The 57,671-nt window shown below is 48.9% G+C and carries 46 protein-coding genes (1 of these 46 running past the window's edge); 5 read left to right on the forward strand and 41 right to left on the reverse strand.

Annotated elements, in window-relative coordinates:
- The first annotated feature begins 5 nt into the window (after positions 1 to 5).
- The gene (locus ACYVHB_RS30300; RefSeq protein WP_461055134.1) at positions 6 to 95 is read left to right on the forward strand and encodes a fasciclin domain-containing protein; all 90 of its coding nucleotides are present in this window, start codon (positions 6 to 8) and stop codon (positions 93 to 95) included.
- A gap of 405 nt (positions 96 to 500) precedes the next feature.
- Here the strand turns inward: ACYVHB_RS30300 and ACYVHB_RS30305 are convergent, their stop codons facing one another.
- The 25 genes from ACYVHB_RS30305 to ACYVHB_RS30425 form a co-directional block, all read right to left on the reverse strand.
- Positions 501 to 950: a hypothetical protein gene (locus tag ACYVHB_RS30305; RefSeq protein ID WP_461055782.1), complete on the reverse strand. Its 450-nt coding sequence runs from the start codon at positions 948 to 950 to the stop codon at positions 501 to 503.
- An 80-nt stretch (positions 951 to 1,030) separates the two neighbouring features.
- Positions 1,031 to 1,567, reverse strand: a complete 537-nt coding sequence (locus tag ACYVHB_RS30310) for a TetR/AcrR family transcriptional regulator (RefSeq protein ID WP_461055783.1) — start codon at positions 1,565 to 1,567, stop codon at positions 1,031 to 1,033.
- Between the two features lie 819 nt (positions 1,568 to 2,386).
- Positions 2,387 to 3,274 (reverse strand): IS3 family transposase, encoded by an 888-nt coding sequence (locus ACYVHB_RS30315; RefSeq protein WP_461055841.1) that lies wholly within the window; start codon positions 3,272 to 3,274, stop codon positions 2,387 to 2,389.
- A gap of 5 nt (positions 3,275 to 3,279) precedes the next feature.
- Positions 3,280 to 3,591 carry a transposase gene (locus tag ACYVHB_RS30320; protein WP_461055784.1) on the reverse strand — a complete coding sequence of 104 codons (312 nt, stop codon included), beginning with the start codon at positions 3,589 to 3,591 and terminating at the stop codon, positions 3,280 to 3,282.
- Positions 3,592 to 3,993: 402 nt separating this feature from the next.
- A complete protein-coding gene (locus tag ACYVHB_RS30325) occupies positions 3,994 to 4,509 on the reverse strand; it encodes a CAP domain-containing protein (protein ID WP_461055785.1) in 516 nt (171 codons plus the stop codon).
- A gap of 313 nt (positions 4,510 to 4,822) precedes the next feature.
- The gene (locus ACYVHB_RS30330) at positions 4,823 to 5,734 is read right to left on the reverse strand and encodes an IS3 family transposase (RefSeq protein ID WP_461055786.1); all 912 of its coding nucleotides are present in this window, start codon (positions 5,732 to 5,734) and stop codon (positions 4,823 to 4,825) included.
- Positions 5,728 to 6,147 (reverse strand): hypothetical protein, encoded by a 420-nt coding sequence (locus tag ACYVHB_RS30335; RefSeq protein WP_461055787.1) that lies wholly within the window; start codon positions 6,145 to 6,147, stop codon positions 5,728 to 5,730. The genes ACYVHB_RS30330 and ACYVHB_RS30335 overlap by 7 nt, the downstream gene beginning before the upstream one ends.
- Positions 6,148 to 6,562: 415 nt before the next feature.
- Positions 6,563 to 7,876 carry a type I restriction-modification system subunit M gene (locus ACYVHB_RS30340; protein ID WP_461055788.1) on the reverse strand — a complete coding sequence of 438 codons (1,314 nt, stop codon included), beginning with the start codon at positions 7,874 to 7,876 and terminating at the stop codon, positions 6,563 to 6,565.
- A gap of 29 nt (positions 7,877 to 7,905) precedes the next feature.
- Positions 7,906 to 8,808: a hypothetical protein gene (locus ACYVHB_RS30345; protein ID WP_461055789.1), complete on the reverse strand. Its 903-nt coding sequence runs from the start codon at positions 8,806 to 8,808 to the stop codon at positions 7,906 to 7,908.
- 12 nt (positions 8,809 to 8,820) lie between these two features.
- Positions 8,821 to 10,239 carry an AAA family ATPase gene (locus ACYVHB_RS30350; protein WP_461055790.1) on the reverse strand — a complete coding sequence of 473 codons (1,419 nt, stop codon included), beginning with the start codon at positions 10,237 to 10,239 and terminating at the stop codon, positions 8,821 to 8,823.
- 142 nt (positions 10,240 to 10,381) lie between these two features.
- The gene (locus ACYVHB_RS30355; protein WP_461055791.1) at positions 10,382 to 10,531 is read right to left on the reverse strand and encodes an AAA family ATPase; all 150 of its coding nucleotides are present in this window, start codon (positions 10,529 to 10,531) and stop codon (positions 10,382 to 10,384) included.
- Positions 10,518 to 12,239, reverse strand: a complete 1,722-nt coding sequence (locus tag ACYVHB_RS30360; RefSeq protein ID WP_461055792.1) for a restriction endonuclease subunit S — start codon at positions 12,237 to 12,239, stop codon at positions 10,518 to 10,520. The genes ACYVHB_RS30355 and ACYVHB_RS30360 overlap by 14 nt, the downstream gene beginning before the upstream one ends.
- 287 nt (positions 12,240 to 12,526) lie before the next feature.
- Positions 12,527 to 13,678 carry a DUF3800 domain-containing protein gene (locus tag ACYVHB_RS30365; RefSeq protein WP_461055793.1) on the reverse strand — a complete coding sequence of 384 codons (1,152 nt, stop codon included), beginning with the start codon at positions 13,676 to 13,678 and terminating at the stop codon, positions 12,527 to 12,529.
- A gap of 362 nt (positions 13,679 to 14,040) precedes the next feature.
- Complete coding sequence (locus ACYVHB_RS30370) at positions 14,041 to 14,523, reverse strand: RES family NAD+ phosphorylase (protein ID WP_461055794.1); 483 nt, start codon at positions 14,521 to 14,523, stop codon at positions 14,041 to 14,043.
- Positions 14,524 to 14,531: 8 nt separating this feature from the next.
- A complete protein-coding gene (gene parS, locus ACYVHB_RS30375) occupies positions 14,532 to 14,936 on the reverse strand; it encodes a type II RES/Xre toxin-antitoxin system antitoxin (RefSeq protein ID WP_461055795.1) in 405 nt (134 codons plus the stop codon).
- Positions 14,937 to 15,427: 491 nt separating this feature from the next.
- On the reverse strand, positions 15,428 to 15,565 hold the full coding sequence (locus ACYVHB_RS30380) for a TonB family protein (protein WP_461055796.1): 138 nt from the start codon (positions 15,563 to 15,565) through the stop codon (positions 15,428 to 15,430).
- A 332-nt stretch (positions 15,566 to 15,897) separates the two neighbouring features.
- Positions 15,898 to 17,184: a serine hydrolase domain-containing protein gene (locus ACYVHB_RS30385; protein ID WP_461055797.1), complete on the reverse strand. Its 1,287-nt coding sequence runs from the start codon at positions 17,182 to 17,184 to the stop codon at positions 15,898 to 15,900.
- 68 nt (positions 17,185 to 17,252) lie between these two features.
- Positions 17,253 to 18,476 carry a serine hydrolase domain-containing protein gene (locus tag ACYVHB_RS30390; protein ID WP_461055798.1) on the reverse strand — a complete coding sequence of 408 codons (1,224 nt, stop codon included), beginning with the start codon at positions 18,474 to 18,476 and terminating at the stop codon, positions 17,253 to 17,255.
- Between the two features lie 141 nt (positions 18,477 to 18,617).
- On the reverse strand, positions 18,618 to 19,709 hold the full coding sequence (locus ACYVHB_RS30395) for a hypothetical protein (RefSeq protein WP_461055799.1): 1,092 nt from the start codon (positions 19,707 to 19,709) through the stop codon (positions 18,618 to 18,620).
- A 37-nt stretch (positions 19,710 to 19,746) separates the two neighbouring features.
- Positions 19,747 to 21,039, reverse strand: a complete 1,293-nt coding sequence (locus ACYVHB_RS30400; protein ID WP_461055800.1) for a serine hydrolase domain-containing protein — start codon at positions 21,037 to 21,039, stop codon at positions 19,747 to 19,749.
- A 229-nt stretch (positions 21,040 to 21,268) separates the two neighbouring features.
- Positions 21,269 to 22,492, reverse strand: coding sequence for a hypothetical protein (locus tag ACYVHB_RS30405; protein ID WP_461055801.1), 1,224 nt, complete (start codon positions 22,490 to 22,492; stop codon positions 21,269 to 21,271).
- A gap of 246 nt (positions 22,493 to 22,738) precedes the next feature.
- Positions 22,739 to 23,443: a hypothetical protein gene (locus tag ACYVHB_RS30410; RefSeq protein WP_461055802.1), complete on the reverse strand. Its 705-nt coding sequence runs from the start codon at positions 23,441 to 23,443 to the stop codon at positions 22,739 to 22,741.
- Positions 23,444 to 23,540: 97 nt separating this feature from the next.
- The gene (locus ACYVHB_RS30415) at positions 23,541 to 27,719 is read right to left on the reverse strand and encodes a response regulator (protein ID WP_461055803.1); all 4,179 of its coding nucleotides are present in this window, start codon (positions 27,717 to 27,719) and stop codon (positions 23,541 to 23,543) included.
- Between the two features lie 668 nt (positions 27,720 to 28,387).
- Positions 28,388 to 28,795: a fasciclin domain-containing protein gene (locus ACYVHB_RS30420; protein WP_461055804.1), complete on the reverse strand. Its 408-nt coding sequence runs from the start codon at positions 28,793 to 28,795 to the stop codon at positions 28,388 to 28,390.
- Between the two features lie 668 nt (positions 28,796 to 29,463).
- Positions 29,464 to 30,192 carry a hypothetical protein gene (locus ACYVHB_RS30425; RefSeq protein WP_461055805.1) on the reverse strand — a complete coding sequence of 243 codons (729 nt, stop codon included), beginning with the start codon at positions 30,190 to 30,192 and terminating at the stop codon, positions 29,464 to 29,466.
- Positions 30,193 to 30,549: 357 nt separating this feature from the next.
- Here ACYVHB_RS30425 and ACYVHB_RS30430 point away from each other — a divergent pair, with 357 nt between their 5' ends.
- Positions 30,550 to 30,780, forward strand: a complete 231-nt coding sequence (locus ACYVHB_RS30430; RefSeq protein ID WP_461055806.1) for a hypothetical protein — start codon at positions 30,550 to 30,552, stop codon at positions 30,778 to 30,780.
- A 1,067-nt stretch (positions 30,781 to 31,847) separates the two neighbouring features.
- On the opposite strand, the gene ACYVHB_RS30435 is transcribed toward ACYVHB_RS30430, so the two are convergent.
- The 16 genes from ACYVHB_RS30435 to ACYVHB_RS30510 all read right to left on the reverse strand — a co-directional run bounded on the left by ACYVHB_RS30435 (position 31,848) and on the right by ACYVHB_RS30510 (position 54,035).
- Positions 31,848 to 32,612: a hypothetical protein gene (locus ACYVHB_RS30435; RefSeq protein ID WP_461055807.1), complete on the reverse strand. Its 765-nt coding sequence runs from the start codon at positions 32,610 to 32,612 to the stop codon at positions 31,848 to 31,850.
- Between the two features lie 569 nt (positions 32,613 to 33,181).
- A complete protein-coding gene (locus ACYVHB_RS30440; protein ID WP_461055808.1) occupies positions 33,182 to 33,505 on the reverse strand; it encodes a hypothetical protein in 324 nt (107 codons plus the stop codon).
- A complete protein-coding gene (locus tag ACYVHB_RS30445; RefSeq protein WP_461055809.1) occupies positions 33,502 to 33,906 on the reverse strand; it encodes a hypothetical protein in 405 nt (134 codons plus the stop codon). The genes ACYVHB_RS30440 and ACYVHB_RS30445 overlap by 4 nt, the downstream gene beginning before the upstream one ends.
- A gap of 97 nt (positions 33,907 to 34,003) precedes the next feature.
- Positions 34,004 to 34,792, reverse strand: coding sequence for a hypothetical protein (locus ACYVHB_RS30450; RefSeq protein WP_461055810.1), 789 nt, complete (start codon positions 34,790 to 34,792; stop codon positions 34,004 to 34,006).
- An 832-nt stretch (positions 34,793 to 35,624) separates the two neighbouring features.
- The gene (locus ACYVHB_RS30455; protein WP_461055811.1) at positions 35,625 to 36,911 is read right to left on the reverse strand and encodes a site-specific integrase; all 1,287 of its coding nucleotides are present in this window, start codon (positions 36,909 to 36,911) and stop codon (positions 35,625 to 35,627) included.
- 278 nt (positions 36,912 to 37,189) lie between these two features.
- Entirely contained in the window at positions 37,190 to 38,299 is a 1,110-nt protein-coding gene (locus tag ACYVHB_RS30460) for a mechanosensitive ion channel family protein (protein WP_461055812.1), read from the reverse strand.
- Positions 38,300 to 38,417: 118 nt separating this feature from the next.
- The gene (locus ACYVHB_RS30465) at positions 38,418 to 39,749 is read right to left on the reverse strand and encodes a hypothetical protein (RefSeq protein ID WP_461055842.1); all 1,332 of its coding nucleotides are present in this window, start codon (positions 39,747 to 39,749) and stop codon (positions 38,418 to 38,420) included.
- 152 nt (positions 39,750 to 39,901) lie between these two features.
- Complete coding sequence (locus ACYVHB_RS30470) at positions 39,902 to 41,353, reverse strand: DUF1501 domain-containing protein (RefSeq protein WP_461055813.1); 1,452 nt, start codon at positions 41,351 to 41,353, stop codon at positions 39,902 to 39,904.
- Positions 41,354 to 41,423: 70 nt separating this feature from the next.
- The gene (locus ACYVHB_RS30475) at positions 41,424 to 44,882 is read right to left on the reverse strand and encodes a DUF1553 domain-containing protein (protein WP_461055814.1); all 3,459 of its coding nucleotides are present in this window, start codon (positions 44,880 to 44,882) and stop codon (positions 41,424 to 41,426) included.
- Positions 44,883 to 44,978: 96 nt separating this feature from the next.
- Entirely contained in the window at positions 44,979 to 48,269 is a 3,291-nt protein-coding gene (locus tag ACYVHB_RS30480) for a DUF1553 domain-containing protein (RefSeq protein ID WP_461055815.1), read from the reverse strand.
- 88 nt (positions 48,270 to 48,357) lie between these two features.
- Complete coding sequence (locus tag ACYVHB_RS30485; RefSeq protein ID WP_461055843.1) at positions 48,358 to 49,884, reverse strand: c-type cytochrome domain-containing protein; 1,527 nt, start codon at positions 49,882 to 49,884, stop codon at positions 48,358 to 48,360.
- A gap of 11 nt (positions 49,885 to 49,895) precedes the next feature.
- Entirely contained in the window at positions 49,896 to 50,966 is a 1,071-nt protein-coding gene (locus ACYVHB_RS30490) for an NHL repeat-containing protein (RefSeq protein WP_461055816.1), read from the reverse strand.
- A 135-nt stretch (positions 50,967 to 51,101) separates the two neighbouring features.
- Positions 51,102 to 51,584 carry a GAF domain-containing protein gene (locus ACYVHB_RS30495; RefSeq protein WP_461055817.1) on the reverse strand — a complete coding sequence of 161 codons (483 nt, stop codon included), beginning with the start codon at positions 51,582 to 51,584 and terminating at the stop codon, positions 51,102 to 51,104.
- A gap of 1 nt (position 51,585) precedes the next feature.
- Positions 51,586 to 52,092 (reverse strand): hypothetical protein, encoded by a 507-nt coding sequence (locus ACYVHB_RS30500; protein WP_461055818.1) that lies wholly within the window; start codon positions 52,090 to 52,092, stop codon positions 51,586 to 51,588.
- Positions 52,089 to 52,925, reverse strand: a complete 837-nt coding sequence (mreC, locus tag ACYVHB_RS30505) for a rod shape-determining protein MreC (protein ID WP_461055819.1) — start codon at positions 52,923 to 52,925, stop codon at positions 52,089 to 52,091. Before mreC ends, ACYVHB_RS30500 begins: the two co-directional genes overlap by 4 nt.
- Positions 52,926 to 53,009: 84 nt before the next feature.
- The gene (locus tag ACYVHB_RS30510; RefSeq protein WP_461055820.1) at positions 53,010 to 54,035 is read right to left on the reverse strand and encodes a rod shape-determining protein; all 1,026 of its coding nucleotides are present in this window, start codon (positions 54,033 to 54,035) and stop codon (positions 53,010 to 53,012) included.
- A 153-nt stretch (positions 54,036 to 54,188) separates the two neighbouring features.
- Between ACYVHB_RS30510 and ACYVHB_RS30515 the strand changes: the two genes are divergently transcribed.
- The 3 genes in view from ACYVHB_RS30515 to ACYVHB_RS30525 are tightly spaced (at most 4 nt apart) and all read left to right on the forward strand, a layout consistent with a single transcriptional unit that may run on beyond the window.
- Positions 54,189 to 55,682 (forward strand): GH3 auxin-responsive promoter family protein, encoded by a 1,494-nt coding sequence (locus tag ACYVHB_RS30515; RefSeq protein WP_461055821.1) that lies wholly within the window; start codon positions 54,189 to 54,191, stop codon positions 55,680 to 55,682.
- Positions 55,683 to 55,684: 2 nt separating this feature from the next.
- On the forward strand, positions 55,685 to 56,908 hold the full coding sequence (locus tag ACYVHB_RS30520; protein WP_461055822.1) for a glycosyltransferase: 1,224 nt from the start codon (positions 55,685 to 55,687) through the stop codon (positions 56,906 to 56,908).
- Positions 56,909 to 56,912: 4 nt separating this feature from the next.
- Positions 56,913 to 57,671 carry the 5' portion of a 1-deoxy-D-xylulose-5-phosphate reductoisomerase gene (locus ACYVHB_RS30525; protein WP_461055823.1) on the forward strand. Its footprint extends 405 nt past the window's final position, so the window shows 759 of its 1,164 coding nt (coding positions 1-759); its start codon is at positions 56,913 to 56,915; the stop codon falls past the right edge of the window.

Raw genomic sequence — 57,671 nt, forward strand, 5'->3', positions numbered from 1 at the left:
AAGTGATGGTCAACGGTGCCGAAGTGATTATTGCCGATGTGGATACTGACAATGGTGTTGTTCACGCCATCAACGCGGTACTGATGCCCGCTTAATTGGCCGGACGCATAAAAACAAGAAGGCTAAACCTTCTTGTTTTTATGCTTTTTAGTAAATGGACAAAGAATTATTGGGTGCGTTTAAAAAAGGTTCTTTTTTGTAAACTACTGATAATCAACAATAGTGGGCGAAGGATTTCCTTAGAGTAATTCTTCGCCCATTTACTTAAAGAAGCCCTTTACCAGCCGGACGGCTTCGTTTTTGAATTCTTCATTGTACTTTCGGCGGGGAGCCGAAGGGGTTTGTGATTTACTCATGGCACAGCTAAGTTAAGCAACTTGACTGTCCGGCAAACCTGGACCATCTCACTTTGTGGAAGGTGGTTTTATAACTCAGATTATGTAAAGGGAAATAAGAGAGAGTTAATAAAAAACATAAAGGAAACGCAATCTTGTAATAGTTTAATTAATTGGTAAGCTTGTCTTAGCTGACCCAGCTTCAGTAATAGCAGCAGTATTCTTTTTACGGTCTGCCCAGCGCTGTTCCAGCACATAGGCCATACATAATCCCATACCGACTCCCCACAGGATCAGAGCACCACCAAACATGGCTATTTCATACGAATTAGCATAAAGGGTGTGGAACCACGTTAGGGCAACACCATCCAGAAAAGTAGCGGTGAAAGTCATAACGACTACCGGGCCTAGTAGTTGGTGCCATCCGAACTTACCCACTCGTTTGGCCGTAAATAGAAAGCCAATTGTAATGGGGATGGTAATGACAAACATCATTAACCGGAGTGGATTACCACTGGTGAGGGTATATGGACCAATGAACCGTACCAGCAGGGCAGCGCTAAACCAGAAGATGACTCCCAGGAATACGTATAGTTTCAATTGAGAAGCGTTCATGGATCAAGAATGGTTGATTATGAAGGCAAACTTGACGACTTCAAACTAATTATTTTAGACGGAACCGTACAATCTCTGAATTACACGTCCATATTAGCTATTCCCCGAACCATCGAGCGCAGCTCACTGACATAGTTGAGTAGCCATTCGTAGGTCAGGGTTTGGTTGGTCAGTTGCAGATAGAAATTATCGATTACCAAGTTCAACATCAGCTGTGCTATCTCCGGCCGATCAGCCAGCTCAAAAGCTTCAGCCCAAGTGGGTAATATAGCTTGGGTAATTTCACGGTTGGTTCTTTCAATGCATTTGCGAAAGGCCGGTACTGTACGGTGACTGCGCAACTGACGGTTGAACAGCAAATCTTCTTCAATTGTCATGAGCAGCCGTAGCAGGTCGGGCACTATGCGTAGGCATTGCCGTTCAAGATCGGCAATGCGTTGCACCCGTTCCATATGGTAACTCAGTAACTGTTCGGTAAAGACTTCTGTATCTGCGAAGTGGTGGTAGAACGACGATTTGCTTTTACCAACCTGCCTAGCCAGAACCTCTATTTTTAGGTCGGCAGGTCCTTTCCGAGCGAGCAAAGCATAACCTGCCAGTATCCAAGGATCTTTCATTGGGTACTGTGAATTTACTGTTGCATAATCAAACGTTATGATAAGTACTACACAATGTATAACATAAATAGGGGCTGTCTTACATTGTGTATGAGAATTCTCAATAGCCATAGCAAAGGTTTGGTAATCGACTGCTAATTTGGTTGGTCTTGCAATCGCACCGGCTACCTGACCCGATTGCAAGACCCAGTGAATTCCCCGAAACGGCGGACCGTGCTCACATCGAATCATGCCCAAGCATTGATACCGTAATCTCACCTTTGGTACCGCCAGTGGGGCTCAATCGGTAGCCTATTTTAAGATACAGTAGTGGAAAAACACTATTTGCATAGTTACTAAATTAATCAGCGTACTACATTCTATTTCTTGAATAAATACAACACCTAATTTTAGTGATTTCGTCCAGCAAAACGCTTATTTAACTGACCACATCTCGCCACCAATGTCAGTCGTATACTGACTTGACAAATGCGTCGCATAACAACTAAACGCCTGTTTAGGAGGATATTGGTCTATTTCTAATCGGTTTAGCGTAAAAGTCCGCTTCGAAGTGGAGTCAACGTTTGGGTCGTTCTCCTCTTGAGTGGCCCGTTCCACCGTTTCGACGAATTCCTCCGTCGAAACAGTATGTACATACGGATCGTCGAGGTCTTCCTCAGAATCAGGAATGATTGGTGGATTATCTAAACTCATGCTGCCAGAAGGTAAGACTATAAGACAAAGGTGAATGTCAGAAACGTTTAGGCAAATTAAAACTAACCCGGCTTATACGATAGACCTAAACAGTATTAATTGTATAACGAATGTCTTAGCCCCCTATTAGCTGGACAAATTTTCTGAAAAGGTTGTGTCGTAAACTACCTGTGCTTCCTCCCATTTTTGTTGAGGTGTCATAAAACCAATCGAACGATGAAGCCGATGATGGTTGTAATGGGAAAAATAACGCGTCAACATTTCTTTGGCTTCATAATAGCTATCAAATACGTTGCGCTCAATCACATCATGTTCAAGAATGCTGTGAAAAGCTTCAATGTACGAATTCTCCTCAGGGGTTGCAACGTGCGTGAATTCCTGCTTGATCTCTGAGCTTTTCAAAAAGTTACGTACGGAGTGGGCTATGAATTGGCTGCCGTTGTCATTGCGCAAAATGACGCCTTTCAGTTGATGACTCCGGTTTATTCGTCGAAAAAGATTGATTAAGTCAATTTGGCGAATACTGCCTTGGAACAGCCAATCCAGAATTTTGCGGCTATAAACATCAAGAACGCTCAACAGATAGTAATTCCGCCGTTCCCCTTGTACCCAGACATATTTGATATCCCAGCACAGGTATTCCAAGGGTTTGGTAGCTTCAATTCGCCTGAATTTAACGAACTCCCGCTTGCCCGTCGGCCGGATCACTTTGCCTAAAAGCAAATTATGCTCCTGCATCAATCGGTATACTTTTTTCTTGTTAATGATATACTCTTTTTTCAACTCATACGTGATATATTCGTAGCCAAGGGCGTTGAACTCAACATCCAGCAGCTGACGAATACTATTCACTACCAGTTGATTGTCGACCCACGATCCATCCAGCTTCATTGTCACCTGGCTGGGCCGTGCCCCAGGCCGACCTGATTGAGGTTGGTAGTAAGACACGCTCCGTGGCAGGTTGAGCCACTGGCATAACAGGGTACGACTTATTTGATTTTCGAACTGTTTTATGAGCGCTAGCTTCTCCTAGGTTGAATAGGCGTTTTTTTTAGCAGTTCGCTCTTAATCTCCAGTTCCAAAGCCTGTTTTGCCACAATCCGCTTTAGGCGTTCATTTTCTTCTTCAAGTGCTCGCAGTTGGGGATCCACGCGTGAGTAGGAATTCTTCAGGCCTTCTTTGCCTTTGCTTAAATAGTTTAAACGCCACTTGCGCAGTAACGAAGGGGATAGATTGTACTTGCGACAAGTCTCGGCATGGCCGTCACGGATGGCTTCCTGGACGATGGAATAGCGGTCTTCGGGAGTAAAACTCCGCCTTATTTTGCTCATGATATCTGAATGTAAAAGGACTAAACTGTTTTTACAATTTTGTCCAGCCAGTCAGGGGGTTAAGACACGAATGTAGGCGTTTACAAGAGATATGGTCAGCCATGTATAAAGGGGGCTGAAGGGCGTAGGCTACTGATTTCTGAGGACAGCTTGGCTTAGGTACATACCGCGTCGATAATTTCTCAGTTAGCTGAAAGTAATCAAATTTGAAACTTGTGTTTAGTAAAGGCGGTTTAAGATTTTTATAACAGGACTTAAACGACCGTTTAAGCCTTGTAATATCGCCGTGGAACATCTTAATAAGTAAACGTAATGAACGTTTTTGACACTTTAGGTGATAACTTGGGTGGTGAAGGGAAGTGAAAAGTCAAGCCGATTCCCTCTCTTCCAACACCCTGCGCCTTACTTTGGCGTGCCGAATAATTGACAGTAGTAGTAGCGGTTCTGTTTACTAGGGCCAGCGATGCCGATGCCGATATCCATGATGTCACTGGCTAATAGATTTTTTCGGTGTCCTTTTGACTTCATCCACTGTTCTCTAACCACAAAGTCCCCCACTAACCGGGAATTAAGGGCAATGTTTTCGCTCAATTGCCGGAATTCATACCCGACCGTTTTAGCTTTATTGGCCAGGGTAAGCCCACCGATCGTATGAGACATCTGCTCGCGAGCCGCCATCAAATCGGCATAAGCTTGAGCGGCTCGCATCAATTTAGGTTCTTTTTTGAGGGGAGCTAACCTTTTGCGGGCTCGCTGTTGGTTGGTGGCCGCAAAGATTGCTTCTCTTTCCTGCATTAAATCAGTGGTTGGGATTGCGGCTACTGAAGTACACAAAGCAGGACTCAGAATCTCATTAAAGGAGCTTAGCTGTAAACTGAGTAGCAAGCAGGCAATCAAGAAGCTTGTCATAACATTCATGGCAACATCTTTGGGTTGGTATAGTGCGGGTATGCAACGCCCACTGATTTTATAAAGTATGGAAGTTAGCTACTTCGCAAGTCGAGAGTCGTGTTGTCCACTGGTCAATGGTCCAGTTAATTAAGGGTTTTCGTAAACGATTTAGGTAAACTGCCAAAGCGAACTCAAGTATCTATTTAACAGGCTATTACGCGTTCAACAAATTGAAGCCACTAGCCATTTAATGGACGAAATTACACATGACCCGTCCTAATTTGTGTTGACCGTTTATTGGTTATCCATCTTTTTATTGACCACTAATTTATACCCTATTTTAACTATCCGCCATATCCACCGTCTGCTTTTGGGGATAATAATTCTTCCACCTTCGCTTCAACTTTTTTCCCCCGTTGTGCGCCTGATCCGGTACGAGCATGTCACAGCTCAAGTGGGGACGCTTATAGTTGTAAAGGAAAACCGCTTGCTCAAGCACTAACTCGGCCTGGGCCAATGAGTACACCCCTCGGTGAGATAGATACTCATTCTTGATGATCCCGTTTACCCGTTCAGCAATGTGATTCTCCAACGGATCACTCGTCTCAGTCATACTGATCTCAACATGATAGGCGTCCAGCAACGTGGTATAGATGGCGCTACAGTATTGAATTCCCCGATCACTATGGTGAATCAATGCCTTGGCCGTTCGTCGATTAATCTTTTTCAGCGCCATTTGAAGGGCGGTTTTGCAATGAACAGCACCCAGAGTCGGGGCTACACAATAGCCCATGATCCGTTTGGAATAGGCATCGGTCACCAACGAGATATAGAGACATCCATACTGAGTAAACCAGTAAGTGATGTCTGATACCCACAATTGATTGGGTCGTTCCACCACTAAGTCCTTGATCAGGTTAGGGTACTTACGCAACGGATGACCCGAAAAAGTAGTCCTCACCTTCCGCCTTCTCCTTCTGATTAACAGTCGATTAGCTGCTAAAAGCTCAAAGAAGCCATCCCGGCCCATCTTTATTCCCCTTTCCAAAAACTCTTCCTCCAACATACTGTAGAGCTTACGACCGCCAATCCGTGGATGATCCTGACGAACCTTCTTGACCAGTTGTAGTATGTCAGCGTCGTAGCTTACCTGGCCAGTTTGCCGTTGCCAATATTGATAGTAAGCCTGTCGAGAAAAACCAAGCGCACCCTCTAGCTGCCGAATCGAAATGTTGGGGTAATTGGTCAGCATAAACCGGATGGCTTGGTAACGGACTTTTTTTCAATGTCCACCCCCAATTCATGTTTAGCCACCCGAACCAGGGTCGAATAATAAAGGGCTTTGAAATTAGCGATTTCCAGTTCTTCTTCAAGCGAACGTAGCTTGACCCGCAGTTGATTGACTTCAGCCTCATTCTGCTGGGGAGAACTCTTGGTTGACGCTCTCTTTCGAGGGGGTGGCTGATCAGACTTATCAGAGGCAGCTTGTTTACTGGCTTTAGCTTCCTCTTCGATTTTTCTGATCCAGCGCAGGACGGTCATTCGATTGACTTTGTAGCGCTCAGCGGCCTGGTCAATGTTAAGCTGACCGAGCAGAACGGCGGCTACCATTTGGCGCATAACAGGTTTGGGCTGTTTCATGCGCAGTTTAACAAGTCTGTCCATAAATTGACTGTTTATGGTCAACATTTGTCAGGACAAGTCACAGCCAAAATTCTCTTATTCATATGCTGGAGGGATTCGAACAATTAAACGACAATAAATAGGTCACCTTATAACTATAAGTCATAAAGTAATTTGGCCGTGACTCACTATAAAGCTAAAATCCTTTGAAGATATTTAATTAGTCAAATAAACTTCCATTTTCAATTGTTTTAATACTTATCCATCTTTAAATTCAAACTCTATATGAAAAATTCAATATAATAGCTATTTAGTAAAGCTCTATGGTTCTAAAATTAAAAAATTGCCTCTTTAATAGTTCTAAAATTAAGTAAAGCACTCTCAACGTTATCTATTATGTCATTAATCATTTCTTCAGGCTCTGGTAAATTTTCTAAATCAAGAAGGTCATCACTTTTTATCCAAAAATATCTAGGTTAGCCTTATCCCTTAAAATTATGTCCTCATAAGAAAATTTTCGCCAACGGCCATTTGGGTTTTGTTCGCTCCAAACTTCCACTCTTTTACTTGTATTACTCGGATTATAACAATTAATAAAATCTATTAAACTTTCAAATTGCAATGGATTTTTTTTAGGTGTATGATGAACATTAGTCCGGTAATCATAAAGCCAGACTATCTGTGTGCTGCCTGTACCCTTTTCAAAAAATAACACATTGGCTTGTACACCTTGAGCATAAAATATTCCAGTAGGCAAACGAAGGATTGTATGCAAGTTAGCAGTTTCCATAATTTTTCTTCGGACTGTCTCTCCAGCACCTCCTTCAAATAAAACATTATCTGGCAAAACAACGGCAGCTCTACCATTTTCCTGAAGCATCGAAACAATATGTTGTAAAAAAGATAATTGTTTATTACTAGTTGTAACCCAGAAATCACTTCGTAAAAAATATCCTTCTTTTTCTGCTTGTTTTTCGTCAATAGTTGGTACATCACTGCTATTTTTACCAAAAGGGGGATTTGCAAGAACAATCTTCACTTTCTTTTCATTTGTAGCCTTAAGGCTATCTGTAACATGAATATCAGGTGTCTTTTTAAGATCTCCTATTCCATGTAAATATAAGTTCATCAAACAAAGTCTTGCTGTTGACTTTTCAATTTCCCATCCATGAAATGTATCAAATTTGATAAATTTTTTATTTTCATTGCTAATATTATGCTGATTTTCCAAATACTCTAATGCTCCAAGAAAAAAACCGCCTGTTCCACATGAAGGATCAGAAATAGTCTCTCCCGGTTTGGGTTGAATACATTCAACAATTGTTTTAATAACTGCTCTCGGAGTAAAATACTGACCAGCACCACTATTTTCAGCGTTTTTTTGTAACAACGATTCGTATATTTCACCTTTAATGTCAGTTCCTGTAGAAGTCCAGTTCTCCTCGTCAATCAGGTTAATTAATTTTTTCAATTTAGCCGAGTCATTAATTTTATTATTCGCTCCAGCAAATATTTTTTCTAGCATACCGCCAGATTCAGCTAAAATCTTTAAAATTTTTTCATATTGATCAAGCAATTTTCCACCTGACATTTTTAACAAACCTTGCCAATCACAAATTAATGGAAGGTTATATTTATTGCTATTTTCATCTGCCATTTTTAGAAACAACAGATAAGTAAGTTGTTCTAAATAATCATTATAACCTAAGCCATCATCACGAAGTGTGTCACAGAACGACCAAATCTTTTGAACTAATGAATTCGTTGCCATATTTCTTTTCTTTGTTAAGCACAATAACTTTAATATCCTAAAATAAGTTCAACAGCCGATAACCAGCTATAATTATCATCTTTTATCTTCTCACGCACATAATTTCGTACAACCATTGTGTATGGCTCGGTCTTTTTCGTGTATTTAGAAAGCTGCAAATAACATTCATCTATTTTATCATTCCTTCTATCTTCATCATTTATATTATTTTTTATATAATTATGTGCCTTACTCACGATTGTCTCACAATTGGACCAAACTTTACTCCGCCCTCTATTAAGAGGAGTATGTTGTAACCCATAATATTTTATAGACATTATCGCTTTCTTATTATACAATACACTATCATCTACATTATAAGTTGGATAGGGTTCTCCATTCTCATCAAAAGAAATTAAAGTTACATCTCTAGGTTTTATAGGGTCAATAAGTAAAGGTCTTTCAATGTCGCATTCAACGTCCTCTGGCTCAGCTACATTTTCATTATTTTCTAAGGGGAAGAAATTTCCTTTGCCATAAACCTCTCCACCTTTTTCAAACCTATCTTTTCTTAGTTTATTTATTAATGAGCCAGCAAGTCTAAAGTTCTTCCAATTATAAGACAACCACCAATAACCATCTTGCCTTATGACAATCCCATATTCGTTCTTTGATTCTGCTTTAGGTCTATAATGCTCAATCTCCCATTCACTGGAGCTTTCAGGTGCCTCAGAATACCAGCATTTATGACCTGATAGCTGAGAAAGCGCAGGGTATAGTTCACTCCAAATATTATTTTTAGCCCAGTGATTGCTTCTTGCTTTTTTACTCATAGGCCTAATTAAGTTTAAATGAAACTCAGCCTTTATTAACCAAGCAGCAAAAGATCCCGTTGTATTTCCTTCAAGCCCATCAAAGACTTCCTTAAGATCCTCTAAAGGTATTACTCTCATGTAGGTATTTTCTTAGCTTTTATTCTCTTTCTTCATTAATTCTAAAACACGTTGAGCTGCTTTTTTACTTTGCTCTAATAACAATTTTTTTTCATCTTCTGTAAAAGTGACCTTTTGAAATATCTCAAACTCTGACATCTCAGCTAAATATTGTTTAAACCACTTATCTTCAACCTCTTCATAAAAACCAAAATTTTCTAACTCTGCCTTTAACCTATGATACTCATTATAATCTTGCGTATTTAATTGCTCTCTCATCAGCCTTCCTTGCAAATATCTTTTCCTATTTAATTTTTCTTGCGTGTCTTTATCAAGAATTGTTGGAAGACCAAACATTTCACTAGTAAGAACTCCAGCAACACCCATTCCTTTAGGGCTTTTTTCAGGTTCAACTGCTCTATTTAACGCTTGTTCCCATAACTCTTTGAATTTTCCCTCTAACATTTCATCAATAGCATAGATTTCATTTTTTGTGTTTTTTCTAAATATTCGAACCTGGGATTTATCCATACTACCTATTACTAATGGATCATGAGTATTTATTAAAATTTGAGTAGTATTATCTTCTTCAGTATCATTTTCTAAATTATCTTCTTTATCTCTTGATTTCGCAAAGGTTTTTAAATAATGCAAATAATCATATTTCCATAAGGGATTCAAATGTGTGTCAGGTTCATCTAATAAAACTAATGACTCATCCTCTCGTGTAAATATTAATAATCCTATAACTGTAAGTAATTGCTGTTCACCTTCGCTAAGTTCCTTGAATGTAACATTACCATCTTTTTGTTTTTTAACTTTAACTTTAACCTCTTCCAACATATCTGAAATGTATGTACTTTCTAATGCCTTAAAAAGAAATGTGTTGTTTGGTTTTTCGTCATTTATATTAAAATATTTTTTTGCAAAACTCTTAAGTTGAGTTTTATCTTTTATGAATAAATAAAGTCTACTTCTAATTTCGGTTTTCCTGAAATCAATATTTATTTTTTTTTCGTCGTAGATTGGTGCAAATGAACTATCCCATAAAACTGATAAAAATTCTTGAACTAAACCCGTTGCACCCCAAAACCGTTTATCGCCTGTTTCATTTTCCCAAGTTGGCTTCTTTAAAACAAACAACACGGATTCTAGATCTTCTATTCCTAAAACATCTCGCAAAAATTCCAGAGATTTTTTCTCTATTCTTGGCAGGGCAAAAAAAGCTAATAGAACAAAAAAGCTGTGAATTTGTTTCACGTAAAATAAGCGTCTTAAATCGTCCAATTCCGATTTATCAAAGTCCGCCTTTATGATACGATTATAAAAATTAGCTTGATGCTCCCAAAATATTTGATCTAAGCGATTGCTAACACCTGAGTAGTAAGTAAAAACATACTTAGGCAAAAATACCTTTTTGCCTTCTTTACTAAAAAAGTATTTATAGGTCAATGATCTTTCTTCGCCTTTCAGTAAAATCTCATAAGAAGACTGAGTATAATCTATTACTATTAAGTTATTATGACACTCATACTGTATCCAGTATTTAAATTCTGGATATTTTCGAGTATTTTCGTTACTTAAATCTAAATATTTAAATAATAAGAACTATTGCCTCGATAAAATTAGATTTTCCCGTAGCATTTTCCCCAAGAAGTACAGTATTCATTTGGTTTCTATCCAAATCAATACAAAACTTTTGCAAGTTCTTGAAATCCTCTATGTAAACTTTATCTATTCTCATTGATCAATGATAAAAAACCTTTTTCAACTTCGCTGACTTTGTCTTGTACTTTTTTTAATTCATCATAAAACTTCTCAATATCATTTTTAAATTTACTTTGTTCCCAAACAAATTTCGCAGGTAGTGGAGTGTCAGATGTTTCAAGTACTTCAATGATAGTTAACTCTTTGTTCTTTTGCGTTTTCATCTTTGTCAAGATTTTACTGTTATTTCTTCGATCAATTTCATATTTTTCTTTTTCGTCTTTTATCCGTTTCAACAAATTGATAGCGGGTTCATCATCTGAATTTTGGCTAACTAATTTTCCATTAAATGCCATTTTTAATAAACTTTGCCGCAAAATCTCTAACTGCTTACTACTTTGCAAGATTGTATTTTCAAGATGTTCAATCAGTGAAAAGTTCTTTTCTACTTCTTGAACTATGTAAAGTTGTTCTTCAAGTGTGCAACATGGAATTATAAAATTCCTAATTGATGCAAGTCCAACTGTTTTTTGAGCTGTCCCTGTTGATTCATTTGTAGCTTGGTTATATATAAAAGGAGTCTGTAATAAAAAATATAACCATTTGCTGTTTATACTTTTTACTGGTCTAATTAGGCTAATGTGACGCTGAAAGCAAAAAGGCTTATCAAAATCTACTAGCACTGGTACACCGTAAGAACCAGTTACTGTATACAGAACATCCCCTTCCTTTGCTCTTTTATACTCAGGTAGACTATCAAAATAATTATCATCTACATAAAAAGTTTCGGAAAAGTTTATTTGGTTATTTCTGATATTTGATATGGTTATGAAAGGAATTCCTCTACTCGATTTTGGAGGTGCTTGATGATCACCATCAGTAATTGTCAAACATACATCATGTAACTTTGTAAGTGCCCATTTATCTGGCAACCAATTTGTCTTTTTTATCTCCTCATTTGTTATTGGCAACAATGCTTTCTGCATTTTTGGCTTTTCTGGCTTATTTTCGTTGATTTTGTTTTTAGTCCAAGCATTAGTTCTCTCTTTCCAATTTTCGAGGCTATTATTATAAATAGCCTCCTTTTGAATTTTTATTTCCTCAAGTAATCCATTTGCTTGGTTAGGTAAGTTTTGGGCTCTCCATCCCTTACTTAATTTTCCTTCAAAAGCATATTTTAATAAGATTTGCTTATAAATTTTGAGCTTATTCGCAGCCAATTCTAAATTGGTCAATCCATTATCTAATTCACTTAATATTTCTTCTAGCTTCTCAACAATTTTATTTTGTTCATTGAGAGGTGGTACATTTACAAATATTTCTTTAAAATTATTTATTCTTATTCCTTTTACAGTTGTTCCACTCGCTTTGCGAATTATAGTATCTTTTATATTCAGGAATAAGTAATAAATAAATTGAGATTTAATTCCACCAAATTTTTTTACTATTTTTAAGTCTTGGTTGATTGCGGTTGAGTTTCTACATATAGAAACTTCGCCGGGAGAAATCCTTGTAACTAATATTACTTCATCCGCATTCGCTATGTTTACATTTGTTTCTACAATTGCTTTTGGAGTTATTTTATCTATTGTTTCATTAAGGTACTTGCCTTTCACATCTTTTACTGATGCCCAGTTCAAATTTCCATTCCAAAATGTTGGGTTTCCTTTATCAGGCGTACCACCACCTATAAACATAAATAGATCATCTAAGCTTGCAATACTCCAATTTTTAGGTAAAATCATTTTAAATCTTATCCAGCAATTTGGTTTTTCCTAATTCGTAAGCTTTTAATTCTCGTATTCTATTCATAGAACGACGCTATTGCTCAGGACTACGGTTTGCATAGTACAAAGCAAATATATACTATAAACTAATAGCTTTCTGATGTTTGGAGTGATTTTTTGAATATCTCTCACTGCACACTTGAAAACTTTCAGATTCTAATGAAATGAGACAGATTAAAAGGTCTGTAAGTAGTTTATACTTACGGAATGACGTATATCGACATAGTTTTAAAGGTTATTTATCGTTAGGTATTATCCTTTAGGAGTTGCTTCAGATTAATGTATTCATCTCGATTCAGTATGTCAATTGTGCCATCAGTGGCTAATAGAATGCGGTCGCGGCATTTATTGATCCGAGCTAGTAAAGGTTGTATGATAGTATTGCTGTGATTGACAAAATCGTACAAATCCTGCTCGCAGGAAGGTATTTTATACCCTTTTGCACTACTCGCTATAATTACACCAGCATCGCGAAGGGGAGCTATTACTCGGGTTTGAAAATAATGTAGGCTTGGAATATTACCTCTACGACCCTCAATATGAGAGATCAATTCCCGGCTAGAAATGTAACGCGTTGGGTCAACGTGCCGAAAGTGGAATAACAAATATTGAATACAGGTTACTTGATCTACTTCTTGGGGAGCATGGCTAGTAAGTTTCCGATGAAGAAAGTCTTGAACTAAGTTTACACCAAGTTCTGCTAGTTCAGGATTATACTGAGTTTGGTTAGGTAAGGTTTGTACTAAGGATGGAGCAAATACATCTGGCCAGTACTTGAGTGTCAATAACTTAGGGCTGAGTAGTTGAATAAATTCGGTCTTGTTGGGTGATAATACTGTCTCATCGTAACATCGAGCTAAAGTTCCAGCAATAAAATCAGCGGCTTGTACCATTAGACTGGATTTGCTTTTGACAAAACCAAAGCTTGCCTGATTAAATAAGCTTGGAATATGTCGATTTCGCACGTATTGGATAAATCCTTCCATAAACGACTCACTCCCATATTGATCAGAAACGAGCTCTAAGCTAGAAAAGGTACGATATAACTCTCGATCGGCTAAGCCATGTAGGAATTTGTAAAAGGAGCCTTTATAATAAAAGCCTTCTCCCCTTAGTTGTCGTTTATCAACGACAAGAGCAAACACTTGGAAGGGAGAAGACAATAAACTATTGAGAATCAGCGTACGACGTTTGTCATCTTTGCTGACTTTAGCTGATTTAATTGGACCATCTTGAAAAAATTGCTTACGAACTGTCTCAATATGTGCTTCAGCTTCAGCTAAGTTTTCTTTACGTAAGGTCAGGGCAACGACAATGAAATGAGTGGAAACGCCCTGTTTGGTAAAATCAAGGCCATTATTACCCCATTCATCTAAAAAAGCGATGTGATCTTGCATTTGGAATTATATAAACGGAAGCAGGAAAGTTAAAATTAGTCATTTAAATACCCTATTTTAAGGACAAAATCTGCTTTTAATTAATATATGCCTGTTCTGGAGCAGAAAACTTAAAATAGAAATTGTAGCCAGTTAAACATTGATTATCAACACTTTAAACTGATTAACCCTGAATAGTCTGCAATTTCGCCTTTTTTCATTGATTCCGGCCTTTAGGCTTTTGGTGCATTAAATTCTCAGATTTGAGAAGCTTACTCGGAAAGAAAACAGAGCAGGCTTCCCTATGGCATTCTGGCCAATTTGACGACCAGCGCGGGGCCACCCGTGCGGGCGGATTAAGGACCCGCTCTACGGACATCAGTCTATTTCCATAATCTGGCGTCCACGGGGAAAGCTGAGGTTCGGGCTATCGTTATTCGTTCGAAAGAAGCGTGCTCCGGATGAAGTAGATAGTTAAACGAATCAGGTACCACGGCCGAAGGAACGCCAAGCGTCAGGACATCAGGCTTGGCTAGCCAACTGGCTATGGCCTGGTGGTTCGCACTAAAATCAGCTTCATCCCGCCAGTTTGTCGGCAAATCGGAAGCGTCGAGCAATCGGGGCAAATCGGGTAACAGCAGCGTGAGTAACACCAATCGAGGCAAGTCACTATAAGGTAGTGACCGTAAGTGAACGATCTGTTCCAGCAAGGCTAGTTCAGGACTAGCCGATGTGTACAGAATACCAACCCCCGCTGGATTCCAGCGTCCGCCTAATCGGCGTGCTCCTTCGGCCGAAAGGGGTGTAGTCAGAAAACGTTCTTTAATAAGCCGGTACACAGGCACCGACGGACCAGTCGAGGTCATGCCCAATCTTAGGAGTAAATACCATGTTCAATCCGACCCAACACGGTATGCACCATACTAAAGCCGGTGGTGGTATCTAGGAGGGCAACGGGCGCCTGCCCCCGGAGTTCGGGCAAGGGACCGTGCAACCAGCGACCCAGGACGTCGGTCCGTTCATCAAATACGTCCAGTCCATGCCGGATCAAGACCTCCAATAAGAGTAATCGCTCTGATGCATTGCTATCTAATCGAGCCTCCGGGCGTAGGCGGTGTAAGGTACGCTCGGAGAGATTCAGAATGCGGGCCATCTCTTTATCGGTCAGCCCAACGGGTCGGGCTACCTCATCCGCTTTGGCCCGGCTCAAGCCCGCTCGTGTCTGCTCAACAATGGTAAAACCATCACCGGTCCATTCTGTATTCGCACTTAATTCCATTGCCTTTCTGTTTACTGTCACTAAGGTAACCGCCATTTGGCACATTTGCAACTATTGTCTCGGTTTACAGTGCTGTTTGAGTGAGCAACAGGTTCCTGAATATTCTTTACGGCCGTTCACTTCGCGATGCTTGATGACGAAGATTAAGCGTTTCAAGATAAAATCGTTCAGAAAAAGCCCGATGTGACACAAAACGGTGAACGATTAAAGTGAACGGTTTTATTGAACGCGAAAAAGCCTGTTTTCAGCCACTTTCCTCCTACTCGTCCACCGTTCAGAAAAACCTCCCATTCGGATCAGGACAAAACAGTATTCTATCGTTCTAAATTTGTTGAATTTATGGTTAACACTAAAATTAGAAGCGTTTTCATAAGTGATGGAAATTATTGATTCAGGTTATTTAATCGAATCGTAACTGGAGCTTCATACAGGCAGGAAACCGCCATGCCTGCCCAATGCCCCGGATACCACCGGGGCATGTTGGACACCGCCTACAGGGCAGTCTGATCCAGCCCTGAATCGGATGAATGGACAAGCCTGATCTGGGTCAGCTCACCAGTGGCCATCACCCGAAACCTTACCAACACAGTCCCTTCACGCGGGTTACGCGCTGACGGATGAGGATACAATTTGAGTTCATTTAGGTAGGTCTGTAATGCTCGTTGACCACAGGGAAAGAAAGGCAGGTTATTCAGTGGGAAAATTCAGCCCCTTCTTGAGGGGCTAAGCTTCGGTTAGGATCACCCGGAAGGTTCCCACCTACACACGCTGATCAACCGAGGTGTGGAAACTGAGCAACGCTTAGGGTAGTGATACTCATCCGATAACCCGTGGCTTAACCGATTCGATTGATGGTCAACCCAAAGGGGATGGGTTTAGGATAAAACGGTAGCCCAGACATTCTTCCTGGCGAGCCCGGGTAAGATGGTGAGCGTAAAGCCGATGAGAATCTGATTCTTCCTCAGGGCTTACCCGGATAGCCTAAGGCCGCTCGAGCCGCATAGGCTGCGTCCGTGATGGCAGTAAAGCATTTAAAAAACGACGTATCCCCATTGGGTCCCTGGGTAAGATCCCACAGCGGCAGATACGCCACCACCGACACGTCAGTGATAGGATCGTAGATCATCAGCGACAGATTGCCGATCCGGGCGCCGTTTTTACCATACCCCAGGTTTTTGATGAAGAAGCCACCCAGGTCATCCGTCTGCATCACCTGTACCGTGGCGGGCGTTAGTACATTCTGGCCTTTCATCAGAGTACGGATGTACGTATTGAGGGCCGCCATCGTACCAATACCATTGCCTCCGGCTACCTGATCACTCATATTGTAATCCCCGTAGGTAATTGTCTGGGTGGGATACCGTACGGTTCCCTCCACCCGTGGAACAGGCAACACCACATCATCGGCCCTGGCGGGAAAATAAACGGCAATGGGTACGACAGTGGTAGGGCCGACTATGTACTGCTGCAGGTAATCGTTATAAGTTTTAGCATTCCCACTTTTAGCCGAATACACGCGTTCAATAATTTCTCCCAAAATGGCAAAGCCCGTATTGCTGTAATGATACGCGGTGCCGGGTTTTCCGTAGGAAAGCTGATGAATGATCAATTGGTGAATCATTTCCTGAGTCGTAAACTGGTGCGTCGGATCGGCTTGTTGAGTAGCCTCCGTATACGTAAGCCCGTTAAATCCGGGAACGGGGTCATTATCCACATCAAACACACCGGCTCTGTGTTGCAGCAATTGCTCGATGGTAATGTCTTTTTTATTGGGGAAATTCCAGTCCGGCGTATTCGGCACGTACGGAAGGTTTGTTCCCGGCATGAGGTCCGTAATCCGGGCTTTATAATTCAGCCAACCGTCTTCGTGCATGTTCAGGATCGCCGTGGCCGTAAAGTGTTTGGTATTGCTGGCGAAGCGGAAATGAGCCGTTTCGATAACCGGCGTCTTCCCGGAAGGCACTGAGGAGACAACGATTTTTTGGGTGGGCGTCTGAATCAGCACATTCAGCGAGGGTACTGAATTACCCAGCTCTTTTTCCAGTTCGGCCCGGACTTTATCGACCGCTTCCTGAACCTTACTGCCCGACGATTTAAGACGGTGATCGTCCAGGTTAAAGAAGGTACAGCCAACCAATAACCCAGCCAACCCGACAGTCAAAACAAGGCAAAAAACCCCCGTACGGCTGTCCGTACGGGAGAAATGTAGCCGTTTGCTCAGGTGTGTAAAAAACAGAGAGGTCGTCATTTTAGTGGAGGATTTTTGTGGAGAGTTGATTTGTGATGGTGATAAAAAAACGGTTCCAGCCCCGGTACTTATCGGTTCACAAGCTGAGCTGCCCGTAAGGCGGTGTTCCGTACGCCATAAGCCAGCTCCATAAAAGCCGTGTTGCTTTCCTGCGGTGTACTGCCGACTTTAATAAGCGTAGCCACCATCAGCACTGTCGTCTTAGTCGCCGGGTTGTAACGCAGGGTAGATATATAACTCAGGTGGGCTCCGTCATGACCAAAACCCAGCCCTTCATTGAACGTAAGCCCCAGGCCATACACGCCATGCGATACGTCGGCCACCTCCATTTTTTTCATCATGTCTACCGTTTGGGGTGTCAGACCCGCTTTGCCTGTCAGCAATAATTCGATCCACCTGGTAACATCAGCCGGCGTCGAAACAATGTCACCCTCCGTTACGTGAATCGACATATTGTCTTCCGACGTATTGATGGGACTCTGGCCGGGCAGGTGAAGGAAGGATTCAACAAACGGGTCCTTCATCCGATTATCGGTCCCTTGCCACACACTATACGTATTGGTCAATTGCAAAGGCTCCAGAAACCGGGTTCGAATGAACTCACTGTACGACATGCCTGAGGCCTTTTCAATAATTTTGCCCAGCAAAGTATAACCCGTGTTGGAATAGCCGAAGGTCTTGCCCGGTGCGAAACTGGACAAGTTGTTCTGCGCAACAATCCCGACCAGTTCATCAAAGGTGAAGGTATGGGTATCCTGCCTGAGGTCCTCCCGGATGTAATCCCCGTATCGTTTGCCGGCGTAGGGTTGATTGACCGTAGCGGGAATATCCTGATTGGTCACATCGAACACGCCCGCCCGGTGCTGAAGCAACTGTTTAATGGTAATCTGATTCTTATTGGGAATAGCGTAGGCTGGCGTAGCAGGCAGGTAAGCCGGGATATAATCGGTGATCGCTAACTTACCCTCCTGCTGAAGGAGCATAATGGCTGCCGCCGTAACCGTTTTGGTGATGCTGGCGATTCTGAAATGCGACCTCGCCTGAACACCCGGCTCGATGTTACTCGAAACCAGAGTCGATCCTGACGGCGTATTGACTTGCAAAAAAACGCCACCGTTGTTTTTCCCGATTCCCCACTGCTGATTAAAGCGCTGATAGAGGCTGTCGGTCAGTTGCTGAAGCTGTGCCTGGGTGTTAGGCGGGGGGTTTAGATGATCCTGAAGACAGGACTGGAGCATTGCGCTGGTCAGCAAAAAGAGGACGACCAGCGCAACCATTGACGTTCGTTTCACGGCAGTTGACTGAGTTGAAAAGACAAAAAAATGGTTTTGGGTAAGAGGGGTGCGGCTGGCCGTAGTGGTGAGAATCCATTAACTGGTTTCTGTCCTGCTCACGGCTCAACTGCGGCAACCTACGCTCCAGCGCCCTAAAGGCTACAGGTGTTTAATTATCCACGCAAGAAGTTCTTCGATCTTTTCGGCGACTAACTCCTCTACCGGATTAAAAGGCGTACCATCGACGTATCGTGCCGCTGTTTCAGGCCCGTGTTTATGTTCCTCATCGATTGATTTCCGCCACCGCTCGGCATGGGTCCTCCATTCCTCCTGGTCTGCCGGAGCCGGTTCAACGAACCAGACGTTCCACGACAGCACGTTGCCTGACTGGAGCATATTCCCCGAACCGAGGTTGAAAAAATCCATGACAAGCTGATTGAATTCATCGACGAGAAGGCTGCCTGTTTTTTTGATTGGGCCGATCTCCACATCCACATGGCCAACGGCCCATGCTTCGGGATGAAGGGCAAAGTCAGGGCTTGTAAAAAGCGGGGTTTGACCACTACGAACCGGAAAAACGGGCTGGTTCGGATTTCCGGGTTTATGGGTGCTCACCCTGATCGCATTTTCTTTCGAGTTGGGAAAAGGGAGGTTACTATTTTTAAACGCGTTCCACAGTGTCTGAACCGTCGGACTCAGGAGTCCGCTCGGGCTAAACCAAATCTTACCTTCGACGGTCATATCCGCTGCGAACGTTTTGCCAGGCTCGTCAACCCAGCCCCGTTGTCCGGTAACGGTCACCTCTACGTTTATACATCCGTAATTGTCATAACAAATACCTTGTTGGGGGCATATAATCGAATAAACCCGACCCGTGCTGGTGTAGCCGAGCCTGGAAATGTAGGAGGCAAACATCTGAAAACACCGCTTCGGATCAGCGTTTCCCTTTTGGCTCTCCCAGCTAAACTCCGGCCATTTCACACCCTGCTGCCGTTGAAGTAACTGGATGTTGTCCATGTTATCCAGCAGGGGCAAGGACGACAGGTCTGGATTTGGATAGGCAAACGCCGGATTTGACTGGGCAAATCCACCGATCCAACCGGGATCAGGTGTCGGCCCAGTTCCTACATTCCGATGATCGACACAGCCGGTCAGTAGCGAGGGCAGCACCGCGACACTGGTAGCGGCAATGGCGGTGTCCCGGAGCCAGGTCCTGCGACTGAGTTGAGTGGGCGTATGTAGTGAGTTCATGGTCCTGTTTAAAGACGTGTTTGCAATGGCTTACCGATTAGGGTCTGCCCGGATAGCCTAAGGCAGCCCGGCCACCGTAAGCCGCACCGTAGATTGCATTGAAACTTTTGAAGAAGGTACTTGCCGGACTGTTGGTAATCACCTTGCTGTTGTCGACCAGCGTTATGAAGGCCACCACCGACACGTCCGTTTGGGGATCATACATCATCAGCGACAGCGTCCCAGTGCGCTCCCCGTTATGGCCAAAGCCCAGATTCGGCGTATAAAAGCTTCCCAGGGCATACTTGTTTGGACTTGACGGGTTAATCTCATGTTGCATCAACTTCACCGTTTCGGGCGTCAATACGTTCTGGCCTTTCATCAGCGTCCTGACGAACGTATTGAGCGAAGCCGGCGTACCGTAACCATTGCCCTCCGCTACCTGAGCACTCATGTTGTAGTCTCCGAAAATAAGTGTTTTTCCGTCGGGTGTCCGTTCCACCCCTTCCGCCCGGGGAGCCGGTAACACCGTGTCATCCGCTCGGACAGGAAACCGAAGCGCCAGGGGCACCTTCGTGCCCGGCCCCACAATATGATCCTGCAGGTAGTCATCATACGTCTTGGCGGAACCGCTTTTCAGCGAATAGACCCCGGCAATGATGTAACCCAGCATGGAATAGCCCGTGTTGCTGTAATGAAAATCAGTGCCCGGTGCCCAGTAAGAGAGCTTGTGTTTGGTGAGTAGCAGCACCATCTCCTCGGTCGTAAACTGATGGGTCGGATCAAGTTCCTGGGTATAAGCGGTGTAGGTTTTTCCATTGAATTGACCTGTAATGGGGTCATTATCAACATCAACCACCCCGGCACCGTGTTGCAGCAACTGCTCAATCGTAATGTCATTTTTATAGGGAAAGTCCCAGGCTGGCGTATTGGGTACGTAGGGCGTGCTGGTGCCGGGAATATTGCCGGTGATTTTCGCCTTGATATTCAGCCAGCCGTCCTGGTGCATCTTCAGAATCGCGGTGGCCGTAATCGTTTTGGTGTTGCTGGCAAAACGGAAGTTGGTAGTTTCGGTATAGGGCGTCTTACCGGCCGGTACCGAGGAGGCCCAGATTTTTTGGGTGGGTGTCTGGATATACAGGTTCAGCGAGGGTACCGAATTGTTCAGGTCTTTTTCCAGGGCGGTACGCACACTGTCGACCGCTTTTTGCACCCGGCTTTGGCTACCGAGTTGAGGCCCGGACGGGAGATGGTCCTGGAGCAGGGAAGAACAGGCAGTAAGCCCCAGTGAACCCAGCATAACCACACTCAGGCGCAGGGCGGCTTTCGAGAAAGACAAGTTAATTGCCATAGTGAATGCGAAAAGAAAGGTATTGGTTAAATGCAGTGGAGTACCGGGAAAACCAGACTCTGTAGAACGGGGTAAAGAGTAACCCCTGCGACCGCTCATCCTACGCTTCTACAAGCGGGCTGAGCGGCACTGCCGGTAGTGTATGTATAGTGCTTTGAGCGTCTGACTTCGACTAAAGAAGCCCAAGCGCCGTTACGTTCACGACACCCGCAACGGCACTTGGGCCCCTCTATTTGAATTTAATTATTCCCCCCTTGAACTCGAAGTCAGGGTTAGGATTAAATTGGTAAGAGTTACTATCTGCATCTCCTTCTTCCCAATTACGTTCATTTGGTAAGTCGTAGTAATCAATAAAATCAGGTTTTTCGGTATGAAATTGTTTATATACATAATCGCGATTAAACAAACCATTGGGGTTTATAATGTGCTCTGGGGTGTCGTCCATGAATAATTCATCGGCCAAATCAGGCGGCATTTTCCTGCCATCGAATGTAAAAAACCACCACCTGTAATAATATCTATCCCCAAAACGGTCATACCAGCCCCGAAGGTAAGAGGCTAAGTCTACTTCATTTTTGTAAAGATGGTTCCGTGCAAATTCAGAAGGTGTCTGACCCGCATGATCTCCCTTCTTAGCATAGAAGGAAAAGTAGACAGTGTTTTCTAACTTGCCCGCTTTCGCGATCATTACATTCCAAAAAGATTTTTTGAAATCACGGTAGGCAGCGTCTTTCAAGGCCACGAAGGCAGTCCCCTTACTCTCGGATGGGAAGGCGCCTGCGATCGCAAAATCCTGGTAGGTATGTGTTTTACCATTGAATTCGTACTCCTTCGTCCACTTATCCCGCAGGTTCCTGTAATTGTCCGTATCGTCGGCCAGTATATACAGCGCGTCCACAAGTGCATAATGGGACTTGTCGTGTCCAGTCTTGAAATCGGCAAATACACCATCTAAATCATGCGGTCTACTTTCGCCGAAGGCAAATTTCTTAACCACCTCAGCGGCAACGGCATATAACGCCACAACTCCCGCTGTTGCGACACCAAGGCTAGCTACTTCTGCCGCTGCAGCCGCTGCTGTTAAAATGCCAACCACAATGGCGATAAAGATGTTGATGATAAGGTCTGACAAACCCGGGGGATCCTTTTCGCCTGATTTTAGCTTTGGCAACATAGCGCCTTCATAATCGACCTGCTGAAGATGGAGCGCCTGTAACCAAACCTTCATGTTAAGTATATTCTGTGCCGCGTTAGCCAGTTGTTGAGGTGTTGGCGGGTTCGCCGGACCACCTATCCCTACCCCTGGAGCACCTACTCCTACCGTTGGCGGTATCCGGTGATCGCTACAGCCAATAAAAAACGAGGGCACCACGGTAATGCTGGTAGCGGCAATGGCGGTATCACGCAGCCATTTCCGGCGACTTAGTTGGTTGAGGTCGTTTTGTGAGATCATGGTCGTAGTTGTTTTGAAAGAGGTTGTTTAGTTTTTGATAAGAAGAGAACAGTCTGTCAGTGGGTTGGTGATGGGAATCGTTTGCCTGAAGACCGCGTCAAGGGTAGGCCGACACGGGGGTGAAAGACGATAAGAAGCGAACACGGTGGCGGTTGGGCTCAACGGCTGCCTTCAGGGCGGGCTTCCTGTCCCCTGTTAGCTACCGATACGGGACGCACCTGACAAGAATTCGCGTTTTTGATGGGCTTATTTTAAAAAAATCAATTTCCAACCTTCCTTGTATGATGCCGGAGCACCCGTAGCATCCAGTTTAACGTCTGTTCCTTTGTCAACCGTTAATCTGCCGGTTGCCAGCGTTAGGCTGACAACGTAAATATCTAATTTCGCTTTATCCACTGCTTGCCAAACCGTCTTTTCTGAATCAGCAAGGCCTTTGGTAAACGCAGCCGTGTTAGCCATATAGGCAGCATCAGCATCGGTTAAGGTGGCGGGGTTAACGGCAAGAACGGAAGACGATACGGTTACTCCGGCTACCCGCTGCGCTTTGAGACGAATGGCATCATAGCGTTCTAGGATTGTAGCCCAGGTGCTTTTGTACACGACTCGTACCGTGAATGCCTGGGTACTGCCATCCTCCGCGGTTACGGTATACGTAACCGGATTCGTAAAATTCTGAACGCTACCGGCGGCTGGTTTAGCCGTTGCTCCCGCTGGTAATGAGAACGTAACTTTCATGGCGGTTACGTCTGTACCACCTGGTACAGTCACGGTGTACGAATTCGTGGCCGCATCGAAGGTGGACGATGCGCCACTGACGCCATCCACCGTCGGAGCGTCCAGACTTTTAGCCGAACTTTTCGGCGTTACGGGTGTACTGTCCGATTTGCACTGAACCAGCAGACAAACCAAGGCAAGCAGTAATGCAGGTGTGAACTTGACGATGCGATTCATCTCTGAATGAGTATGTTTTGGGGCAAAAAAAAGACCCTTGCCGGTGAACAAAGGTCTATTCAGGGGCACAGACAGACTGTGCAGGGTTCGACAAATACTATTCATTTTTCGACAAATCGGGGTCCTGGGCGTAGTCGGAGGGTGTTTTTTGGTAAACGGCCCGGAAGGCACGACTAAACGACGAAGGATTATCGAAGCCCACGCGGTAGGCGGTTTCGGTGGGACTCAGACCCGACCGCAGCAGTTGGGCGGCCTGCCGGAGCCGGTAGGTGCGGATCAACTCGCCGGGTGTCATGGCTACGAGCGTACCCAGTTTTCGGTGGAGGGTGCGGTTGCTCATTCCCAATTCCGAAGCCAGCACGTCGGCATCGAGAGCCGGGTTGTCGAGATGGGTCGTTAGAAACCCATAGACCCGGTCCAGAAATTGCTGCTGCACCAGGTTATGTTCGGTCCGGTCCGACGGGTCGGCGGGGGGCGCGGCAACGGTTCCTACCTGACGCTGAAAATGCTGTTGCATGGCCTGTTGCCGTTTCAGCAGATTTTGCAGGCGAATGAGCAGTTCGGTGGCCAGAAACGGTTTTACCAGGTAATCGTCAGCCCCAATTTCGAGACCACCGAGCCGGTCTTCGAGGGCGGCTTTGGCCGTGAGCATCACCACCGGCGTATGGTCAGTGCGGGGGTCCTGGCGCAGGGCGCGGCACAAGCTCAGGCCGTCGAGCCGGGGCATCATCCAGTCGGTCACGATCAGGTCGGGCATGTGTTCGAGGGCCATCTCCAGCCCCTGTTGGCCGTCGGTGGCTTCAATCAGGGTGAAGCGAGAGGCCAGTACCCGCCGGATATAGGTTCGCATATCGTCGTTATCTTCGATGATGAGGACGGTGGGCCTAGTTGAATCGCGGGCGTCGGTGTCGGTAGCCTGCGGTTCGTAATCCGGCGTTTTTGCCGGGTCAGCCCCCTCACTCAATCGAGTCCGATGCGTGTTACGCTCAAACGCGGGCGTTACCGGTTCAGCCGGAACAGGTACCAGCGGCAAGGTGAGCGTAAAGGTGGTGCCGGTCCCCACTACACTCTGAACGACAATGGTGCCGCTGAGGAGTTTGACCAACTCATTCACCAAAGCAAGGCCAATGCCAGTGCCCACCTGATCGGTTTGTTGAGCGTTATACATTTCAGTCGTCAGGACAGACCCCGCCAGGTCGGACCCCTGATAAAAACGGTCGAAGATGCGGGGCAGTTGATGGGGGACGATCCCCATGCCCGAATCGGTTACGGTCAGCGTGAAAACCTCACCGCTGTAGTGTGTTTCTACCCGCACCTGCCCGCCGGGGCGTGAATCCACCGGTCCGCCGGAGCGGCCGGGCGCATCCACGCCGGGGGTGAACTTAAGGGCGTTGGAAACCAGATTGGTAAGGATGGACTGGAGTTTGTCGGGGTCGTAGAGGGCGGGTTGGCTTCGTTTGTTTTGCTTCAGACTCAGGCGGATATGGCGGCTTTCGGCCAGGGACTCAAACGAGGAGACCCAAAGGCGCACATCGGCCACCAAATCGCCGGGTTGCAGGGAGAGCGGGAGTTGGCCCGCTTCGGCTTTGGCCAAATCGAGAATCTGGTTGATGAGCGTCTGGAGCCGGGTGGCGTTGCGGTACATCAACGGGTAGAGTTCATCGCCGGGAAACTGCTGGATACGGTCGGTGAGTGGCCCAATGAGCAGGGTGAGGGGGGTGCGAAACTCATGGGAGATGTTGGTAAAAAAATTAGTCTTAAGCGTATCGACGGCCCGAAGTTGATCGGCTTCCTGCTGACGTAGCCGAATCGTTTGGTTCAGTCGGATCCGATTCAGGAAAACCTGAAGGAGTCCCCAGACCATGCTTAACCCCATCAGAATGTACAGACCAATAGCCCACCAGGTAGCCCAGAAAGGGGGCTGGATGGTGATGGCTAATTTGCGCATGTGCCGACTCCACCGGCCTGACGTATTGGACGCATTCAATGCCAGTACGTACTCGCCCGGTGGCAGGTTGGTATAACTGGCCTCTGGCCGGGTTGTCTCCTTCCACAACTCTTCCAGGCCTTCCAAGCGGTACCGGTACCGATTTTTGGTCGGTTGGTTGAATTGCAGGGCGGCAAATTGAAGGGTTATGTAATTCTGATTATGGGCTAACGTGAGCTGATGGGTGGCCTGGATGGGTAACGCGCCCAGAACGGATGTTCCCGGAACGGATGTTCCCAGTACTGATCGGTTGGCGGACGTAAGGGTGTTGGCGCCGTCAGGTCCAGCGAGCTGGGGCCGAATGACCTCATTATTGATTTGTAGTTCGGTCAGTTCAACCGTCGGTTCAAATGCATCCTGACCAATCTGTCGGGGATTAAACAGGGTGAACCCTTCCAGACCGCCCATCAGGATTTTCCCATTGGGAAACTGGACGTAATGATACCGGTTAAACTCGTCGGCCATGATGCCGTCATCCCGCGTAAAGGTCTGGGTTGTAAACGTCCGGCGATTCATCCGACACAGCCCTTTATTGGTGCCCATCCACAAATACCCGTAGCGGTCGGGCAGAGCCGAGTATACGACGTTGTTAGGCAACCCATTGGCCCGGGTAAACCGGCGAAACTGGCCCGTTCGCTTATCAAACAAACACAGGCCATTGCCAAAGGTGCCGATCCACAACCGATTGACGTCGGTTGGGTCGGCCGATATACAGTACAGAGAATTGCTGCTCAGCGAGGCAGCATCGTTGGGCATGTTGACAAACTGCCGTCTCTCGCCGTTTTGTCGGTCAACCCGCCAGAATCCGCCCGCCTGAGTAGCCAGCCAAAGGGCTTGGGCATCGACCACCAGTTCGGTAACTGGATTAGTGAGTTGCTCAGGAATCGGATTCGGGAACCGAACCCATTGTAGCGTCTGCTCATCGAACCAAAAGGCAACCGAGCCGTAGATTGCCCAAACACGGCCCTGGGAGTCGGTAGTCATCGGGCAGGGCGTGTCGGTAAGCAATTTTCCACGGAAGCGGATGGGCAACGGAAAAGGGTCTGTTTTGCCTGTTTTACGATCGAGTCGGTAAAGATCCGAGGTTCCCACATTGAACCAGAAGCGGCCCGAAGCATCGAAGGTGGATCGAAAATTATAGCTGCTCAAGCCACTCAGCAGGGTCTGCGCTGCCGGGGAAACGGGCGGCAGATCCAGCCCCAGCGAATCGTTAGCGAGTAAATCCTGGTAAAACCCACGATGATACCGGCGTTTCTGGAAAGGGTTCGGCTGTAGGTCGTAGGTGCGAATACCGGCCCCAGCGGTACCAACCCATAAAACGTTGGTCCGGTCGATGAGTAGACTACTGCACGCGTCGTTAGGCTGGTTCCATCGGGTAACGATTTGAACGCCCTCCTGGTCAGTAAACCGAAACAGGATATTATTCTGATCAAAATAGACCGCTCCCGTTCGGTCGATAGTTACCTGAGGTGCATCCCATTCGTCGCCCTGGGCTGGCATCCGGTACGGACGTAACTGGCCGGTACGGGGTTGCAGTACGGTCAGGTATCGTCGGGAGAAAAGCATAATCTCCCCATTTGGTCGACGATGCATTCTGGTTAAGAAGTTCTCCGGCAGCGACTGTGAATCATCCGGCTGATGTCGTCGGTGCGTAAACTGGCGAGCACGTTCCTGGAAGTGATCCAGCCCCCCCGCAGTGGCCAGCCAGATGGTGCCATCGCCACCTTCGACCACATCCAACACCTGATCACTACTAATTGATCCAGGCTGTTCAGGCTGGTGGCGAAACCATTGCCCCTGTTTTTTTTTAGTATCCCAGCAAATGACACCACTGGCAACAGGCATCAGCCAGAGTCGGTCCTGTCGATCAATTCGGAGCCGATACGTCCTCTGGCTTTTTACCAGCTGGCGAAAAGCCGCTTGTCGGGAAAAGTTGGTAAACGTTTCGGTTCGTGGGTCGAACATGTCGATATCACCCCGCTCGGAAACGATCCAGATTCGTCCGTGCCGGTCCAGTTCGATTTGGTTCAGCCCGGCAAAGGAAAGCGAAGGACGTCCGTCAGGGTCGGGTTGAAAAACGTTGAATCGCTGCCCGTCGTAGCGAGCCAGCCCATCGCGGGTAGCGGCCCAGATAAAGCCTTGTTTATCCTGAAGAATAGCCGGTACAAAGGCCTGGGGTAGTCCCTGCCGGTCGGTAATGACTTGGGCCTGGGGTAAGCGGAAGGATTGGGCCTGCAACAAGGCCCCTAAGGAACTGAGGCTGGTCAGAAGCAGTAGGCTTACACGCACTAGTCGTTGCCAAAACCATACTGGACGGACACGCATTTGATCTTAATCGATGTGGCTATAGGGGTTTTTGGGGGGAACCAAACCGAAATTTGCTTCAACTAACGAAGTAAATATACAGATAAAGTGAATTGTAAGCTATGGATTAAGGGAGATCGACAGTAAAACGATACGCTGTTAAACCTAATCGATTTTACAAGGGCAGTACACTCCGTTTTCCTTCAGCCTAAAAATAGCTCACTAGCCCTTCGCCAGGCTTCTAATGCAGATCACGTCGCGGTTTCTTTACCCAACTTATGTGTTTAGATCCCTACACGTTCCCCCCCCTATTCTCCCGGCTGATTTCCTCCAGTAAATAGGTAACGAATGCTATTTACTGAACTCGTTATTTTGCTTTCAATGAATGGGTTGTGTTACGATCAACTACCGCAAAAATCGTTCAATTAAACCTCCGTTTGTTTGAGACGCAAATTTTCGAGTCGTGACGGTTTTTGTACCTCTTTTTAAACGCACCCAACCATCAGACACGCATTTTACTAACTCAAACAGCTTCTTAACGAGAACCGGCTTTTTCAATGGACTGTTTTACGGTAACAAACGATTCTGTGATCTGAAAACAAAAAAGCCCAACCCTAGAGGATTGAGCTTTCTTTAGGTATGCATCCGGCCAATTAGGCGGGCATCAGCACCGCATTGATGGCGTGAACAACGCCATTGTCGGTATCCACATCGGCAATAATCACTTCCGCACCGTTGACCATCACTTTACCATCCATCAGGTGGATAGTCAGCGGCTGCCCGTTGACCGTAGTGGCTGTCATGCCATCTGTCAAATCTGACGACATCACCTTACCCGCTACCACGTGGTAGGTCAGGATACCCGTCAGCGTCGCTTTGCTTTCGGGCAGCACCAGCGTATCAACCGTACCGGCGGGCAACGCAGCAAACGCGGCATCGACGGGGGCAAACACCGTAAATGGACCCGTGCCACTCAGCGTTTCGACCAGACCAGCGGCCTTTACGGCGGCAACAAGCGTGTTAAATGATCCGTTTGAAACGGCAGTTTCAACAATATTCATGGGAAGTGATTTGGTTATATACAAGCAGGACATTGCGTTCAAGGCCTTTGTTTGCCGTATAGTAAGGCTTCACTATTTGTTCACAGTGGCCCACCTTAGTAGTGTCAACCTGGGGAGAAACGGCTGCCGGTATTGCGCGGGCCGACCCTCGGTCAGGTAATCCGCCTACTGGTGTACATACTGAGAACGCATGGTTAGCTCGAAGCCTCCGACCGATACAGCCCCGATCTCGATCGCTATAAGCGGCCTTCTTCTTCCAACGGAGCGGATTTACATGGTTACGAACTAATATCTTAGTTATAGTCTGTTTTTTAAGGTGTTATAGTTTGCACCATCAAAAGGAAATCCTTTTTGATAGGATAAATCACCCCCTCTGATTAAATAGATTGACCCTTTTTACGGTTACTTTTCAGATACCCTTTTTGATAACAAACTGATTTTCAATATCTGGTTAGCCATCAACTATAAAAATCGTTGCTTAGCGTGTAAATCTGCCCCGTTGGAAGAAATACCCCAGATCGAGGGAACAGGAATTGACTCGGATTGACTCCTCCCTGTTCCCTCGATCTTGCTTCACAAGTGGCCAGCCCCTTAAGCCCCTCCCCTTGCGCTCACCCAGCCAACCGATCCAGCCTATTCGTCAGCAATAAAAATTGAATCGCTTCCGCTTACGACTGGTCGGTAGGAGGTAGAGGCGCTTCATCCGGGGGGGTAGGGCCTGGTGGACCAAATTTGGCTATCTTATCCCGCGCACTGGCTAAGGCCTCCAGGCGCCCGTTAACTTCTATAAGCCAATCGGTTAGGGCGATCCTCGCCGCGCTTAGTTCATCCAGTTGATCAGTCAACTGCTGCTTTTCGTCATCACTCTCTAACTCATCCGCTACCCAACCACCGAGCACTGATCCTAGCCGCCCTAGAAGCGCTAAACTTCCCAGGGAGGTAAGCCAAAAAGGTATCCCCAACCGCTGACGACGGCGCGCTTCATAATAAAGTGCCATTATAAGCAGGACGACGAAAGCACCGATCCCCGCTCCCCACCAAAAGCCCGGCCCCGGCCCGGTTAGTTTTCGGATTGCCTGATCGATTTGCTCTTTTTGCTGTTGCTTCTCCTGGTATTGAACCGCTAGCGTTTGATACGCTTGATCCAACACCTGCCACTCCGCATTGACCACCCCAGCCGGTTGGGACGGCTTGCGCGGGGCCGCTTTTAGCTGGTTTAACTCGGCCGTTCGCTGGCTGTCAATATGTGCCTGCTTTTGAGCCTGCTCGTCCTGATGTTTGAGGTAATTGGCTTTGCGGCACCGGTTTGTACAATAGATCTGTTTTGCATTGTTAGGCGTAAACTCGGTGCCACACACTTTGCAGGTCCGCCCTGGGGAGGATTCTTCGTTTTTCATCGTCTTAGAATTTAGTCGTTTATACCGGTTAAATACAGCTAAGCAATTGAGCATAGGAAACGTCAGTGGATAGACTCGCTTAAGGTTCACTAAAGGGCGTTTTTGAGCAGAAAATCGGCTTAGGAATCGTTTCGAACGTTGAGAACGATTCGCAAAATTTAGAACGTTCCCAACGTTGGGAACGATTCCTAAGCCGATTTTCTGCTTGTTTTGACTTGTCTATCTACCCTATAATCCCCTTTTGAGGGAGGCGGCCGGGTCCTTACCCGGTCAGCGTTCTTGATCCACAACGGGCCGGGGCGGTCATTGGTAGCGAGCCTGGTTTGTAACCGCTCCGAGTACGAACCGGTGTTTGCTATGGCCATTAGTAGGGTTAGCCTCAGCAAACACCCGACTTACTATCACTTCTCCGCCTTGCCCCACCCAATGGGTCCGGCCCGACAGTCTGCTCTGGTTGGGGGTACGGAGGGGCACTTAGTGAACCTCCCCACTGGGGTAGGGGTTCTCAATGAAGCGGAGGGGCATTCGCCAGCTACGCCAGCAGTTACCCGAACCGCCAACGGGTCCATCAACCATTCCACTGATTGACCTAACGGCGGTTTACCTACCTTCCAAGATCCAGGAAACAGGACGCCAGGGTGGCTGGTATGAGTGACGTACTTGATCTACCTGCTCTTGGCCTTACTTGGTGCGATCCATCGTTCCCTGTTATTATCTAATACGCTTTAGGTATGGCTATTCCTTTGCGAACGCAGTCAACACACCTTGGTGTATCCCTTTTACAGCCTGCCACTCCGCAAAGCATTTATTGCTTGAAAACTGCTCCCACACCGTCTTGCTACGTGCTGAATCGTTCTTGATGCTGGGCATCGTCGGCCACGCTCCTAACCCTACTAGCTCCCCGATCGGCCTTCACCAGCGAGCACTTCCTGCCGTAGCGGAGTGGCGGGCACGTCTCGCTGGAGCGTTCACCGGATAACCGATCCGGGTGCCTAAACAATTCAGCCTTGGCGGCGTTGTCTGGTAAGGACTTACCAGCGGCGTGCGCTAACGGTCAAAAATATACGCTAAAGCTTTGCTCATCAAAAAATGGTAATGGGGCCGCCCTGAGCGCTTAGTCAGCCCCCAGGGGTAGGATTATTGGTCAACGGTATGGCGACTTCTGCTGGGTTAGCCAGCCCGGTCCCCTGTAGCGAGATGACCGTCGGGGTGGGCCAGTCGCTGGTGGCGGCTCAGTGGGGATTTCTTAGCTAATCCTATCCCTCGGTTTCTGAGTAGTTAGGGCGCTTACTAGCCACCAACCGTCATCTAACGGTTGGTGGCTAGTAAGCCAAAGCAGGTACGCACAAACGCCGAGGGTAGAACCGGTCAGCTAAAGCAACTTAGTTAACGGATCTAAAGCGGTTAACGTCCCGGGTTAAACAAGTACGCTTAGGGAAACCCTTTGCCTGACTGGGGTAGGGATAGGGGTGTCGCTGTAATTAGATTCAAGCGGGCGGGTGATCCAGTTGATTTCCTAAACAGACCCGTGGTCAGGGTATCAGTAAGCGACTTTACTGGCTCTTGGGTAGACGCCCCCGTCAAAGGCCGTAGTGCCCGCTGGCCCTCCGTTCGCTTTGAGGATCGTGCACCGGTGGGTGGGCAAGGATGGAGGCTCAGTGCCGGATATAGTTGTCAGGCAGTTGCTGATTGCGGATCACCTTCCAACGGTAGCCTTCGATCTCGCCGGGGGGTATCACTCCGGTTATCAGAAAGGGTTTCAGATACTCATCGAGTTCCATTCGGTCTTTAAAGCGTTTGGTCTCCGATAAGGCGCTGGTTCCCGCCCCGCCATTGGGAGTAGCCATGGATAGGCTCCCCCGGTGGTGATCAATCGCTGCTGGGGGGTTGGTGGGGGTCAGCGTTGCTGGGGGACCGTAAGCGGGCGAGTTCCCAGTAGAGGCAGTGAAGAGGCCCTGCACATAAGCGTCTGATTGAGGTTTATAGAGGCCCTCTAAGTAAGCCATTAGCCAGGGCAGCTGGCTGGCCGCATGGCTGGGCTCGGCTCGGCTGTGGTGCAGGGTGAAAAGCCAAATCGAGTCGCGGTCATCGTCAGAAAGATTGTTGTAAAACTCGATGCTGGCCCCCGCCTGCAGGTACGCTTTAGGGCTGGCCAGCAACCGGCGGATGATGTCCTGCAACAAGGCTACCTTGTCGTCCTTCTCGCGGCCGCCCCGGGGTCGGCTGTAGCCGATCAGGGTTGTCTTGGGGGCGTTGGCCAGGCGGATAACGTGGGTGTAAGTGGCGCCTTGTCGGACGAATTTACCAAAGTTGTCTTTATAGGCCGATTGGGCGGGTGGGGTCTGACCGGCGCGTTGGGCGTGGGCAGACAGAGGTTGGGCCAGTTGGCCGATTGATTGAGAATCGTGAGATTTAGCCATAGATGGGTTGGCAATAGGTTTAGGGATAATGAATCGTTTGGTTAAGCGTCTCCACTTGTACAATGTATACAGAGTACAATGTACAGGGGTAGACATTAGAACAAGGGGTAAAGAGTTTTCACTTTAGAGGCCAACAGTACAGGAAATAGGGCTAAAAAAGGCCCTGCCTGGGGCAGAGTCACAGGAATACCGTCTGCCAATTTGAGCGGTTGCTGATGGGCAAGGGAAGAAAGCTCTCTTGAAGTGATCAGCTCGTGGAGGGCCTGTGGCTATGGATGATTCCCTACGGGGGTTTGTATTGATGAAGGAGACTGAGCATCGTGGTAGTTTGGTTAGGCCCTCGACCAAGTGAACCCTTTCAGGATTGGTCCACTTAGTCGCGGGGTGGCCCTAAATTGTGTTCAAACATGGCGGGATGATTTGGGCTGGCGTAGTGGGTTTTATCGTGTGGCCCAATTAGGCCCTAGTTTGGCCCCTTGGTTGACAATGCTAGCGGAATTGTGTCAGCTTAGAAGCCCCGTTGTAATGTTGCGAATGGAAAAGTTGGTAGCCAAGCGCCCTTCACTGTGTTATTTCGGCCAATCTCGACTTGTGGCTACTATAGGCGTCCGTGTAATGTAAATGGTATTTTTCCGAATAATGCCCGTATTGTTTTGACTTATTATGGGTGGTGTAAATACCACTTCTCGTGCAGCTATCTCACCTAACTCCTGCTCAGCCGCCAATAAAAGTTTTAAATGCTGTTGTGTTTTTGAGGTCTTGTTCTTCTCCTTATCGGCAGTGTCGTCATCCAAAAAGTTAAAATTGGCGGTATTGAGCAACTTTTCGTTAGCAAAACTGTACAAAGCTGGTTTGTCGTTCACTAATGGCCGTCCTGCTGTATCCGTCTTCATGCCGCCTTCCCAAATTTAGTTTGACGGGTGCTTTTAGCTTCCCCATTTTTCTTTCCCAATTGGTCGGCAAATTGGGTCTCAGCATTTTGAGAAAGCTTGGCAGGTGAGAGTTTAGTTTGCTGGGCTTGACCTCGGAGCCAGTTTAGTACCTCTACCTTTTCGTATAGTACCCGCTTACCTACCTTTTTCGTACCAAGTATTTCGCCCGCTGCTGATTTTATGCGTAGCGTACTGGCAGGAATACCGGAACAGGCTTCACAGAGCCAGTGGAAATCTCCGAAGGCCGTTTGACCGCTTTGGTCGTGCGGCTGACTTGTCTTCAACGCATCCCTTATTTCGATGAGCAAAGATTCGAGTCGATCAATACGTTGATCAATTACTGCGATGAGGTTATCTATCATAGCCGTTACATTTAATCCGGCCCAAAGATGCTCTTCGCTATAGTTGCTATAGTTGCAGTTACGAAATAGCAACTATAGCAACTATTAATTTGTTGATTTAAAGCTTATTAAGAAAACTAAGCAATTTGCTTTTCTGGTGCTTAATTGCATCTCTTTGTTTGCTGTTAGGTCTATTATGAGCAATAATAGATCTGTTCAAACTTTGACGCTTATCTTCAAAATCAAAATGTTCTTGTAGCTCTTCATACAATTTAGTTTGATTATTGAACACCTTAGCCTTATTAATCAAACCCAGATCAGTTACTGCGTATAGCATTGGTACTATATCCCTGGATTTACAGCCTTTGTAAGTCGCGATAAGAAAATCCAAACAATCTTGGTTTACCATTTGGCTGAATATCTTACTGACTTTTCTTGCACTTTGTACAGATGAAGTAATTGATGATTTGTCTGGAGTGTTGTCAGAAGTATCTGATGCTTGAATTCTCGCTTTGAACTGCGACAAGAGCTCCTCTTGTATGTCTGGCTCAATGTCTATTAATCGGCGAATTACTTTTTGCTCGATGATTTCCGTTGTTTCGAGAATACGTCTACGATCATTTTCATAAGATTTTACAGTAAGTATATCTTCATCTCCAGGCATGCGTGATTCTATAATTTGCTCTTTTAGATATATAGGGAGGGGAAGGCACGATTTAACGTTTTCAAGAGTAGCAATTAGGTTTAGTAAGCTTTGTACATCAAGCTTGTGAAGTGTTTCATCATAATTGGTGAGGTCTCTCTCAAGCCCAGCAAAGAAATCATCGTAGATGCCTTCGAGCAGAATTTTATAAAAAAAACTAGCACCGAATTTGAGAATTGACTCCGATTTATAGTGATCGCTCATGATGTACAGATTGGTGCTTTGTGGCAATAGTTATACTTATTTTCTGACAAATCACTGACTGCCAGTAGAAAACTTTTGTTGAAGTAACCAAATTCCTAAACAAACTCAAAAGGAGATTATTACAAGCAATCATAAGCTGCGTCAATTAGCTCGGTGCCTAATTCCTGCAAGTATATGCGCGTAGTGGCTTCGTCAGCGTAGCCCATTGCCTGACTAATCACGGCCACATCCTACCCAACGATGTGGCGAAACTATGACGGGCTACATACGTCGTTAGTGGGGTGTCGATACCAACAGCTTTGCCGATGGCCTTGAGATCAGTATTAACCTGCCCCATAGTCTCGCTGCAACGGTTATGCCTTTGGCTCGGCGTCTTATGCAAGGCGTCGTTCAGAATAGGAAAAATAGATGTCAACGGTTGGGGTTTACTATCAGGACTATAACGTTCCAGGATGGCAAGTGCGACGGGCATCAGGCGGATAGTGAACTTGCCGCCCGTCTTCTGACGAGTGTAGTTCAGCCGTTGGTGGCTGTGCAAGTCGGTGGCCACATTCGACCATGTAAGCATAGCCATGTCTATGAAGTTGATGCCCCCGCAATAATATGAGAATAGGAACAAGTCTTTGGCCAAAAGCTGCCGATCTGTGGTATCTCTCAGACTGGCATAAGGTCCTATGTACGGTTCGGGCGTAAAGGCTTTGATCTTTTCAATATCGACTTTACTAATAGCTCGCTTCGTAGTTTTGGTATCGAATTTCCCAACCGTTCCTGAATCATACTTGCGTGAGTATAATTGTCTATTGGTGCTGGCATAAGTAAATTTTCAATCTTTTTACAGGTTTTCAAAAGCAGCATCCACTAAATCGGTATCGAACTCAGACAGGTAAATCTGTGTCGTGCGTTCGTCGCTGTGTCCCATCGCTTCAGAGATTACGGCTGTTGCCACACCGGAACGCTTCAGCGCCGTTGCAAAGCTGTGCCGCGCTACGTAGGTCGTTAAGGGAATTTCGATCCCGGCCAATTTTCCAATAATTTTTAGATCGGCATTGACTTGCCCCTTTATTTTGTGCAGCCGGTTGGCTATCTGCAAAGGGCTCTTGTGCCGATCAGAATCTATAATACCAAATATGTAATCATTAGAACCAGTGCAGGTCAAAGGCCTGTAGTGATCCAGAATTGAAATTACCTGTGCTGACAGCTTGATATTGAAAAGACCCCCCGTTTTCTGACGGACGTACTGCAAGCGTCCCCCCTGTACATTGCGCCAATGAATCTGGGCCATATCTACGTAGTTAATTCCGGCGCAGTAGTAGGAGAATAAAAACAGATGTTTAGCCAGCAGCAACCGGGGCGTTGTTACCTCCACGGCTTCAATGCTTCGAATGTCGTTTTTGGTAATAGCCCGCTTACGGGTCGAGAGATCAAACTTGGACAAACTAAACTTATCCCGCTGGGAGGTGTGGCGGCTAAATGGATACAGATCGGCATGTAGTACTTTCTCCCCAATGGCCCGGTTGATGGCCGCTCGTAGCGTTCGAAAGTAAACGCTCATTGTCGTATCCGAACACCTTTCTGATCGAAGGTATGTTTCGAGTTTATTTAGGAATGCTACATTCACCGCCGACAACGGGCAATCCATGTCCCGTAGGAATTTGGACAGCACCCGGCGTGTATCACGGTACACGTTAGCGTTCCCCACTCGCCTTGCCGTTTGAAGCTGTTCGCAGATGTCCTGAAAATACGCCAGCAACATTACACCTTTGCGTTCTTTACGTGGCTTTCTGCTTGCTTCTGTAACGGCATCAACAATCATTTCAATGGTGAACGGATGACCTACGTCTTGCAAACTCTTGGCTGCATCGGCAAAGCTGCTTTCCCATTTATTAATTAGAGCCAGCAACCGTTTCTGTTCAGGATGGCTCCGGCGCGGTATTTCCTTTTCGGCGTCCCATTGATCATTATGGCAGTTCTCCCCAATAGAGATATATTTACGTCCGCCATCTTTTGTGATCCTCAGGCGTAGCGGGTGCGAACCATCAGCCAGTACCTTGCTGGTATACAGCATCACCTTAACTTGGGGCAACCGCTCAGTAGGCAGAGGATTGACAGTTGTTTTCACCGGTGTACATTTTGGTGTACATAAAGGTAGAGAAACAACCGGAATTATCCAACATTAACCAATACAAACAATACACGCAACGAGCTTATAATCAGCACAATAAATACTAATGAAATTTATCTAATATAAATAATGTCATGCTTTACAAGCAGAGGGTCGGGGGTTCGAACCCCTCAACTCCCACACTAAAAAAAGCATTTACGATACCATCGTAAGTGCTTTTTTATTGGCGTTCTACATGATACTGTACAACAAAAGCGAGTACTAATCCGACACCATTACACTTCTTTTGGACGCATTTCCTCGGCCAGCATCAGCCGCGTTTGAGGGAGACTCTGCGGGTATTCGTCCCGAATAAAAGCAATGAGCTGTTCGCGGATGTGGCACCGCAAATCAAAGGCAGAAGGAGCATCCTGAGCCGAAACAAGCACCCGGATGACCAGGCAGGTAGGTTGTGTCTCCGTCACTTGTACCGCAAAAACATCGCCGTTCCAGAGTGGTTCCGCTTCGGCAAGTTCGCGGGCTTTTTCGCGGATTCTATCCACGGGTACGTTATAATCGAGGTACAGAAATACCGAACCCGTAATGGAAGCATCGGAACGAGTCCAGTTCTCAAATGGCGTTTCGACGAAATAGGTAATAGGCAAAATCAACCGACGCCGGTCCCACAGCCGTACAATCACGCTCGTCAGATTTATCTCTTCGATTCGTCCCCATTCCTTTTCGACCACCACGGCGTCGTCTAACCGAATCTGCTGGTTAAAGGCAATCTGAATCCCCGCCATCAGATTCGCCAGCGTTTTCTGGGCCGCAAAGCCAATTACTACGGATACGACCCCGGCCGAGGTCAGGACGCTCAGCCCTACCTTTCGGCTTCCCTGAAACGTAATGAGCAATAGCGACCCGGCGATGATGATAAAGCCAATGGCGAATAGTCGGCGAAAAAACCGCACCTGCGTCACAAATTTGCGTTGCGACAGGTTCACGTCCTGCGTAGTGTCGTACTGCTGAATCAGCCGGAGTTCGCCCACCTTCAGCAATTGTACAACGAGCCAGGTCGTAATTAGTAGAAACAGAACCTCGGCTGTTTTATCGGCGACTGGATGTCGGCGCAGAAATCGCTCGGACTGCACATTTGTGGCTAACAGAAAAAGCAGAGACGGCACAAACGCCCAGAACGCCCAGCGAGTGTGGATTTTGAGCAGGGCCAGCGTCTGGAAAGGTCGCCGACGAACGACAAACCGGATCACTTGTGTAACGACGAAGTCAATGGCCAGCCCCAACAGAACAGACGCAATGAGCAGGACCCAGCCCGACAGATCGCGGTTGGGAACATAGCCCGCCCAGCGAATGAATTCACGAATCCAGGTGTCGATTTGTTGCTGCATGGCGCAAAAATAAGGAAGCTACCGCTACAACGAACGACTACCCGAACGAATGGCAGCGATTCTACCCAGAAAGATGGCTCATGCCTGCCAAGCACTGACCATCTGGTTTTCGTCAATTTTACTTCTGAAACTCAATGACGTATTCCGATAGGTACTTGCTCTTGTCCTTCTGAATGTCTTTCACGAATAGCCGCGCTTTCTGGCCTAATTTCAGGCAGGTGCGTTTGTTTGCAACATCGTCGGCGGTGTTCATGGGCTGTAACGACGGATACCACAAAAAATGACCGGGCCGATCCAACAACAGTTGAGGCTTGGTCCATTCCTGCGCGTGATTGCCTTCGCCCAGATCCACATTTTTATTGAACGAAATGTAGATACTGCTGCCTGCCCACGAAGGGCCTTCAACTTTCCCCATGAGCATGACCCACGCCTGTAGATACGTATTCCAGCTAACTGACGGGCCCCAGTGGAACCCGCCCGTGGGCGACGAAGCCGGTCCACCACCCGCCGACTGGGGAATCTGTAACGAGGTAACGGGTGCTCCTATCCCATCGGCGGGGGCGTTGAATCCCGTGCCGTCCCAGCGCCGGGCTTTACCAACCGGATTGTCGAGGTCTGTTAGTTTGATGCGGGCCACGCTGATACACTGCCCGCTCCACTCTTTGGTGAGGTCGTAGGTTGCAGCCGTGTAAACGCCGGGATAGCCGTATTCTCCATAAAACAGGTATAAATAATCGCCACTCGCCACGGCCGACGGGTCACCTACGCCCCCGGCAAACGTAAGCGACGTGTTTTGGGGCTTTAGAATCATGCGGGGCTGAAAGTCTTCGATAAAAATGCCCCGGTTCGCCCAGCTTCGCCCTCCATCCACTGATTTCATGATACCAATCCGGCATACCGCAGCCGCCGATGCGGGTCCCCGGAGACCCTGCGGCCAATTGACATCAACGTACCCAGTGCGGCTCACGGAGTCATAAGGGAGGGTGGCAGGGTAGTTTTCGTTGTGGTACACCGCGAACAGTGTCCGGCCCGTTTTGTCGGCGGTATCCTGATAAACGGTCTCGAACCAGACGGCCCCGTGCAGACCGGGTTGTCCGATTTTAGCGTTGACAGGCAGAGCAGGCTCCGTAAACTCGGCTGCTTTTCGACTGAACGCCTGGTCGGCATTGGCACCATCGGCAAATTTCAGATCGCGGGAAAATCCCCAAACCGGGTCTTCACCGTGCTTACCAGGAAATATTCGGAATGTATCGCCCACCCAGGCCTCGGCCATGTTGCAATCCACAAACGAATTGAAGTAGAACGTATCCCCCGGAACGAGCTTGAACGTGAGGGCTTTCGTACTCGTCTCGCTCGTTTTGGAGCAGGAAATAATAAAGCTGCACGTGAGTAGCAAAACGATAAAATTTGTCGCTGTTGATGGTAAAATGCCTGTTCGGAGAGGATTCATCATAGAAAAGTAAGTGCAAGCAGGTCCGTACAACCGGCTCACGTCATTGATTTGAGACTACAAGATACAATATAGACAGATTTTTTAAACAGCAAAAGCGGCAGGCAACCCGTAAATGGACCACCTGCCGCTTCCAAATAGAAATGCAGTCTCTACGCCAGCAACGGCTTTATTACTTTTCCGTGCACGTCGGTCAAACGATACCGGCGACCCTGACTTTTGAACGTCAGTTTTTCGTGGTCAACGCCGAGCAGGTGCAATACCGTCGCCTGAAAGTCGTGAACGTGCACCGGATCCTTCACAACATTGTAGCCGAAGTCGTCGGTTTGCCCATAGACCACGCCTTTTTTGATGCCCGCCCCGGCCATCCAGATCGAGAACGCCCGCGGGTGGTGATCGCGGCCGTAGTTGTCACGGGTAAGTTTGCCCTGCGAATAAGGCCCACGTCCGAATTCTCCGCCCCAAATCACGAGCGTATCATCTAACAAACCACGCTGTTTGAGGTCCATAATGAGCGCGGCCGAGGGCTGATCGACACTCTTGGCCTGGGTCTTGATGTCGTTGGGCAGATTGCCGTGCTGATCCCAGCCCTGGTGGTACAACTGCACGAATTTCACATCTTTTTCCACCAGTTTGCGGGCCAGTAAGCAATTGGCCGCGAACGTACCGGGCTTGCGGCTGTCGGGACCGTACATATCGAAAATGTACTTCGGCTCTTTGGAAATATCGAGCGTTTCGGGTACCGACGTTTGCATTCGGTACGCCATTTCGTACTGTGCCATGCGGCTGTTGATTTCCGGGTCCAGCACATGTTTGTATTGCTCCTGATGCAATTTGGTCAGGTAATCGAGCATTCGTCGGCGGCTGGGCCGGTCGATGCCGGGTGGGTTGTTGAGGTAATAAACCGGGTCTGGTCCCGACCGGAACACGACACCCTGATGCACCGACGGCAAAAACCCGTTGCTCCATAGTTTGGCGTAGAGCGGCTGATCGCCGTCGCGGCCTTTAGACAGCAGCACCACGAACGCGGGCATGTTCTGGTTGTCGGAGCCTAAGCCATAGCTGATCCACGACCCAAAGCTGGGCCGCCCCGCCTGCTGACTGCCCGTCTGAAAAAACGTGACGGCGGGGTCGTGGTTGATGGCTTCGGTGTTCATCGACCGGATAAACGTCAGGTCACCAGCCATGCGTGCCGTGTGCGGCAAGAGTTCGCTGATAGTCATCTGGCCGGGACCATACTGAGCAAACTTATATTTTGACGCTGCGAGTGGAAACCGGCTTTGCCCCGCCGTCATGCCCGTTAACCGCTGCCCTTTCCGCACCGATTCGGGCAAGTCCTGCCCCCACATCGCTTCGAGTTTCGGCTTATGATCGAATAATTCCAACTGCGAGGGTGCTCCGCTCTGAAACAGGTAGATTACCCGCTTTACCTTTGGCGGAAAGTGCGGCTTACCGGTTGATTTATCCTGACCGCCAATCACACCCCCAAACAGGTTGCCGGGGTTGAGCAGCGACGCCAGCGCAATAGCCCCTAAACCAGCGCCCGATTGCCCCAGGAAGTTCCGGCGGCTGAGTTGATCGTGAATTTGATCTTGAATATCCATGTTAAGTCGTAAGAGTCGCAAGTCGTAAAAGTCGCAAGCGTCATCCACTTACCACTTTTACGACTTGCGACTATCTTTTTACAATTGCTTCGTCAACGTTCATAATCGTGCTCGTCACCACCGTCCAGGCAGCTAACTCGGCCGGGTCCAGTTTCTTGTCAACGGGGTACTCACCCACCGACAGCAGTTCCTGCACCCGCTTTGGATTTTTCCTGAAACTCGCCAGTTCTTCGGCATACAGTTGGTTCAGTAAGCTAATCTCCTTCGGGCGGGCGGGACGGCTGACAACGGCTTTGAATGCGTCACTTATGAATTTATCATCCCGGTATCCCTTAGCTAACGAGCGTTGAGCCAGCACCCGCGCGGCTTCCACAAACTGCGGATCGTTGAGTGTGACCAGTGCCTGCAAAGGCGTACTCGTTTTTTGCCGCTTCACAACGCACGTGTGCCGTTCGGCCGCGTCGAAATTGAGCATCATGGGTGGGGGCGACGACCGTTTCCAGATTGTGTACATCGACCGTCGATACAAACTGTCGCCCTGACTTTGGGTATATTTTACGGTATTACGAGTCGCCAGGGCTTCCCAGATTCCGGCAGGTTGATACGGACGCACGCTCGGCCCGCCAATGCGCTGCGTCAGCAACCCACTCGCGGCCAGTGCATTGTCCCTAATCTGTTCCGCCGACATCCGGTAGCTTGGCCCTCGTGTCAGCCAGGTGTTGTCAAAATCAGCCTCGCGCACGGCTTCGGGCACCGTAGACGACTGGCGGTACGTTGCCGATAGCACAATCATCTTATGCATCGCTTTCGTATTCCAACCTGATTGCCGGAATTCCACGGCTAAATAATCTAATAGTTCGGGGTGGCTGGGCAACGCGCCCTGATTGCCGAAGTCATCGCTGTTTTTGGCTAATCCCTGGCCAAAATACTGTTGCCACATTCGGTTGACCATCACCCGGCTAAACAGTGGATTATCGGGCATCAACAACCAGTTAGCCAGTCCAAGCCGGTTTTTGGGCATCCCGTCCGGAATCGGTTTCAGGCTGTGCAGCACAGCGGGCTGAACCACCTCGCCGGGGGCATCGTATACCCCACGCTTGAGCAAGTGCGTCACGCGCGGCTGCTTTCGTTCCTGCATCACCATCACCTGATCGGCGTTGGTGTACAGCATCAGTTGCTCCCCATGCAGTTTCATAGCCTCTGCGTATGCTGCCCGATACGCCGGGTCTTGGGTCGTTACGTAATACGTGTACAACCCCGTTCGCTGAGCCGTTGTGCGTTTTGCAACGGGTGTTTGCAGAGCGGTTGTGACCGCATCGGGAGTGCCCGCCAGCCGGGGCATTTCGAGCGAAGTCAGGCAGCGGTTGTAGATACGCAGCTCATCCACGGCGAAATCCTTATAGAAATAGTCGTGCATCCGACCGACATAAAACGCGTGTTGTGCCCAGTGCGACTTGTCTTTGCCGTACACAATGCTATGCTGCAAATGGTCCGTAATGACCCGCGTCCGCATGGGTTTACCGTTCAGATACAGCGTCAGGCCATTGGATCGGCCCATGCCGTCGTACGCAATCGCCACTTGAAACCAGGCGTTGACCGGCACCTTCTCGACCGATTCAATGTCGATGGCGTTGGCGGGCCACACGTGACTGAGTGTCACTTTCAATCGCCCGTCAGTCAGCAGGTCGAGTTGATAGCCCCGCTGCCCATCCATTGGACCGGTCGTGCGGCCCAGCAGCGTAGCATCCATGCCGGACTTCGCCAGTTTAAACCAGCTACTGATGGTAAACGGCTGATTTTGCTCAAAAGCCCCGAAGTCGGTCGGCAGGCTGATATAGCTGTCGCCGGGCAGGAACCGGGCTTTCCCGAAACGACCCGCCACGGCGTAGGGCAGGTTGTCCGAGTCACCCCCCAGTCGGGCAGGCAGCGTGTCGTTGACCTGGTTGGTGAACGCATTGCGCGGGTCTTTCAACAACTCCGCTTTTGTCTTCGGTTTAACAACTTCTTTTTTCTCAGACTTATTGGCCGCACCCGGCTTTCTCAGCGACTCTTCTTTTTTCCGCTTTGCTTCGTCCAGTTTGCGCTTCTCGTTCTCGGCTTTCACCAATGCCTTAATGTCACCCCGGTCAGCTTCGTCGAAAGTGTAGTGGGCAATCAATCCCGTCTCCGACTGCTTAACCCCCTGGCCCTGATTGCCCGACAGCCACTGCCCATATCGCTGCTGATAGTCAGGGCGGTTAATGTTCAGTTTTTGCATCAGCGGAGTCAGTTTCTCCCGGATGTAAGCAAGTTGAGCGTCCGTCCTGGGCGTAGTTAGCGTAATAGTTGGGGCAGCTTCGCCATTATACGGAATCTGCCCGCGCTCGTTGTTGCTGTTGAAAAAAGCGAACAGCGAAAAATAATCCTTCTGCGAGATCGGATCGTATTTATGGTCATGGCAACGGGCGCACTCGACGGTCAGACCCAGCATCGCCTTGCCAAATGTGGCCGTCCGGTCCGCGACGTACTCAACCCGGTATTCTTCATCCACAATCCCGCCTTCCTGACTCTGCTGGTGATTGCGGTTGAAAGCAGTGGCAATCATCATATCCTGACGGTCGGCCGCTGCCATCGGCTTGGGCAACAAATCCCCGGCCAACTGCCACGTAATGAAGCGGTCGAAGGAGAGATTGCGGTTGAACGCCCGAATAACCCAGTCGCGGTAGGGCCACATCGTCCGCAGACCATCGTCCTGGTAACCGTGCGTGTCGGCGTAGCGGGCTACATCGAGCCATTCAACGGCCTGACGCTCCCCGTAATGTGGACTATTGAGCAGCCGATTAACGACCTTCTCGTACGCGTTGGGCGACGTGTCGGCCAGAAATGCATCAACCTCAGCGGGTGTTGGTGGCAAACCCGTCAAGTCCAGACTAACGCGCCGGAGCAAGGTCGCTTTGTCGGCTTCGGGGGCGGGTTTGAGCTTCTTGCTCTCCTGCTTAGCCAGTACGAACCGGTCTATATCGTTTTTAACCCACTGCTTTTCATCCTTAACGGCCGGTATCTCCGGTATCGTCGGCGTAATAAGCGACCAGTGTTGTTTGTACTCGCCCCCCTGCTCAATCCAGCGCAACAACATCGCTTTTTCTTCGGCATTCAGGCTGAGGTTCGACTTAGGCGTAGGCATCACCTCATCGGGGTCAGTGGTGGTAATGCGGTGGAAGAGTTCACTGCCCGCGAGGTCGCCCGGCACGATGGCTTTCTTACCACTTTCGGCCAACGCTTCGTAAGCGCCTTCGGGCGTATCGAGCCGCAACCCGGCCTGCTGTTTGGCTTTATCAGGACCATGACACGCAAAGCAACGATCCGACAAAATCGGTTTGACGTGCAGGTTATAATCCACCTTTTCGGGCAGATTGGCCTCAGCCGCGACCACATCAGCCGGTTTCTCAACCGATGAGCGGCAGGCTGTCAGCCAGACCGACGCGCCAAACAAACCAGCCGTAGCACTGAGCAGAACGTAGCGAAAGCGTATGTCGGTCCAAGCGGGCATAGAAATACGAATCAGTTGAGTATGAATTAATTCTACAAAAATACCCTGGCTTCGGGCAATGTATCATCGCCTATCTTGCCCGGTTATTGGCAAATCTTAGCGTTTAACAAGCGCTTCGTCCATGTTCATGATCGTGCTGACGACCACTGTCCAGGCAGCTAATTCGGTGGGGGTGAGCGAAGTAACACGGGGATATTCGCCCACTGCTAACAAGGCATTGGCCCGTTTCGGTTCGTTTTTGAAGGATAAAACCTCGTCGGCGTATAATTTTTTCAGTAATTCGACTTCCACTGACCGGGCCGGGCGGTTTAAGATGGTTTTGACGAATTGCCGGATTAACTCATCCCTATTCTGTCTACTTCCGCTCTTAATTACTTGTTGCGCCAGCACCCGGGCCGCTTCAATGAACTGTGGATCGTTAAGCGTCACCAACGCTTGCAGGGGCGTACTGGTTTTCTGGCGACGAACGGTGCACAGGTGGCGCTCAGACGCGTCGAAGTTAAGCATCATGGGTGGGGGGGCGGTTCGTTTCCAGATCGTGTACATCGACCGGCGGTACAGGTCGTCGCCGTGACTTTGGCGATACGGTGTGTTATGGTTCAGCGTTTCCCAAATGCCGCCCGGCTGATAGGGATAAGCGCTCGGCCCGCCGATGCACCGATTCAGCAGCCCGGCTGCGGCCAGCGCCCCATCCCGCACCTGTTCGGCCGACAGCCGGTAGCTGGGTCCCCGTGCCAGCCACGTGTTGTCGGGATCGGTCTCCCGTTTTTTTGCATTCACCAGCGCATTTGTGGACCACGACGCCTGCCGATACGTTGCCGACAGCACCACTTCACGCATCAATGCTTTCACGTTCCACCGGTTAGCCAACGCCAACGGGCCATGTTCGTCCGTTGGCGTTGGCCAGCCGCCGGTGCGGAACCGAACGGCTAAGTAGTCGAGTAGTTCAGGATGGCTGGGCAAACTGCCCTGATTGCCAAAATCGTCCGAACTTTTCACCAATCCCTGTCCGAACAGTTGTTGCCAGAACCGGTTAACGGCCACGCGGGCGAACAGTGGATTGTCGGCTCGTAGCAGCCACTGCGCCAGACCAAGCCGATTTTTGGGTAGCTCGTTCGGCAGCGAACCGAGTGAGGTTAACGTATTAGGCTGAACAATTTCGCCGGGGGCATCATAAGCTCCACGTTTTAGCAGATGCGTTGGCCGGGTAACCCGTCGTTCACGCATAATCATAACCTCCAACTGAGCATCGTAGATGTCCGTTTCGGCTTTGCGCAAGTCGCGCAGAAGCTGCTGCCGACGCACCAAAGCCGAATCTGTTACTCCTCGACTAACCGGTACTGGTTGTGGCCGAAACTGATTTCGGCTTAACGCCAGCACCTCGCCGGGTGCGATAGCCCGGTGGAACAGGTTCAGTTCATCGACCCAAAAATCGGCCATCGAATCCCGGAATTTACTGCCTATCTGGAAGTCAAGTTTCAGATTGAACCCATTTTTATAACCGGGTCCGTAGACTATGCTACGCTTCAGGTTATCGGCGTGAATCCGCGTCGGGGCGAGTTGACCGTTCAGGTACAACCGCGTACCAGTCGCCGAGCCGGAGCCGTCGTAGGTTACAGTAATGTGCAGCCATTGGCCCAGCGGGGCGGGTTTCAACGTGTGCAGATCAATGGCGTTATCGGGGTAATTGTGGGAGAGGTTGAAACTGAGCGTGCCGTCTTTATGACGCTTAAGTTCGTAGCCCCGGTCACCGTTGTCAAGCCCGCTGGATCGGCTAAAGATTGGTCCTTTGGCGTCACGTTTCAACAATTTTATCCACAACCCCACCGAGAACGGATCATACCGTTCAAAGAAACCCAAGTCTGGACCCAGGTCGATGTTGCCCTCGCCGTTTACTAATCGCCCGCGTCCAAACCGACCCGGACCAACCGTCGGAGGCAGGTCTGTATTGCCCGTTACGGTGGCGGGTCGGGCCACATTAACCGCGTTGGCGAACCGGTAGCGGGATGTGTCATCGAAGGTGTACCGGGCAATTGGCCCCTCACCGGAATTTCCCTCACCGGAACGCCGGACCGCCCCGGCCCCTCCCGCAACGGCGGACCGCCCATAGGGTGAGGGGTGAGGGGAACGAAGCGAATCCTCAACTCTTCGGATTTTCGTTTGAATATAACGCAACTGTTCGTCAGCTTTTCGGTCTGTCAGAATCAGTGTCGGGCTGGATTCACCGTAAAACGGCACCTGTCCAGCCTCGTTGATGCCATTAAAAAAAGCGAACAACTGGTAATAATCCTTCTGCGAAATGGGGTCGTACTTGTGGTCATGGCAGCGGGCGCACTCAACCGTCAGGCCCAGCATCGCCTTCCCGAACGTAGCGGTTCGGTCAGCGGCATATTCGGTCAGGTATTCCTCTTCAACAATGCCCCCTTCCTGATTTTGTGGGTGCATCCGGTTGAACGCCGTGGCAATAAGCTGATCCCGACGGTCGGACGTTGCCACGGGCGCAGGCAGCAGGTCGCCCGCTAATTGCCACGTAATGAAGCGGTCGAAGGAGAGATTGCGGTTGAAGGCGCGGATAACCCAGTCGCGGTAGGGCCAGGCGGTGCGCATCACGTCTAATTGGTAGCCGTGGGTATCGGCGTAGCGAGCAATGTCGAGCCAGTTGGTGGCTAATTGTTCGCCGTAGTGCGGGCTATTGAGCAGGCGATTAACAACTTTCTGATAGGCGTTGGGCGATGTATCGGCCAGAAACGCGTCTACCTCGGCGGGCGTGGGCGGCAAACCCGTCAGGTCCAGACTGACGCGCCGGAGTAAGGTCGCTTTGTCGGCTTCGGGGTTGGGCGACAAGCCTTTTTCGCGCAGTTTGGCCCAAACAAATCGGTCGATATCATTCCGTATCCAGCCCTGACCGTCAACATTGGGCACCTCCGGCATCGTTGGCGCGATGAGCGACCAGTGTTTTTTGTACTCCGCTCCCTGCTCAATCCAGCGCAGCAGTGTGGCCTGTTCTTCGGCGGTCAGGCTTAGGTGCGAGTCGGGTGTGGGCATCATCACGTCGGGGTCGGTGCTGATGATGCGATGAAACAACTCACTTTTGGCTAAGCTTCCCGGCACAATAGCCCGCCGACCACTTTTGAGATTGGCATAAGCATTTTCGGCGATGTCTAACCGCAAACCCGCTTTTTGCTTATTTTGGTCCGGTCCGTGGCAGGCAAAACAACGATCCGACAGAATGGGCTTAATATGAAGGTTGTAATCGACCGCGTCGGGCACCCGAATAGCTGCGGCCTGGATATCGGCGGGCAGTTCGGGGGTTCGGCCGCAGGCCAGCAATCCGGCGATTAGCCCGACGACATGCAGCCAAACCAATCGTTGTTTCCGTATTCCCATAGCTCTAACAAAAGCTCGTTCACCTCGATCTATACTTTTATTATTGCTCAGTTCTTAGAGGATACCAACCACTTGTATTCCCTGACAATCAGTTCTTTTTCGTCGGTTCGGCAGGGGCGGCTTTGGCTAATTCCGCGATCGTCTGTTCAGTGATACCACCAACAATTTCGAGTCTGGGCATAGCTTTCTTCAAGTTCGCTAAACCGGCTTCGGTCACCTTGGTTTGCCAGAGGTACACTGTTTTCAGGTTCTTCAGATTCGCCAATTCGGTCAGGCCCGCGTCGGTGATGGCGGTGCCGTAGAGGTTCAGGTATTCCAGATTCGCTAAGCCTTTCAAGCTTTTCAGGCCCGCGTCGGTGATGTTGGTTTGCTCCAGATGCAGCTTTTGCAGGTTTTTGAGTTTGGCTACCTGCGTCAGTGTAGCGTCCGAAATCTCGGTGTCTCCCAATTTTAGCCAAACGATCTGCTCACTGATTTTGGGTAAAACAGTCGCCTGTGCATCGCCAAACGTCTGAGCATTTACCGCGCTCACTTCCAACTGATTTTGCTCTTTCGATAGCGGCAATACCAGCAACCCGGTTTTCTTCAACTCGTCGATCACCTTCGGATCGGCTGCGGGCACTTTCATTGTCAGTACTGGCGATTCGAGCGCTGGCCCGGACGCAACAGCCGTTGCGCCAACGCCCGTTTCAACTGCGCCACCACCGCCGAGCGAGGCCAGCACCGGCCGGATGGCGTCGTTGACTTTCAGGTCCGATACTTTCTTATCGAAGGAGGCACCCTGGTCAATCCACCACGTTAGCAGGGCTATCTGACCGTCGGTAAGCTGCGTTTTACCTTTGGGTGGCATGTGTTCCTCGTCCTCTTCGGGCAGCAAGCATACCTTCACCATCTCACTTTCGAGTCCTTTCCCGGCAACAAAAACGGGGCCACCTTCTCCGCCTTTTTTCAGCATCTCGACCGTATCGTAGCGCAAATCTCCTTTCGACTTTTCGGCATTATGGCACTGCACACACCGGCTTTGCAGAATTGGATTAACAATCTGCTCAAATACCATTGCCTGATTGACATCCGTGATAGGCTTGATTGCTATCTCTGTTTTCCGTGGTGGAATGCCCGCCAGGGTTCGGAAGGGTTCAGGTGTGTATTGGGTCAGGTAATCGGAGCCGTGGGTCAGGTTTCCGCCGTGGTGTCCAGCCGCCAGCAACAGCAACAGGGCTACACTCAGAGCAGGTAGGTACATGAGCGGAGCAAACCGAATTCGGCGGCCCAGATTCTCTGACTTCACGGCCCAGGCAATCCAGGCAAACACCGCAACGCCAATGCCCTGCCACATATGGTCATTCAGGGTTTCTTCTTCGTAGCCCCCCCCCAGCGACAGCAGATACCCAAACACGCAGGCCATTGTCGCGCTCACCGCCGACCAGAACAGGATCAACGTGATGGTGTGCGGACTTACCGTGTTGCGCCGGGTTAGCCGGTCCAGCTCAAGCAAGCCAGCAATCAGCAGAAAGCCAATTGGCAAGTGAACGACAAGCGGATGAAAATGACCAAAAAACAGCGCCCAGTCGGACGGTTGTGACGAATTGGCTTGTAGCAGGATCAACGCGTTCATAAATAGTATCGTCAGGCTACCCGTTCTAATTTGATTGGGTACGTTTTTTTTGAGGCCCATTGGGCTACGTAAATACTTTCGTCCTCATCCACTAATACATCGTGTGGATGCAGGAAAGCCGCCTGATTACGGTCTTTGTGTTGTTCGCCCAGTTTGCCATCCTGATAAACAGGTTCCGAACCACCCGGCGTCGAAATCACCCGGTCATTCTTATCCAGAATCTGAACGTAGCCCGATTCGGGGTAGGCGTCGGAAGTACTCCGAAATACGGCCCCATAAAGGTTGTCGCCGTGAATAACCGGGCGGCAGATGTATGACCCTGGCAGGGCGATGGTCGACACATACTTGCCGTCGAGCGTAAACCGTTTGAGCGCGTTGTGCCGCCGGTCGGTGATGAGCAGCGTTGGTGCATCAGCCCGTCGCCGGTCGACCACAATGCCGTGGCAGCAGTCGAACGTATCATTGCCGTCGCCTTTGCCGCCCCAGAATCGAATTAGTTTGCCGGCTTTGTCGTACTGTGTCACATAATTCAGCCCGTAACCGTCGACCACGTAGATATCGCCATTGGCAGGGTTGACGGCCGTTTCGGTCGGTTTGTATTGGGCGGGGTGTGCATATTTCTGTGTGTCTTTTGGATAATCTAACTTCATCAACTCACGCCCCTTTAGATCGGTTTTGATAACCTGATGGCGGTCGGTATCGCAGATGAGCAGGTATTGGTCATTGCCTTCACCACCGATCGTCAGGCCATGCCCGCCGGGGTATTCATGCCCCCACGTATCGAGTAACTTCCCCGATTTATCGTAGATCAGCATATTATTTTTCGTCTCGTTGGTCAGCAGAATGATGCGCCCTTTGGCATCCTGCACCATCTCATGGCAGTCGTTGACAGGATTCTTACCCGCATCCAGCACACCCCAGCCCGGCACCACGCGGTACCGAAAACCATTGTGCCCTAAAACGGTTGTTTCAGCCGCACACCGAGCTGATTTTGACCAAGAAACCGTTGGAACTGCAATGCTGGCCGCGGTTGCCAGCGAAGCCTGCCGCATGAACGACCGACGCGAAAGAGGAGTGACCATGATAGGCTGAGTTTACGGAAAAAGGCGGCAGGGAGCGGAGTTTACTGCAAGCAGGATTTTAATGACGACTGGTTGCTATTTACTCACTCTGATATCGGACATCACGTCGAAAGATGCCAAACCAACGGCAAGAAGTTACGAGGGCTTTATCAACGCTACAATCCGCTCCAGTCCGTCGGCGTCGATTTTGCTAAAATCATCCAGCATATCGCTGTCCACGTCCAGCACCATTGTGACGTTGCCAATCTGGTCGAACACCGGCACGACAATCTCCGACTTCGACGCCGAACTACAGGCAATATGACCTGGAAACTGCTCTACATCGGGTACCACAATCGTTTGCCTACGCGTGTAGGCGGCTCCACAAACGCCTTTATTGAACGCAATGCGGGTGCAGGCAATCGGTCCCTGAAACGGTCCCAGTACCAATTGGTCTTCTTTTTTCAAGTAAAAGCCAATCCAGAAAAAACCAAACGCTTCTTTTAGTGCGGCCGTGACGTTAGCGAGGTTAGCAATCAGATCCGGTTCACCGTCGACGAGGGCAGCAATCTGTGGAATGAGGCTGTCGTAGATTTCCCGCCGAGTAGCATTTTTGGGGACATGGAGCGTTTCTGCCATATTAGTTTCTCGTAAAAAACTGAATCAGCACGATGCTTACAGTGGTGAGCAACGTGCTGGCTCCCACCCGAATCAACGTAGGAACAAGGAGCGTCAGACTACTGGCCTCAATAAAAAACAACGCAGTGTGATGAATGAGTGCCAACACGAAGACATACCGAAATAGAGTGCCTACCCCTAACTCCTGTAGCGAAAACTCGATCCGCGACTCTAAGCCCGGTACGTCGATCTGCGCCCGCACAATCAGCGGTCGGCAGTAGGCCATGAGCACCGTAGCGGCCGCGTGCATCCCCAGCGTATTGTAAAATGTATCAACGATAATGCCCGTCACAAACGCAATGATCAACAGCCACGACAGGCTGGTTTCGTTAGGCAGGAGCAGGACGCAGGCGATATAGACGAAGCAGAACGCATAATCAAACAAGACCAAATTACGGGCAAGCAGGATTTGCAGAGCTAAGTACAGCACGAAAAGCAAAATTGTCGACAGGATTTCGCGCAGCGTCATTTCTCGGATTCGACTTGTTTTTCCAATTGCTGCTGTTGCTCCTCCAGACGGTTTTCGACCACGTACACAAACGCCAGATTGCTGAAATTAGTAGCCAGATCGAGTGTGATATCGTGAAACACCTGGTTAGGCTGCACACCAACCGTTCGAACACGCCCAACCATTATGCCCGGTGGAAATGTTGAATTACGCTCCGACGTGACGACCGAATCACCCCTGGCAACGGTCTTTGTACGCGAAATATCATTCAATTTAATCAGGTGTGGGTCTACACCGTCCCATCTTGCCGTCCCAATTTCATCAGCCTTCGTTAACGCCGATGACACGTAGAACCCAGCATGCAGAATAGAGGTAATAACCGAAAAATGCCGGTTGCAAATCTTCACTTTACCCACCACACCTGTCGGGGAAATAACGCCCATTCCGGGCCGGATGCCGTCGTCGGTGCCTTTGTCGATAGTAATGTAATTGTTGGCGAACTGGGTTGTGTTGTTAACCACCTTAGCCACTTTAAACGTAAAGCGATCAGCAAAGGCCGAATCAGCTTTGTATTCGTCCGGAGCGAGGGGCTTGCTTTGAAGCAGTTGAGTCAGTTTCGTGTTGAGCCGCTGGTTTTCCGAAGCCAGATCAGCATTAACCTGCCGCAGTCGGGCGTACTCATTGGCTGCGTTTGACCACGCCAATACCTTTGCCGCGTAGCGGTTGGAGGTATTGAAGTAAGTCGCACTCCAGTAATTGCTGGTATTGATAATGAAGTAGAAGCTAAGTACTTCCAACAATACGAACAGAATGAAGTGGCGGCTTCGGACAAAAAAGTCGACTAATTCTCCCATGCTAAACAAGTAGCTGAACGGCCACGTCCGGGTGTAGATGGTTTCTACACCCGGACGTGGCCGTTCAGGCTACGCAAAAACGCCTTAACTAATCAGCACCGAGCGGTACATGTCCAGATTTTTGATAACCTCACCGGTCCCTTTTACAACGGCCTTGAGTGGGTCATCGGCCACGTGAATCGGCAGCTTGGTTTTGGCTCCTAATCGCTTATCAAGCCCGTGCAGCAGTGCTCCGCCCCCCGTCAGGTGAATACCATTAGTGTAAATATCGGCCGACAACTCCGGTGGCGATATTTCGAGGGCTTTCATAGTTGCCTCTTCAATTTTGGAAATAGACTTGTCGAGTGCGTAGGCGATTTCGCTGTAGGTAACTTTAATTTCTTTGGGAATACCCGTCATCAAATCGCGGCCACGGATTTCATAATCGGCGGGTGGATTATCGAGTTCGGGCAGGGCCGAGCCAACTTCCATTTTAATCTGTTCAGCCGAGCGCTCTCCAATCAGCAGGTTGTGCTCCCGACGCATGTAATCGACAATATCACGGGTAAATACGTCGCCGGCAATGCGGATCGACTGTTCACAGACAATGCCCGATAAGGCGATAACGGCAATTTCGGTCGTGCCTCCACCGATGTCCACGATCATGGTGCCGTTGGGCTGCGTAATGTCGATCCCAATGCCGATGGCGGCTGCAATTGGTTCGTGAACCATGTATACTTCTTTGGCACCGGCGTGTTCAGCAGAGTCTTTAACGGCCCGCTTCTCCACTTCCGTAATGCCCGACGGAATGCAGATGACCATCCGGTGCGAGGGCGAAAAAAGCTTGCTGCCGGTGTCAATCATTTTTATCATACCCCGAATCATCAGTTCGGCGGCCGTGAAATCGGCAATCACACCGTCTTTGAGCGGGCGAATAGTCTTGATATTTTCGTTGGTCTTTTCGTGCATTTGCATGGCCTTGTGACCAATGGCCAGCACCTTGCCGGTAATCTTGTCCATCGCAATGATGGAAGGCTCATCGACCACAATCCGATCTTTGTGAATAATCAAGGTGTTGGCCGTGCCCAGATCAATTGCAATGTCGCTGGTTAAAAAATTGAAAAGTCCCATTTCAGGTTGGCACCGAGTGCCATGTTACGAAGATAGTTTTTTGACAGGTTTGCAAAAATATGGATTATTCAAGAGAAACAACGTCCAGCCCCCGAATGGAGTAGTCTATTTTTAAGATCACTGTCAGGAGTTATCCATTACTTTTGCACCACTATGGGCGTTCGATCAATGTTGAGTAAACCATTCGCGAGGTGGGTTGTGAATCGGCAGCAGGCTTGGATGCACCAGCCCGCCGAGGCTCAGCAACGCTGGTTTAAGCGGTTGGTTGCGGTCGGAAAAGATACGGCCTTCGGTCATGACCACCGGCTTAGAGATGTGCAGACGACAGCCGAATTTCAGCAGGCCGTGCCCATTCGGGACTACGAGGCCCTGAAGCCCTACGTTGACCGAATTCTGACTGGTGAATCGGACGTACTCTGGAAAGGCAAGCCGCTGTACTTCGCCAAAACATCGGGTACAACATCGGGCACCAAGTACATACCCATCACCCACGATTCAATTCCCAACCACATCAACTCCGCCCGCGATGCGCTGTTGAACTACATCAACGAGACCGGCAATGGGGCATTCTTAGACAAAAAGCTCATTTTCTTGTCGGGCAGCCCCGAACTCGAACAGAAAGCAGGCATCAACGTCGGGCGGCTGTCGGGCATTGCCAATCACCACGTACCGCCATACCTGCGTACGAACCAGTTACCCAGCTACGAAACGAACGTCATTGACGATTGGGAGACTAAACTGGAGCGGGTCATTGACGAGACCATCAACCAGCCCATGTCGCTCATTTCGGGCATTCCGCCTTGGGTGCAGATGTATTTCGACCGGATTCAGGAACGCACGGGTAAACGGATCAAAGATGTGTTTCCCGATTTTTCCGTGTTTGTCTATGGGGGCGTTAACTTCGAGCCGTACCGTGCCAAACTGTTTGAGAGCATCGGTAAACGAATCGATTCCATCGAAACATACCCCGCTTCCGAAGGTTTCATCGCTTTCCAGGACAGCCAAACGGAGGAAGGCCTGCTGTTACTGCTGGACAGCGGTATCTTCTACGAGTTCATTGCCGCCGACGAGTATTTCAGCGATAACCCGCGCCGACTTACAATTGATGAGGTTGAGTTAGGAAAAAACTACGCGGTCATTATTAACAACAACGCCGGACTTTGGGGGTACTCGTTGGGTGATACAGTCAAGTTCGTGTCACGGGAGCCGTACCGGTTGCTCGTCACCGGCCGGATAAAACACTTCATCTCGGCGTTTGGCGAACACGTTATCGGTGAGGAAGTGGAACGAGCGCTTAAGGATGCGATGCAGAAGCATCCCGAAACGGAGGTTGTCGAGTTTACGGTTGCGCCGATGGTCAGCCCAAACGAGGGCCTGCCGTACCATGAATGGCTCGTTGAGTTCGCTACACCCCCCCGCGACCCGGACGCCTTTGCCCACGACGTCGACAACCGGTTGACCGAGTTGAACGTATATTACGATGACCTCATCACGGGTGCCATTCTGAAACCGCTGAAGCTGACAAGTCTGCCGCGCGGGGCGTTTCAGCGATACATGAAAAGCCAGGGCAAGCTGGGTGGGCAAAACAAAGTGCCGCGTCTGGCCAATGACCGCATTATTGCGGATGACTTATTGAAAACCCGTTAAGCGTGACTTCCCCTTTACGACTGCTGCTTTTTGAGATGAATCCAACTGGCCACCATGCCGGTTACCTGCATCACCTGATCCGATATTGGCACCTATGGAACATAACTGGGGAATTGATCGTCGTTGTGTCGCCCGCATTCAGAACTGAGCACGCCGACCTAGTGGCACTGGCTCAGAGCACGCCGACAGTTCACTTAGTCGTTATCAGCGAAGCCGAAGAGGCCAACCGCAAAAGCCAAAAACGACAGGTATTGCGGATGCAGTACGAGTGGAAATTAGTCGTAAACTACGCCAGACAGTGGCAAGTGAAGCAGGTGCTGTTAATGTACTTTGACACATTTCAAGTGGCATTCAGACTTGCCTTACGCGTGCCCTGCCCGGTGGCCGGTATTTTTTTTCGCCCGGTTTTTCACTACGAAGATTGGGGGCACGGACCCGTAAACAGCCGGGAGAAATTTCAAGAATGGCGGAAACGGAAACTCATCCGATGGACAGTAAGTAAACGGTCGTTGCAAACGTTGTTCTGCTTAGACCCCTTTGTTGTGCCAACCCTCAACCGGTGGGCAGGCCGCAACGTAGCCACGTATCTACCTGATCCAGTAGAAGTTTACCCGACAACGGCCGCCAACGCAGCAGCTATTCGGCAACAGTTGGGTATCGAACCGACGCGTCAGGTCGTGCTCGTATTTGGTCAGTTGGACGAACGCAAGGGCTTATTCACGCTTATCGAAGCCCTGAAAAGGCTAACGCCCGCCCAACAATCCAATTGGTGTTTACTACTGGTGGGACCGGTAGACGATGGCATTGCTCCCGCTTTGAACAGCAGCCTTAACACGCTGACGACGCAAACCGCTATACAATTGGTTCGGCATCATTCATTCGTGAATGAGAAGGACATACAACCGTACTTTATGGTATCAGATTTGATCGCTACTCTTTACCAACGGCACGTTGGCATGAGCGCCGTACTGGTGCGGGCCGCTACAGCTGAAAAACCAGTGCTCTCATCCGACTATGGACTTATGGGTCAGTTAGTAAGAACCTGGAATCTTGGTCAGGCGGTAGACGCCGAAAATTCAGTGATCGTCGCGGATGCACTGGCAACGTTTGGGCAATCGAACTGGACAACCGACACGACCGCTATGAAGCAGTTTACCGAACAAAATCAGGCCAGTCAATATGCCAAAGTTATTTTTGATACGTTAGGCTGGCAAATGGCTCGCTAATTCTATGCAACAACGAAAACTTGCCATTCTCGGCTCTACCGGCTCCATTGGAACGCAGGCCGTGGAAGTCGTTAAAGCGTATCCCGATCAGTTTCAGGTTGAGGTGCTGACGGCTAACGATAACGCTGATCTGCTTATTGAGCAGGCCATTGCGCTAAAGCCCAATGTTGTAGTGATCTGTAATGAAGATCGCTACGAACTGGTATTATCCGCGCTCGACCCGCTCGGCATCAAAGTGTACGCCGGGGCTGCGGCAATCGCGTCGGTCGTGCAGATGGATACCGTCGATATGGTGCTGACAGCGATGGTTGGCTACGCTGGGTTACTGCCAACGATTAAGGCAATTGAAGCGGGTAAGGCGATTGCGCTCGCTAACAAAGAGACGCTCGTGGTGGCGGGTGAACTCATTACGCGGCTGGCTGCGCAGAAGGGAGTCAATATATATCCGGTCGATTCGGAGCATTCGGCTATTTTTCAGTGCTTGATCGGGGAGTTTCACAATCCAATTGAGAAAGTTATTCTGACGGCGTCCGGTGGACCGTTCCGGGGTAAGTCGCGGGCATTTTTGTCGAAGGTTACAAAGGAACAGGCGCTTAAGCACCCAAACTGGACGATGGGTGCCAAAATTACCATCGACTCGGCCACGCTCATGAATAAGGGCCTTGAAGTGATCGAAGCAAAGTGGCTCTTCAATCTGACACCCGCGCAGATCGATGTGGTCGTGCATCCGCAAAGCATCGTTCACTCGTTGGTGCAGTTTGAG

It is taken from the genome of Spirosoma arcticum (assembly GCF_054779955.1).

What these genes read in the sequence shown, in the direction of transcription:
- ACYVHB_RS30300 (WP_461055134.1), top strand. Translation starts at nt 6, where the DNA reads ATGGTCAACGGTGCCGAAGTGATTATTGCCGATGTGGATACTGACAAT.
- ACYVHB_RS30305 (WP_461055782.1), bottom strand. Translation starts at nt 950, where the DNA reads ATGAACGCTTCTCAATTGAAACTATACGTATTCCTGGGAGTCATCTTC.
- ACYVHB_RS30310 (WP_461055783.1), bottom strand. Translation starts at nt 1,567, where the DNA reads ATGAAAGATCCTTGGATACTGGCAGGTTATGCTTTGCTCGCTCGGAAA.
- ACYVHB_RS30320 (WP_461055784.1), bottom strand. Translation starts at nt 3,591, where the DNA reads ATGAGCAAAATAAGGCGGAGTTTTACTCCCGAAGACCGCTATTCCATC.
- ACYVHB_RS30325 (WP_461055785.1), bottom strand. Translation starts at nt 4,509, where the DNA reads ATGAATGTTATGACAAGCTTCTTGATTGCCTGCTTGCTACTCAGTTTA.
- ACYVHB_RS30330 (WP_461055786.1), bottom strand. Translation starts at nt 5,734, where the DNA reads ATGCTGACCAATTACCCCAACATTTCGATTCGGCAGCTAGAGGGTGCG.
- ACYVHB_RS30335 (WP_461055787.1), bottom strand. Translation starts at nt 6,147, where the DNA reads ATGGACAGACTTGTTAAACTGCGCATGAAACAGCCCAAACCTGTTATG.
- ACYVHB_RS30340 (WP_461055788.1), bottom strand. Translation starts at nt 7,876, where the DNA reads ATGGCAACGAATTCATTAGTTCAAAAGATTTGGTCGTTCTGTGACACA.
- ACYVHB_RS30345 (WP_461055789.1), bottom strand. Translation starts at nt 8,808, where the DNA reads ATGAGAGTAATACCTTTAGAGGATCTTAAGGAAGTCTTTGATGGGCTT.
- ACYVHB_RS30355 (WP_461055791.1), bottom strand. Translation starts at nt 10,531, where the DNA reads ATGAGAATAGATAAAGTTTACATAGAGGATTTCAAGAACTTGCAAAAG.
- ACYVHB_RS30360 (WP_461055792.1), bottom strand. Translation starts at nt 12,239, where the DNA reads ATGATTTTACCTAAAAATTGGAGTATTGCAAGCTTAGATGATCTATTT.
- ACYVHB_RS30365 (WP_461055793.1), bottom strand. Translation starts at nt 13,678, where the DNA reads ATGCAAGATCACATCGCTTTTTTAGATGAATGGGGTAATAATGGCCTT.
- ACYVHB_RS30370 (WP_461055794.1), bottom strand. Translation starts at nt 14,523, where the DNA reads ATGACCTCGACTGGTCCGTCGGTGCCTGTGTACCGGCTTATTAAAGAA.
- parS (WP_461055795.1), bottom strand. Translation starts at nt 14,936, where the DNA reads ATGGAATTAAGTGCGAATACAGAATGGACCGGTGATGGTTTTACCATT.
- ACYVHB_RS30385 (WP_461055797.1), bottom strand. Translation starts at nt 17,184, where the DNA reads ATGACGACCTCTCTGTTTTTTACACACCTGAGCAAACGGCTACATTTC.
- ACYVHB_RS30395 (WP_461055799.1), bottom strand. Translation starts at nt 19,709, where the DNA reads ATGAACTCACTACATACGCCCACTCAACTCAGTCGCAGGACCTGGCTC.
- ACYVHB_RS30400 (WP_461055800.1), bottom strand. Translation starts at nt 21,039, where the DNA reads ATGGCAATTAACTTGTCTTTCTCGAAAGCCGCCCTGCGCCTGAGTGTG.
- ACYVHB_RS30405 (WP_461055801.1), bottom strand. Translation starts at nt 22,492, where the DNA reads ATGATCTCACAAAACGACCTCAACCAACTAAGTCGCCGGAAATGGCTG.
- ACYVHB_RS30410 (WP_461055802.1), bottom strand. Translation starts at nt 23,443, where the DNA reads ATGAATCGCATCGTCAAGTTCACACCTGCATTACTGCTTGCCTTGGTT.
- ACYVHB_RS30420 (WP_461055804.1), bottom strand. Translation starts at nt 28,795, where the DNA reads ATGAATATTGTTGAAACTGCCGTTTCAAACGGATCATTTAACACGCTT.
- ACYVHB_RS30425 (WP_461055805.1), bottom strand. Translation starts at nt 30,192, where the DNA reads ATGAAAAACGAAGAATCCTCCCCAGGGCGGACCTGCAAAGTGTGTGGC.
- ACYVHB_RS30430 (WP_461055806.1), top strand. Translation starts at nt 30,550, where the DNA reads ATGGCCATTAGTAGGGTTAGCCTCAGCAAACACCCGACTTACTATCAC.
- ACYVHB_RS30435 (WP_461055807.1), bottom strand. Translation starts at nt 32,612, where the DNA reads ATGGCTAAATCTCACGATTCTCAATCAATCGGCCAACTGGCCCAACCT.
- ACYVHB_RS30440 (WP_461055808.1), bottom strand. Translation starts at nt 33,505, where the DNA reads ATGAAGACGGATACAGCAGGACGGCCATTAGTGAACGACAAACCAGCT.
- ACYVHB_RS30445 (WP_461055809.1), bottom strand. Translation starts at nt 33,906, where the DNA reads ATGATAGATAACCTCATCGCAGTAATTGATCAACGTATTGATCGACTC.
- ACYVHB_RS30450 (WP_461055810.1), bottom strand. Translation starts at nt 34,792, where the DNA reads ATGAGCGATCACTATAAATCGGAGTCAATTCTCAAATTCGGTGCTAGT.
- ACYVHB_RS30460 (WP_461055812.1), bottom strand. Translation starts at nt 38,299, where the DNA reads ATGCAGCAACAAATCGACACCTGGATTCGTGAATTCATTCGCTGGGCG.
- ACYVHB_RS30465 (WP_461055842.1), bottom strand. Translation starts at nt 39,749, where the DNA reads ATGAATCCTCTCCGAACAGGCATTTTACCATCAACAGCGACAAATTTT.
- ACYVHB_RS30470 (WP_461055813.1), bottom strand. Translation starts at nt 41,353, where the DNA reads ATGGATATTCAAGATCAAATTCACGATCAACTCAGCCGCCGGAACTTC.
- ACYVHB_RS30475 (WP_461055814.1), bottom strand. Translation starts at nt 44,882, where the DNA reads ATGCCCGCTTGGACCGACATACGCTTTCGCTACGTTCTGCTCAGTGCT.
- ACYVHB_RS30480 (WP_461055815.1), bottom strand. Translation starts at nt 48,269, where the DNA reads ATGGGAATACGGAAACAACGATTGGTTTGGCTGCATGTCGTCGGGCTA.
- ACYVHB_RS30485 (WP_461055843.1), bottom strand. Translation starts at nt 49,884, where the DNA reads ATGAACGCGTTGATCCTGCTACAAGCCAATTCGTCACAACCGTCCGAC.
- ACYVHB_RS30490 (WP_461055816.1), bottom strand. Translation starts at nt 50,966, where the DNA reads ATGGTCACTCCTCTTTCGCGTCGGTCGTTCATGCGGCAGGCTTCGCTG.
- ACYVHB_RS30495 (WP_461055817.1), bottom strand. Translation starts at nt 51,584, where the DNA reads ATGGCAGAAACGCTCCATGTCCCCAAAAATGCTACTCGGCGGGAAATC.
- ACYVHB_RS30500 (WP_461055818.1), bottom strand. Translation starts at nt 52,092, where the DNA reads ATGACGCTGCGCGAAATCCTGTCGACAATTTTGCTTTTCGTGCTGTAC.
- mreC (WP_461055819.1), bottom strand. Translation starts at nt 52,925, where the DNA reads ATGGGAGAATTAGTCGACTTTTTTGTCCGAAGCCGCCACTTCATTCTG.
- ACYVHB_RS30510 (WP_461055820.1), bottom strand. Translation starts at nt 54,035, where the DNA reads ATGGGACTTTTCAATTTTTTAACCAGCGACATTGCAATTGATCTGGGC.
- ACYVHB_RS30515 (WP_461055821.1), top strand. Translation starts at nt 54,189, where the DNA reads ATGGGCGTTCGATCAATGTTGAGTAAACCATTCGCGAGGTGGGTTGTG.